Origin of the sequence: Nocardia sp. NPDC050406, assembly GCF_044459025.1 — a bacterium.
Taxonomy (GTDB): Bacteria; Actinomycetota; Actinomycetes; order Mycobacteriales; family Mycobacteriaceae; genus Nocardia.
Map to the genome: position 1 here is coordinate 1 of NZ_JBITIM010000006.1, position 56,055 is coordinate 56,055.

Annotated in this window: 57 protein-coding genes and 1 pseudogene; 22 read left to right on the top strand and 36 right to left on the bottom strand. The window is 67.3% G+C overall.

Features of this window, described 5'->3' with window-relative positions; genetic code table 11:
- Nucleotides 1-264: 264 nt before the first annotated feature.
- Nucleotides 265-840 (top strand): hypothetical protein, encoded by a 576-nt coding sequence (locus ACIBH2_RS32840; RefSeq protein WP_397124719.1) that lies wholly within the window; start codon nt 265-267, stop codon nt 838-840.
- A gap of 259 nt (nt 841-1,099) precedes the next feature.
- Nucleotides 1,100-2,197 carry a glycoside hydrolase family 76 protein gene (locus ACIBH2_RS32845; RefSeq protein ID WP_397124721.1) on the top strand — a complete coding sequence of 366 codons (1,098 nt, stop codon included), beginning with the start codon at nt 1,100-1,102 and terminating at the stop codon, nt 2,195-2,197.
- A 33-nt stretch (nt 2,198-2,230) separates the two neighbouring features.
- Here ACIBH2_RS32845 and ACIBH2_RS32850 read toward each other — a convergent pair whose 3' ends face one another.
- Both ACIBH2_RS32850 and ACIBH2_RS32855 read right to left on the bottom strand, forming a co-directional pair.
- Entirely contained in the window at nt 2,231-2,809 is a 579-nt protein-coding gene (locus ACIBH2_RS32850) for a TetR/AcrR family transcriptional regulator (RefSeq protein ID WP_397124723.1), read from the bottom strand.
- Complete coding sequence (locus tag ACIBH2_RS32855; RefSeq protein ID WP_397124725.1) at nt 2,806-3,741, bottom strand: NADP-dependent oxidoreductase; 936 nt, start codon at nt 3,739-3,741, stop codon at nt 2,806-2,808. The genes ACIBH2_RS32850 and ACIBH2_RS32855 overlap by 4 nt, the downstream gene beginning before the upstream one ends.
- A 261-nt stretch (nt 3,742-4,002) precedes the next feature.
- Between ACIBH2_RS32855 and ACIBH2_RS32860 the strand changes: the two genes are divergently transcribed.
- The 3 genes from ACIBH2_RS32860 to ACIBH2_RS32870 all read left to right on the top strand — a co-directional run bounded on the left by ACIBH2_RS32860 (nt 4,003) and on the right by ACIBH2_RS32870 (nt 6,228).
- A complete protein-coding gene (locus ACIBH2_RS32860; RefSeq protein WP_397124727.1) occupies nt 4,003-4,509 on the top strand; it encodes a DUF6301 family protein in 507 nt (168 codons plus the stop codon).
- 103 nt (nt 4,510-4,612) lie between these two features.
- Complete coding sequence (locus ACIBH2_RS32865) at nt 4,613-5,353, top strand: SDR family NAD(P)-dependent oxidoreductase (protein ID WP_397124729.1); 741 nt, start codon at nt 4,613-4,615, stop codon at nt 5,351-5,353.
- A gap of 14 nt (nt 5,354-5,367) precedes the next feature.
- On the top strand, nt 5,368-6,228 hold the full coding sequence (locus tag ACIBH2_RS32870) for an amidohydrolase family protein (RefSeq protein WP_397124731.1): 861 nt from the start codon (nt 5,368-5,370) through the stop codon (nt 6,226-6,228).
- A 6-nt stretch (nt 6,229-6,234) separates the two neighbouring features.
- Here ACIBH2_RS32870 and ACIBH2_RS32875 read toward each other — a convergent pair whose 3' ends face one another.
- The gene (locus ACIBH2_RS32875; RefSeq protein ID WP_397124733.1) at nt 6,235-6,786 is read right to left on the bottom strand and encodes a Uma2 family endonuclease; all 552 of its coding nucleotides are present in this window, start codon (nt 6,784-6,786) and stop codon (nt 6,235-6,237) included.
- A gap of 359 nt (nt 6,787-7,145) precedes the next feature.
- Between ACIBH2_RS32875 and ACIBH2_RS32880 the strand changes: the two genes are divergently transcribed.
- Entirely contained in the window at nt 7,146-9,152 is a 2,007-nt protein-coding gene (locus tag ACIBH2_RS32880; protein ID WP_397124735.1) for an SDR family oxidoreductase, read from the top strand.
- 81 nt (nt 9,153-9,233) lie between these two features.
- Here ACIBH2_RS32880 and ACIBH2_RS32885 read toward each other — a convergent pair whose 3' ends face one another.
- Nucleotides 9,234-9,887, bottom strand: a complete 654-nt coding sequence (locus ACIBH2_RS32885) for a cutinase family protein (RefSeq protein WP_397124737.1) — start codon at nt 9,885-9,887, stop codon at nt 9,234-9,236.
- A 268-nt stretch (nt 9,888-10,155) separates the two neighbouring features.
- Between ACIBH2_RS32885 and ACIBH2_RS32890 the strand changes: the two genes are divergently transcribed.
- On the top strand, nt 10,156-11,556 hold the full coding sequence (locus ACIBH2_RS32890) for a wax ester/triacylglycerol synthase family O-acyltransferase (protein ID WP_397124739.1): 1,401 nt from the start codon (nt 10,156-10,158) through the stop codon (nt 11,554-11,556).
- A 9-nt stretch (nt 11,557-11,565) separates the two neighbouring features.
- On the opposite strand, the gene ACIBH2_RS32895 is transcribed toward ACIBH2_RS32890, so the two are convergent.
- From ACIBH2_RS32895 to ACIBH2_RS32905, 3 genes are all read right to left on the bottom strand, one after another.
- Nucleotides 11,566-12,504, bottom strand: a complete 939-nt coding sequence (locus tag ACIBH2_RS32895; RefSeq protein ID WP_397124741.1) for an alpha/beta fold hydrolase — start codon at nt 12,502-12,504, stop codon at nt 11,566-11,568.
- Between the two features lie 114 nt (nt 12,505-12,618).
- Nucleotides 12,619-13,521 (bottom strand): expansin EXLX1 family cellulose-binding protein, encoded by a 903-nt coding sequence (locus tag ACIBH2_RS32900; protein ID WP_397124743.1) that lies wholly within the window; start codon nt 13,519-13,521, stop codon nt 12,619-12,621.
- Nucleotides 13,522-13,757: 236 nt separating this feature from the next.
- Nucleotides 13,758-14,759, bottom strand: a complete 1,002-nt coding sequence (locus ACIBH2_RS32905; RefSeq protein WP_397124745.1) for a zinc-binding alcohol dehydrogenase family protein — start codon at nt 14,757-14,759, stop codon at nt 13,758-13,760.
- Between the two features lie 157 nt (nt 14,760-14,916).
- Between ACIBH2_RS32905 and ACIBH2_RS32910 the strand changes: the two genes are divergently transcribed.
- Both ACIBH2_RS32910 and ACIBH2_RS32915 read left to right on the top strand, forming a co-directional pair.
- A complete protein-coding gene (locus ACIBH2_RS32910; RefSeq protein WP_397124747.1) occupies nt 14,917-15,876 on the top strand; it encodes an alpha/beta fold hydrolase in 960 nt (319 codons plus the stop codon).
- A 69-nt stretch (nt 15,877-15,945) separates the two neighbouring features.
- Nucleotides 15,946-16,935 carry a TIGR03557 family F420-dependent LLM class oxidoreductase gene (locus tag ACIBH2_RS32915; RefSeq protein WP_397124930.1) on the top strand — a complete coding sequence of 330 codons (990 nt, stop codon included), beginning with the start codon at nt 15,946-15,948 and terminating at the stop codon, nt 16,933-16,935.
- Nucleotides 16,936-17,087: 152 nt separating this feature from the next.
- On the opposite strand, the gene ACIBH2_RS32920 is transcribed toward ACIBH2_RS32915, so the two are convergent.
- From ACIBH2_RS32920 to ACIBH2_RS32975, 12 genes and pseudogenes are all read right to left on the bottom strand, one after another.
- On the bottom strand, nt 17,088-17,711 hold the full coding sequence (locus tag ACIBH2_RS32920) for a TetR/AcrR family transcriptional regulator (RefSeq protein ID WP_397124749.1): 624 nt from the start codon (nt 17,709-17,711) through the stop codon (nt 17,088-17,090).
- Nucleotides 17,708-18,139, bottom strand: coding sequence for a hypothetical protein (locus ACIBH2_RS32925; RefSeq protein WP_397124751.1), 432 nt, complete (start codon nt 18,137-18,139; stop codon nt 17,708-17,710). Before ACIBH2_RS32925 ends, ACIBH2_RS32920 begins: the two co-directional genes overlap by 4 nt.
- A gap of 27 nt (nt 18,140-18,166) precedes the next feature.
- Nucleotides 18,167-18,409, bottom strand: a pseudogene (locus ACIBH2_RS32930) (TetR family transcriptional regulator); the annotation flags it as partial.
- Entirely contained in the window at nt 18,349-19,008 is a 660-nt protein-coding gene (locus tag ACIBH2_RS32935) for a hypothetical protein (RefSeq protein WP_397124753.1), read from the bottom strand. The gene ACIBH2_RS32935 and the pseudogene ACIBH2_RS32930, both read right to left, overlap by 61 nt.
- Before the next feature lie 27 nt (nt 19,009-19,035).
- Nucleotides 19,036-19,983, bottom strand: a complete 948-nt coding sequence (locus tag ACIBH2_RS32940; RefSeq protein ID WP_397124755.1) for an MlaD family protein — start codon at nt 19,981-19,983, stop codon at nt 19,036-19,038.
- The gene (locus ACIBH2_RS32945; protein ID WP_397124757.1) at nt 19,980-20,996 is read right to left on the bottom strand and encodes an MlaD family protein; all 1,017 of its coding nucleotides are present in this window, start codon (nt 20,994-20,996) and stop codon (nt 19,980-19,982) included. Before ACIBH2_RS32945 ends, ACIBH2_RS32940 begins: the two co-directional genes overlap by 4 nt.
- Nucleotides 20,993-21,928, bottom strand: coding sequence for an MCE family protein (locus ACIBH2_RS32950; RefSeq protein WP_397124759.1), 936 nt, complete (start codon nt 21,926-21,928; stop codon nt 20,993-20,995). The genes ACIBH2_RS32945 and ACIBH2_RS32950 overlap by 4 nt, the downstream gene beginning before the upstream one ends.
- Nucleotides 21,929-22,948 carry an MCE family protein gene (locus ACIBH2_RS32955; protein ID WP_397124761.1) on the bottom strand — a complete coding sequence of 340 codons (1,020 nt, stop codon included), beginning with the start codon at nt 22,946-22,948 and terminating at the stop codon, nt 21,929-21,931.
- Entirely contained in the window at nt 22,939-23,946 is a 1,008-nt protein-coding gene (locus ACIBH2_RS32960; protein WP_397124763.1) for an MlaD family protein, read from the bottom strand. Before ACIBH2_RS32960 ends, ACIBH2_RS32955 begins: the two co-directional genes overlap by 10 nt.
- Nucleotides 23,943-24,971, bottom strand: coding sequence for an MlaD family protein (locus tag ACIBH2_RS32965; RefSeq protein ID WP_397124765.1), 1,029 nt, complete (start codon nt 24,969-24,971; stop codon nt 23,943-23,945). Before ACIBH2_RS32965 ends, ACIBH2_RS32960 begins: the two co-directional genes overlap by 4 nt.
- Before the next feature lie 2 nt (nt 24,972-24,973).
- Nucleotides 24,974-25,843 (bottom strand): MlaE family ABC transporter permease, encoded by an 870-nt coding sequence (locus ACIBH2_RS32970; protein ID WP_397124767.1) that lies wholly within the window; start codon nt 25,841-25,843, stop codon nt 24,974-24,976.
- Nucleotides 25,843-26,745, bottom strand: coding sequence for an MlaE family ABC transporter permease (locus ACIBH2_RS32975; protein WP_397124932.1), 903 nt, complete (start codon nt 26,743-26,745; stop codon nt 25,843-25,845). The genes ACIBH2_RS32970 and ACIBH2_RS32975 overlap by 1 nt, the downstream gene beginning before the upstream one ends.
- Before the next feature lie 135 nt (nt 26,746-26,880).
- Between ACIBH2_RS32975 and ACIBH2_RS32980 the strand changes: the two genes are divergently transcribed.
- Nucleotides 26,881-28,029, top strand: a complete 1,149-nt coding sequence (locus ACIBH2_RS32980; protein ID WP_397124769.1) for an acyl-CoA dehydrogenase family protein — start codon at nt 26,881-26,883, stop codon at nt 28,027-28,029.
- 25 nt (nt 28,030-28,054) lie between these two features.
- The gene (locus ACIBH2_RS32985) at nt 28,055-28,972 is read left to right on the top strand and encodes an alpha/beta hydrolase fold domain-containing protein (RefSeq protein ID WP_397124771.1); all 918 of its coding nucleotides are present in this window, start codon (nt 28,055-28,057) and stop codon (nt 28,970-28,972) included.
- Here ACIBH2_RS32985 and ACIBH2_RS32990 read toward each other — a convergent pair.
- Genes ACIBH2_RS32990 through ACIBH2_RS33005 form a run of 4 tightly spaced genes read right to left on the bottom strand, consistent with a single transcriptional unit; the run spans nt 28,965 to nt 31,714 of the window.
- Nucleotides 28,965-30,134, bottom strand: coding sequence for an NAD(P)/FAD-dependent oxidoreductase (locus ACIBH2_RS32990; RefSeq protein WP_397124773.1), 1,170 nt, complete (start codon nt 30,132-30,134; stop codon nt 28,965-28,967). The two genes, ACIBH2_RS32985 and ACIBH2_RS32990, sit on opposite strands and share 8 nt — an antisense overlap.
- Nucleotides 30,131-30,313, bottom strand: coding sequence for a rubredoxin (locus ACIBH2_RS32995; RefSeq protein ID WP_397124775.1), 183 nt, complete (start codon nt 30,311-30,313; stop codon nt 30,131-30,133). The genes ACIBH2_RS32990 and ACIBH2_RS32995 overlap by 4 nt, the downstream gene beginning before the upstream one ends.
- On the bottom strand, nt 30,306-30,494 hold the full coding sequence (locus tag ACIBH2_RS33000) for a rubredoxin (protein WP_397124777.1): 189 nt from the start codon (nt 30,492-30,494) through the stop codon (nt 30,306-30,308). Before ACIBH2_RS33000 ends, ACIBH2_RS32995 begins: the two co-directional genes overlap by 8 nt.
- Before the next feature lie 2 nt (nt 30,495-30,496).
- Nucleotides 30,497-31,714, bottom strand: coding sequence for an alkane 1-monooxygenase (locus ACIBH2_RS33005; protein WP_397124779.1), 1,218 nt, complete (start codon nt 31,712-31,714; stop codon nt 30,497-30,499).
- Between the two features lie 105 nt (nt 31,715-31,819).
- On the opposite strand from ACIBH2_RS33005, the gene ACIBH2_RS33010 reads away from it, so the two are divergent.
- A complete protein-coding gene (locus ACIBH2_RS33010) occupies nt 31,820-32,416 on the top strand; it encodes a TetR family transcriptional regulator (protein ID WP_397124781.1) in 597 nt (198 codons plus the stop codon).
- 236 nt (nt 32,417-32,652) lie between these two features.
- A complete protein-coding gene (locus ACIBH2_RS33015; protein WP_397124783.1) occupies nt 32,653-35,052 on the top strand; it encodes an MFS transporter in 2,400 nt (799 codons plus the stop codon).
- 10 nt (nt 35,053-35,062) lie between these two features.
- Here the strand turns inward: ACIBH2_RS33015 and ACIBH2_RS33020 are convergent, their stop codons facing one another.
- The 3 genes from ACIBH2_RS33020 to ACIBH2_RS33030 all read right to left on the bottom strand — a co-directional run bounded on the left by ACIBH2_RS33020 (nt 35,063) and on the right by ACIBH2_RS33030 (nt 37,515).
- Entirely contained in the window at nt 35,063-35,395 is a 333-nt protein-coding gene (locus ACIBH2_RS33020) for an LppP/LprE family lipoprotein (RefSeq protein WP_397124785.1), read from the bottom strand.
- Between the two features lie 432 nt (nt 35,396-35,827).
- Nucleotides 35,828-36,154 (bottom strand): amidase family protein, encoded by a 327-nt coding sequence (locus tag ACIBH2_RS33025; protein ID WP_397124787.1) that lies wholly within the window; start codon nt 36,152-36,154, stop codon nt 35,828-35,830.
- Between the two features lie 20 nt (nt 36,155-36,174).
- The gene (locus ACIBH2_RS33030) at nt 36,175-37,515 is read right to left on the bottom strand and encodes an ABC1 kinase family protein (RefSeq protein WP_397124934.1); all 1,341 of its coding nucleotides are present in this window, start codon (nt 37,513-37,515) and stop codon (nt 36,175-36,177) included.
- 304 nt (nt 37,516-37,819) lie between these two features.
- On the opposite strand from ACIBH2_RS33030, the gene ACIBH2_RS33035 reads away from it, so the two are divergent.
- Nucleotides 37,820-39,370, top strand: a complete 1,551-nt coding sequence (locus ACIBH2_RS33035; RefSeq protein ID WP_397124789.1) for an acyl-CoA carboxylase subunit beta — start codon at nt 37,820-37,822, stop codon at nt 39,368-39,370.
- Between the two features lie 96 nt (nt 39,371-39,466).
- Here the strand turns inward: ACIBH2_RS33035 and ACIBH2_RS33040 are convergent, their stop codons facing one another.
- Complete coding sequence (locus tag ACIBH2_RS33040) at nt 39,467-40,813, bottom strand: lipase family protein (RefSeq protein ID WP_397124791.1); 1,347 nt, start codon at nt 40,811-40,813, stop codon at nt 39,467-39,469.
- A 342-nt stretch (nt 40,814-41,155) separates the two neighbouring features.
- On the opposite strand from ACIBH2_RS33040, the gene ACIBH2_RS33045 reads away from it, so the two are divergent.
- From ACIBH2_RS33045 to ACIBH2_RS33055, 3 genes are read left to right on the top strand one after another with little or no spacing between them, the layout of a single operon-like run.
- Nucleotides 41,156-42,250, top strand: a complete 1,095-nt coding sequence (locus ACIBH2_RS33045; protein WP_397124793.1) for a hypothetical protein — start codon at nt 41,156-41,158, stop codon at nt 42,248-42,250.
- A 51-nt stretch (nt 42,251-42,301) separates the two neighbouring features.
- Entirely contained in the window at nt 42,302-42,520 is a 219-nt protein-coding gene (locus tag ACIBH2_RS33050; protein WP_397124794.1) for a hypothetical protein, read from the top strand.
- Nucleotides 42,517-42,777, top strand: coding sequence for a hypothetical protein (locus ACIBH2_RS33055; RefSeq protein ID WP_397124795.1), 261 nt, complete (start codon nt 42,517-42,519; stop codon nt 42,775-42,777). The genes ACIBH2_RS33050 and ACIBH2_RS33055 overlap by 4 nt, the downstream gene beginning before the upstream one ends.
- A gap of 110 nt (nt 42,778-42,887) precedes the next feature.
- Here ACIBH2_RS33055 and ACIBH2_RS33060 read toward each other — a convergent pair whose 3' ends face one another.
- The 7 genes from ACIBH2_RS33060 to ACIBH2_RS33090 all read right to left on the bottom strand — a co-directional run bounded on the left by ACIBH2_RS33060 (nt 42,888) and on the right by ACIBH2_RS33090 (nt 49,234).
- Entirely contained in the window at nt 42,888-43,697 is an 810-nt protein-coding gene (locus ACIBH2_RS33060; RefSeq protein ID WP_397124797.1) for an RNA polymerase sigma factor SigF, read from the bottom strand.
- Nucleotides 43,687-44,121, bottom strand: coding sequence for an ATP-binding protein (locus ACIBH2_RS33065; RefSeq protein WP_397124799.1), 435 nt, complete (start codon nt 44,119-44,121; stop codon nt 43,687-43,689). The genes ACIBH2_RS33060 and ACIBH2_RS33065 overlap by 11 nt, the downstream gene beginning before the upstream one ends.
- A 260-nt stretch (nt 44,122-44,381) precedes the next feature.
- Nucleotides 44,382-45,068 carry a PAS and ANTAR domain-containing protein gene (locus tag ACIBH2_RS33070; protein ID WP_397124801.1) on the bottom strand — a complete coding sequence of 229 codons (687 nt, stop codon included), beginning with the start codon at nt 45,066-45,068 and terminating at the stop codon, nt 44,382-44,384.
- Nucleotides 45,069-45,155: 87 nt separating this feature from the next.
- Nucleotides 45,156-45,566 carry an STAS domain-containing protein gene (locus tag ACIBH2_RS33075; RefSeq protein WP_397124803.1) on the bottom strand — a complete coding sequence of 137 codons (411 nt, stop codon included), beginning with the start codon at nt 45,564-45,566 and terminating at the stop codon, nt 45,156-45,158.
- A 269-nt stretch (nt 45,567-45,835) separates the two neighbouring features.
- Nucleotides 45,836-47,632 carry a thiamine pyrophosphate-requiring protein gene (locus ACIBH2_RS33080; RefSeq protein ID WP_397124805.1) on the bottom strand — a complete coding sequence of 599 codons (1,797 nt, stop codon included), beginning with the start codon at nt 47,630-47,632 and terminating at the stop codon, nt 45,836-45,838.
- Between the two features lie 88 nt (nt 47,633-47,720).
- Nucleotides 47,721-48,572 carry a thioesterase family protein gene (locus ACIBH2_RS33085; RefSeq protein ID WP_397124807.1) on the bottom strand — a complete coding sequence of 284 codons (852 nt, stop codon included), beginning with the start codon at nt 48,570-48,572 and terminating at the stop codon, nt 47,721-47,723.
- A 92-nt stretch (nt 48,573-48,664) separates the two neighbouring features.
- Nucleotides 48,665-49,234 carry a hemerythrin domain-containing protein gene (locus ACIBH2_RS33090; protein WP_397124809.1) on the bottom strand — a complete coding sequence of 190 codons (570 nt, stop codon included), beginning with the start codon at nt 49,232-49,234 and terminating at the stop codon, nt 48,665-48,667.
- 110 nt (nt 49,235-49,344) lie between these two features.
- Here ACIBH2_RS33090 and ACIBH2_RS33095 point away from each other — a divergent pair, with 110 nt between their 5' ends.
- Complete coding sequence (locus ACIBH2_RS33095; protein WP_397124811.1) at nt 49,345-50,544, top strand: glycosyltransferase; 1,200 nt, start codon at nt 49,345-49,347, stop codon at nt 50,542-50,544.
- A gap of 260 nt (nt 50,545-50,804) precedes the next feature.
- Here ACIBH2_RS33095 and ACIBH2_RS33100 read toward each other — a convergent pair whose 3' ends face one another.
- Nucleotides 50,805-51,071 (bottom strand): CsbD family protein, encoded by a 267-nt coding sequence (locus tag ACIBH2_RS33100; RefSeq protein WP_397124813.1) that lies wholly within the window; start codon nt 51,069-51,071, stop codon nt 50,805-50,807.
- A 71-nt stretch (nt 51,072-51,142) separates the two neighbouring features.
- Nucleotides 51,143-51,658 carry a DUF6328 family protein gene (locus ACIBH2_RS33105; protein WP_397124936.1) on the bottom strand — a complete coding sequence of 172 codons (516 nt, stop codon included), beginning with the start codon at nt 51,656-51,658 and terminating at the stop codon, nt 51,143-51,145.
- A 111-nt stretch (nt 51,659-51,769) separates the two neighbouring features.
- On the opposite strand from ACIBH2_RS33105, the gene ACIBH2_RS33110 reads away from it, so the two are divergent.
- The 4 genes from ACIBH2_RS33110 to ACIBH2_RS33125 all read left to right on the top strand — a co-directional run bounded on the left by ACIBH2_RS33110 (nt 51,770) and on the right by ACIBH2_RS33125 (nt 56,006).
- Complete coding sequence (locus ACIBH2_RS33110; protein ID WP_397124815.1) at nt 51,770-53,326, top strand: FAD-dependent oxidoreductase; 1,557 nt, start codon at nt 51,770-51,772, stop codon at nt 53,324-53,326.
- 34 nt (nt 53,327-53,360) lie between these two features.
- The gene (locus ACIBH2_RS33115; RefSeq protein WP_397124938.1) at nt 53,361-54,191 is read left to right on the top strand and encodes a BON domain-containing protein; all 831 of its coding nucleotides are present in this window, start codon (nt 53,361-53,363) and stop codon (nt 54,189-54,191) included.
- Complete coding sequence (locus tag ACIBH2_RS33120) at nt 54,188-54,919, top strand: metallophosphoesterase (protein WP_397124940.1); 732 nt, start codon at nt 54,188-54,190, stop codon at nt 54,917-54,919. Before ACIBH2_RS33115 ends, ACIBH2_RS33120 begins: the two co-directional genes overlap by 4 nt.
- A gap of 91 nt (nt 54,920-55,010) precedes the next feature.
- Complete coding sequence (locus ACIBH2_RS33125; protein ID WP_397124817.1) at nt 55,011-56,006, top strand: glycosyltransferase; 996 nt, start codon at nt 55,011-55,013, stop codon at nt 56,004-56,006.
- The last annotated feature ends 49 nt before the right edge of the window (nt 56,007-56,055 follow it).

Sequence of the window (56,055 nt, forward strand, 5' to 3'; positions counted from 1 at the left end):
CCGTGGTGACAACCCCGGGCGGAGGCCCCGCCGCGCCACAACCCCCGGTGTATCCGTCAGTGAAAAATCTCTAAAACAGCATTAGTGCAGTCCGCAGGCCGGAATCGCAGGCCAACGGCACCCAATGTCGCGTCAGCTAAAGTCAGGAAAGGCACACGACGCAACCACACTTAATATCTTTTATCGTTTGACAAGCACCCCCCAGCCCAGAACCCCTGCCAGCCAACTGGTTCCGACGGTTCCCACCTCGGTACTGTTGAGCGCGTGTCGAATTCACGAATCGAAGACATCGTCAACGGCAAGCTCGCCTGGACCGAAGTAGACCTACTCGAGATCGGCGACAGCTCAGCCCTGACACTCCGAACCGCGCTGGAAGAATTAGGAATCCGCGTCAACTACCTGCCAATCGGCCAGGCCCGGCACGTAACGGCAGCGCTCGGTGGAGACCGCCCAATCGCCCCCTTCGTAATCCTGAGCTGCCACGGCGACAGCGGCTCGATCTTCCTCCCCGAACTCGGCGGAGAAATCGCCGAGGTCCAGCCATTCGTGGGAACGATGGGGCCCGATCACGTCAGAAACCATCTGCGGCTCCCGGGAAGCGTCGTGATCTCGACCGGCTGCGATACCGGCGATCCCGCACTGGCGGAGGCGTTTCTAGAAGTCGGCGCAAGCAGCTACTTCGCCCCCACCGACTCACCAGACGGTCACGCGGCATTCATGGCCGCCCTGATCCTGTTCTACGAAATGACCGAAGGACGCGAGCTCCTGGACGCGGTCAAGCGGGTCCAGACCTACAACGACAGTTTCGCTATGTGGACTCTGTGGGATGAACGCCCCTGAAACAATGCATCGTTCTGAGCCCGATTCCGAGACGCACCGCTCGGCTGACGAGGCGAAGGCCGCCGCTGGAAGCGTCGCGGGATAGGCTACCAACGAGCGGTTCTCGTTGTGGGTGGTCGATATTCAGGCAGAGGAGCCCGGGCGGATGGATCGCCAGCGCGCAAGGTTCACCCGCCGCCATGTGCTGATCGCGGCTGGGTCTTCGGTCGCGCTCACGGCATTGACTCGGCCGGGGCCGACCGGGTGGATCGCGCGGGACGTGAGTCCATATGTCGCCGGGGTCGAGGCCAGTCGCCAGCGGGCGGAGCTGGCCGAGCGGGCGGTGGTGCGGCGGCATGTGCGGTCGCTGTGGGGGCGGTCCGGGGCGCGATTGGGGAGGATTGTGTGGCCGTCGGCGGTGGCGGATCTGGCGTTCGTGAAATGGTGTTATTGGTGGCAGGCGCACCTGTTGGACTGTGCGGTGGACGCCGCACACCGCGCCCGCGATCCGGAGCGGCTCGATCGGGTTGCCGCTCTCGCGTGGGGTATTCGCACCCGCAATCTCAGTGGCTGGACCAATCGGTATTACGACGATATGGGGTGGCTGGCGATCACGCTCGAACGCGCCGACCGACTGCTCGGCGTCCGGTTCGACCATGCCATCGACGATCTGCGTGACACCTTGCTCGACGGCTGGAACCCGGCTGTCGGGGCCGTGCCCTGGCGCTTCGGCGACGACTACTACAACACCCCGGCGATCGGCCCGACCGGTATCGCCTTCGCGCGTCTGGGCGAACTGTCCCGCGCCGTACAACTGGCCGACTTCCTGCACACCCGGCTGCTGGACCTCGACACCGGCCTCGTCCTCGACGGCGTCCACGAGCCCGGCGGGCAGGTGAACCGCACCGTTCTGACCTACTGCCAGGGTGTCGCCATCGGCCTGGAAACCGAATTGGCCTTGCGCACAGGCGAATCGAGCCACCACCGCCGGGTCACCGACCTCGTTACCGCCACCGCCGACGGACTCACCCGAGCAGGCGTAATCGCCGCATCCGGCGGCAGCGACTCGGGCCTGTTCATGGGCATCCTCGCCCGATATCTCGCCGAAGCCGCACTGGCCCTGGGCAACACGACCGCCGCCGAGATCGTCCACGACTCCGCCCGTGCGGCGTGGGAGAACCGCGCCGAGGTGGACGGGCTCCCACTGTTCGGCGTGGACTGGTCCCGACCGATCACGATATCGGGCATCCCACAGTTCTTCGCCCAGCTCATCGTGCCCGGATCGCCCTCGGAGAACCTCAGCCCCGACCTGTCGGTCCAGCTGAGCGGCTGGATGCTCCTCGAAGCGGACCACCGCCTCACCGCCGCCGGGCTCTGAGCTACACCGATCAGCGCAGGACAACCGTCGATCTCATTGTGAGAGTAGGTCGTCGGCCAAAGCCCGGAGCCGGAGCGCCGGTCCACCCTGTGGGTAGATGCCGCCGACCGCGAACGCGCCGACGATGGCGAGATGAAGTTGGTCGGCCAGCCGGTCGCTGTCGTCGACGCGGAGACGTGCCGTCAGGGCGCGGAGACGTCGGGCGAGTTCGTGCTCATGGTCGGCGCACCGCCGCCGGATGTGTTCGGCATCCGTACCGCTGAACTCCGCCGCGGTGTTGACGAAAGCGCAGCCGCGGTAGCCGTCCCGGCTCGCGACCTCCTGGATCCAGGTGAGCTGGGCGTCGAGTTCGGCTCGCGGGTCGGGGTGGCGGGCCGCGGTGTCGTCCCAGCGAGCCCAGAAGCGGTTGTCGCGGTGCTCCAGGACGGCCAGTACGAGATCGTCCTTGGTGGGGAACCATCGATACAGGCTCGCTTTGGCCATGCCCGCCTGCCGCACGACCTCGTCGACGCCGATGGCACGCACGCCGTGGGCGTAGAACAGGTCACTCGCGACGCCGACGAGCTTGTCGCGCACCGCGATTCCGCGCAACTGCTTGGGCTTGTCGCTCATGCCCGCTCGACCACGATCGCGGCCTTACCGAAGCCGCGCCGCTCCGTCACCCATTGTTGCGCCTCGGCCGCATCGCTGAGCGCGAACTCGGCACCGACAACGACGCGCACCGCCCCCGCATCGACCAAGTCCGCGATTGCCGTGAGCGCCACCGGATCCGGTTCCACCAGGCAGGAAATCGCGTCGATCCCCCGCTGCGCGGCCGCCTCTCGGTATCCCGGAATCGACCACGCGGTCGCCAGCGCGATCGCTCCACCGGGACGCACCCGGTCGAAGAGCGAGGCCCCGAATTCGAACCCCACCAAATCGATTGCCGCATCAGCCTTTCCGACCGCCGCGACCGCCGCTGAATCGCCGTAGTCCACGCACGTCTCCGCTCCCAGCCCCCGCAGCGTGGCGTGATACTCCGGACGCGCCAGAGCGGTCACAGCGGCACCACGCGCCACGGCCAATTGCACCGCGAGATGCCCCACCCCGCCGGACGCCCCGCTGATCACCACATGCCGCCCAGCCTCCACCCGCGCGGCGTCGAGCATCTGCCACGAGGTCAGCGCGGCCATAGGCAAACACCCCGCCGCCACGAAGGTCGCGGATTTCGGCATGGGCACAAGGTGATACGCGGGCACCGTCAGATACTCCGCGTACGTCCCCGCCGGGTAAGGAAACCAGGGCAAGCCATACACCCGATCCCCCACGACGTAGCGACTCACCCCGTACCCCACAGCATCGACCACCCCCGCGACATCCCACCCCGGAATATGCGGCAACCTCATCGACTGCTCGTACCCCAAATTGCGCCCGGTGTACATGTCGATCGGATTCACACTCGTCCCCCGCACCGCAACCCGAACCTCCCCCGCCGCAGGCTCCGGCCGCTCGACCTCAACCACCTCCAACGGCCCACCCCACCGCTCATGCCGAGCCGCCCGCATGGTCCCACCACTCCCCCGCCGCGCCCCGACAATCACGACGCCCCCACCCCCGAGCCCGCAGCCGCACGTCGACCCCCGCCAACTTCCCTCGTATCCAAAACCCTTACAACCACAAACAACTCGCATTCCTCAGAGCAAAATCAAGACTGACCTGTCTCGATTTCACGATAGGAGTGCGGCTGTGCGACCGTCAACCCTGCGGCCGAAACAGACTCGCCACGTTGATCTTCCGCAGACGCGGCCAAACGAAGGAGGGCCATCATGATGTCTAGCGATGTCGCGGGCGCGGTGCGGGTGGCTCGGGCCGCAGCACGCTACGAGTGGACCTGGACCCGCGCCAACCTGATCCGCTTCTGCGAGAACCTGGGTTGGGAAGCCTCGGACACCGAGGACGGAGTAACCGTGACCACGAATCTCGTTGTCCGAAAACCGACGGCGATGATCTACCTCGACGCAGCGGCCCTAGCTGATCTCGAAGAGTTCGATCAGGACCTTCTCGAGGTCGTGGTTATAGTCGCCCGAGCCGAGAGTTCCGAAACCAGCGCGGCGACACAGAGCTGCTTCACCCGAATCGCCGCCGCGCTGTCGACCACGCTGGGCCCGGGGACGCACAGCTACCCGAGTGGCGAGCCAGCCCCAGCCTGGGACCTGGAGAAAGTGTTCATACGCCTCGGAATGGTTCCGGGGTTGATCGGGCTGTATCTGGTCAATCCGGCATACCAGGCATCGATCGACGCGTTTCAAGACGAGCACGACATCGATGACTAGACAGACCGCGCGATTCGACCGCAGGCGAGAACGCTACCGATGTCTGTCGCATGCTGTATTCATAGTTGCGTAGCGACCAGAGAACACAGATGCGGGTGAAGCAGTGGCGCACGATGGTGGAGCGCGAGGGGTCCTCGTTACCGGTGGGGCGGGGGATATCGGGCGGGCTGTGGCGCGCAGGCTTGTGGGGGCTGGGTGCGAGGTTGTGGTCGCGGATCTCGATGAGGTGGCGGCCGCGGCGGTGGCGGGTGAGTTGGGAGCGAAAGCCACAGGGGTGCGCCTGGATTTGAGCGATGACGGGAGTATCGAGGGGGTGGCGGGGGCGCTCGCGGGAAGGGTGTCGGCGGTCGTGCACTGTGCGGGGCTCGCGATCGTGGAGCCGTTTCTCGGGAGTTCCGTGGCGGATTGGGACGCCATGCTGCGGGTGAATCTGCGGGGTCCCATGCTGCTGACCAAACACCTCCTGCCCTCGCTCCTCGAAACGGACTCCGCCAGAATCGTTTTCGTGTCCTCCGATGGAGCCCGCGCCGGAGCGGGTGGCGAGAGCGCCTATGCCGCCGCCAAAGCCGGGCTGTTCGGGTTCGCGAAATCGCTCGCTCGCGAAGTGGCTCGCGAGCAGGTGACCGTGAATGTCGTTTGCCCGGGGCCGATCTCGGGGCAGATGGTCGACCGGACCATGCGGGAGCACCCGGGCACACTCGCGGCACTGGAGAAGGCCATACCCATGAAACGGCTGGGGCAGCCCGACGAAGTCGCCGCACTCATCGCGTGGCTGGCAAGCCCCGAGGCCAGCTACATCACCGGCCAGCTGATCAGCGTCAGCGGCGGCATCACCATGTCCTGAAGGAGTAGCGTCCCATGCCCGCCCAACCCGTCGTCGATGCCCACGTGCACCTCTGGGACACCAACCGCCATCCCTGGTACCCCCAGCTCGCCGAATTCGCCTCGCACGCAGGCAAACCCGAGATCGCCGACACCTTCCTCCTGCCCGACTACGACCGCGCCGCCCCCGCCACGGTCACCGGCCTGGTGCACATCTCGGCCACCACCGCCCCGCACGCCTACCTCGACGAGACGCGCTGGATCGACGCCCTCGCCGCCGACACCGCGCGCCCCATCGCGATCGTCGGCTCGGTCGACCCGACCCTGGAACCGCGCGCGATCGTCGACCACCTCGACGCCCAGGCCGAATCCCAGCGCCTGCGCGGCATCCGCGTCTTCACCGGCCTGCACCCCAACACCCCCGCCGCCGACACCATCGCCTCCTGGCTCCAGGACCGCGACGCCGTCTTCGACCTCGTCGCCACCCCCGCCACCATGCTCGACTGGATCGACTTCCTCGCGGGCTACCCGAACCTGCGCGTGGTGCTCGAACATCTGGGCCTGCCCGGCGGCACCGATCAGCCCGCCCGCACCGCCTGGCAGAACGCACTCTCCTTGGCCGCCAAGGAAACCGGCTGGCAGTGCAAACTCTCCGGCCTCGGCATGATCTGCCCGGACTTCACCTGGCCCACCCTGGAGTACTGGCTCGAAACCAGTATCGCGCTGTGGGGCTGGCAGCGGCTGCTGTTCGCCTCCAATATGCCCATCGACACCATGGCGGGCTCCTACCGCGACCTGCTCGCCGCCGTGGACCGCGCCGTCGCCGCCGACGCCACCGACGAGGAGGCCGACCTGTTCTATCACGGCACCGCCGCCACCACCTACGGCCTGCGCTGACGCCCGTCACGCCCCGGCCAGCTCGGAGACCAACCGGCTCCCGGTGAGCCGGTAGTCCCCGCCCGCCAACTCGTACATGCTGATGTACCCGTCCAGATCCTCGGATTCGGTGTCGCCGCGAATGATCCAATAGTGCGGCACCCCGAGACCGGCGTAGATACGCAGCTTCTCGATGGCGTCCTGCACCTGCGCGTCGTGGCTCACCGCATCGACCACGGCGTGAATATGGCTCACATCGTGGCTGGTGCTGTGCTTGCCCGGGCAGTATCCGGGCCGGAACACTATCCCGTCGGCGAGGAAATTGTTCTTGCCCAGACTGCCTCGCGCGAACCCGCTGTCGGCCACGTACTGATTGCCGGTGACCTCGTAGCCCAGACGCCGCCACACCTCGAGCACCTGGAACACGATCCGGAAATACCAGAACGTGACGGGCATCAGTGTCAGCTCCAATCGACCGGATCGCAGCTCCCACGCCCAACCACGCGGCACGGCGGGCAGCGCCTCGAATTCGGCGCGCGTGCGAATCCCGGTGGCGGGCAGATCGAGCTGCGTACTCACGATCCACCTCCCGATTCCACGCGCCGACAGGACTGGAACACCATAACCTCAGTCAACCGACCAGAACGTTTAGCGACGCCCCGGCGAGTTGCCGAGAATTAGCCTTCTGATTCCGGCAGTTACACGAAAATGCTTGTTACACATACCAACTCGGAATGACCCGAGGTGACCATTCCCACAACGCCCGAACTTGCCCCTTCAATTAGGTGCGCCGTAAAGTTACTCACCAGTTAGGCACGGAGCTGTTCCTACCTTCGGCCGACTTCTGCTAGGGGGCCGAATCAACCACGTCCGCATCCACCGACGCATGTCGGACGAACACCGTTGGTCACCAACATGTTCGATATAAGGAGGGGTCGATGGTTTCCTACATCGTCACGGGCGGAACCGGTTTTCTCGGGCGACGGGTACTCGCCGAACTGCTGAATCGCGAGGCCGATGCCGTGGTGCACGCCCTGGTCCGCGAGGCGTCGGTCGCGAAACTGCGTGAACTCGCCGCGACCTGGAACGCCCAGGACCGCGTCTTCCCGCTCATCGGCGATCTGACCGCGCCGGGACTCGGACTCGCCGAGGAGACCCCGCGCGCCGACCACATCATCCACCTCGGCGCGGTCTACGACATGACCGCCGACGAGGCGACCACCCATGCCGCCAATGTGCACGGCACGGCCGCGGTCATCGCCTTGGCCAAGGAACTCGACGCCGTTCTGCACCATGTCTCCTCGGTGGCGGTGGCGGGCGACCACAAGGGCAAATTCTTCGAAGACGATTTCGACCTCGGCCAGAATCTCGATTCCCCGTACCACCGCACCAAGTTCGCGGCCGAGAAGATGGTCCGCGAATCCGGCGTGCGTTTCCGCGTGTACCGCCCCGCCATTATCGTCGGCGATTCGCGCACCGGTGAGATGGACAAGATCGACGGTCCGTACTATTTCTTCCCCGCCATTTCCGGATTGGCCGCGCTCCCCGCCGAACTGCCGGTGCCGCTGCCGGATCTGGGCGCCACCAATATCGTTCCGGTGGATTACGTCGCCCAGGCCATGGTCCAGCTCATTCGCAAGCCGGGCCTGATCGGCAAGACGTTCCATCTGGTGAATCCCGAACCGCAGCCGTTCACCGAGATCTACGCCGCGCTGGCCAAGGCCGCCGGTGCCCCCGCCGGTATCGGCGCGGTGCCGGGCAGCCATACCGCGCTGGCCACGCTCGGCCATATTCCCGGCGTCGGCACCGTGCGTGATTTCCTGTTGGAGCGCTTCGGCATTCCCGCCGAGGTCGCCCCGCACACCTCGTTCAACTCCGAATTCGTCTCCGACTCGACGCGGGCGCGACTGCGCGATCTCGAGGTCCCGGCCTTCGAGAGCTACGCCCAGGTGCTGTGGGACTACTGGCGTGCCAATCTCGACCCCGACCGTGCCCGCCGCACCGAGGGCGACGCCCTCGACGGCCGCATCGTGTTGATCACCGGAGCCTCCTCCGGTATCGGCCTGGCCACCGCGCACGCCGTGGCCCGCCGCGGCGCGACCGTGCTCATGGTGGCCCGCAGCACCGACGAGTTGGAGGCCGCCGCGGCCCGGGTCCGCGCGGAAAGCGGTGCGGCACAGGCGTACACGTGCGACATCACCGACGAGAAGTCGGTGGAGCTGCTGGTCAAGCAGATCCTGGCCGACCACGACCACGTCGACTACGTGGTGAACAACGCGGGCCGCTCCATCCGCCGCGCGGTGGTCAACTCCACCGATCGTATGCACGATTTCGAACGGACCATGGCGGTCAACTACTTCGGCGCGGTCCGGCTCATTCTGGCGCTGCTGCCCTCCATGCGGGAGCGCCGCTTCGGCCATTTCGTGAACATCTCCTCCATCGCGGTGCAGACCAAGGTGCCGCGCTTCGCCGCCTATGTGGCCTCGAAGTCGGCGCTGGACAATTTCAGCGAGATCGCCGCGGTCGAGAACGCCGATGCCGGAATCACCTTCACCTCGGTGCGCATGCCGCTGGTGCGCACACCCATGATCGCGCCGACGGATCTGTACAAGTCGATTCCGGTGCACACCCCCGAGCAGGCGGCCGATCTGGTGGTGCGCGCCCTGGAGAAGCGCCCGAGCCGCATCGATACCCCGATCGGCACCTTCGCGCAGTTCGTCGACACGGTCATGCCGTCGGTGAAGAAGGCCATTCTGCACCAGGGCTTCCGGCGCTTCGGTGAATCGAAGGCCGCCAAGGACGGCAAGGCCGCCGAACCGGCCGCCGCCGAGCACAAGGAGTCCCGCAGCCCGCTGCTGGCGCTGGGCCCGGTGGTGCAGCCGCTCATGGGGCTGTCCGGTCCGGCCGCTCGGATCACCAATGTGATTCCGGGCCTGCACTGGTAAACGTCTCTCGCGCACAAGGATTCGGCCCGGCGAACATTGCCCGCCGGGCCGAATCCGTGGGGAGCCCCTCCCCTGGTCCGCTCAGATCCGGTCGGCCGCGAAGTTCGCCGCCGCGACGAAGCTGTCACCGTAGGACACGTGCGAGGCCACATTCACCCCGCCGCCGCAGATGGGATCGCCTCCGGTGCACCAGTTTCCGGCCCGCCAGGCGTACTCGCCCGGCACACCCCAGCCGATGGCCCGCATGGGATCACCGAACAGCAGCACCGCCGCGACTCGACCGCCGAGATCACCCGGCAGCTGCACCCGACCCGGGTACCAGTTCACCGCGCCGGTCCCCAGTGCCGCGTGCACGACCGCCGCGCCCTGCGAATAGCCGACCAGAACGAATCGCTGCCCGGGGCAGGCACCGGCCTGATAACTCAAGTGCCCCACCAGATCCGCGCTACCCGCGCCGAGATTGAAGCTGTGGTCCGCCGGATAGGCGACCGAGTAGGCGCTGACCGAGACCGGCAGTCTGTCCTGGAGCATTCCGAACAGCGGATCGCCCACCACATTGCCGAGCCAGCCGGGTTCGCCGGTGCCCCGCGCCACCACCACATCCACGTCGGCACACCAGCTCGCGCGCGCCGTGGTCGTATGTAACGGGAACAGCGCACTGGCTACCACGAGCAGTGCGGCGAATACCCAAGCTGTACGCCACTTTCCAGACAGCAACACCTCTCGGCCGCTCATAGTCCTCACCCTTCTCACGCCGTTGTGAGAAGCCGGGTGACTCTTGTCAGTGACAAGTGACGCTCACCCGACTATAGGTCCCAAGGTAAGGAGAGTGAACACTCGCGGCAACGCCCGGACTGGATGGATACCCAAAAGCCACTCGATCGTATCCATTCGAAACTTGTTAGCTACAGGCAACTTCGGGGCAACGAACCGGCATCGGAGCGGAATCGGGTCTTGGCGCGAAGCGCACCCGAACTAGAACGCGTTTCCATAGTGTGTCGGTATGGAACGACTCACCGGACTGGACGCCAGCTTCCTCTACCTCGAAACCGACAGCCAACTCCTACACGTCTGCGCGCTGCTGATTCTCGACCCCGACGCGGACGACATCGCCTACGAATTCGACGAATTCAAGGCCGAACTCGGCCGCCGCATGCACCTGCTCCCGGCCATGCGCCGCCGCCTGCACACGGTCCCGTTCAATTTGGATCACCCTGTGTGGGTGGAGGATTCGCGGTTCGACCTCGGATACCACGTGCGGCGGGTGGGTCTGCCGCCCGCGGGCGGAGAGCGCGAACTGGCCGAACTCGCCGCCGATATCGCCGGACGCCCGCTCGACCGCACCCGCCCGCTGTGGGAGATGTGGGTGGTGGAGGGGTTGCCCGACAACAAGATCGCGGTCATCGCCAAGTACCACCACGCCATCGTGGACGGCATCACCGGCACCAATATGATGATGCACCTGTGCGATATCGAGCCGGGCAAACGCTACGAGGCGCCCGCGGACGCCCAGCCCGTGCACCCGGGCGAACCGAACGATCTGCTCTTGGCCGCCGAAGCCGCCCTGAAGATTCCCGGCAAGCTCGGCATGGTTGGCATGCTGCCGAAGACCTTGGGAATCCTGGGTGGTCTGGTGCAGCGGCGGCGCGCCAACGGCTCCGGCATGCCGCTGCCGTTCACGGCCCCGCGCACACCGTTCAACAAGGCGATCACCCCGCATCGCGCGGTGTCGTTCACCCAGGCCGATTTCGCCGATATCAAGGAGATCAAGTCGGCCTTCGGCGTGAAGGTCAACGACGTGGTGCTCGCCGTGGTGGGCGGGGTGCTGCGCGACTATCTCGAATCCCGTGCGGAGCTGCCGGATTCCACGCTCATCGCCTCGATTCCGGTCTCCACCCACGAGACCACCCGGCACGAGCGCGGCACCAACAAGGTCTCCACCATTTTCGCGCGGCTGCGCACCGATATCGCCGATCCGGTCGAGCGCATGCGGCTCATCGCCGACGACAATCGCGGTGCGAAGGAGGAGCACAACCTCATCGGCGCGGATTTCCTCCAGGATTGGGCGAAGTACGCCCCGCCCAACACCTTTCAGCTGGCCGCGCGCGCCTACTCCTCGCTGAAGTTGGCCGAACACCATCCGGTGGTGCACAACCTGGTGGTGTCGAATGTGCCCGGACCCAATTTCCCGATGTACTTCCTGGGACTGCGGGTGGACGGCATGTATCCGTTCGGGCCGGTCTTCCACGGCGCGGGGCTCACCATCACCGTGCTCACCAATGACGGCGATATGGACTTCGGATTCATCGCCTGCAAGGAACTCGTCCCGGATGTGCAGCGTCTCGCCGACGCCGTCTCCGAGGTGGTCACCGCCCTGCTCAAGGCGGCCCGCGACCAGAGCTGACCCGCTCGGCTACACCCGATCGACCACCGACCGACAGGCCTCGAGGAGTACGGGGACAAAGACGTCCGCCTCGAGTACACAGGCCGCATGGCCCGCGGGAGCCAGGAAGATCTCCGCTCCCGGAATCATTTTCGCCATTTCCAGTTGCCGGTAGACCGGCAGCGCGCGATCGTGCGTGGTGATCACCACCGCCGTCGGCACCTTCAGATTCGGCAGCCACGGCGAGGAGTCGAAGCGCCCCAGCACCGCGATGGCCTGGGCCAGCGCCCAGCCGCTGAGACTGCGCATCTCCCCCATCGCCCAGCGATCCATCCGCCCCACCGGCCAGGTGTTGGCGGGCAGCTCGGGGAGCCGACTGGACTTCAAAGCCGCTCGCCGCCACGAGAATTCGGCGGTGGTGGCCGCCAGCGCGGCGAGGGTGCGATGGAAGGCCCGCTCCCGCCACTTCTCCTGGAACCGGTAGGTGGTGGCGCACAGCACCAGTCCGCCCACCCGGTCCGGATGCCGGTGCGCGGTCAACTGCGCGGTGATACCGCCCATCGAATAGCCCGCCAGAATCGGGCGTGGCACCTCGAGCACATCGGCCAGCGCGATCACGTCGTCGGCACAGTCGTCGAGATCGAAATTCCCCGAACGGATTCCGTGTCCGTGCCAGCGCTGATCGAACAGGACCACCCGGTAGCGCTCGTTGAGTTCCTTCAACGACGGGAACCAGTTCAGCATGGCGGTGGTGGCCGCGCCGTGCAGCAGGAAGACCGTCGGGGCATCGGGTGTCGGACCGGGCAGATCGACCACATAGGTGCTGCCGCGGCCGGGGAGCTCCACCATGGAACCGGCGGGAACCTCGGTCAACCTGGATATACGCGCGGAGAGACGGCGAGATCGGCGGCGTGCGCCATTGGTCGCGTTCAGATCGCGTGCGGTCAGTTCCAGTTTGGGATCGGTCATCGAAAGCCTCCCGACGGGCCGCCCCCTGCGGGCGGAATTGGAACACGTTCCACTAGGATGATGCCATATTCGCAGGGGGCAGTCGCGACCCGGCGGCCGGAGCTCGCGGCGTTGTCAGTCGCAGGGCCGCTGGGCGGGGACCACCGTGGTGACGAGCGTCGTGACCGGGATCGGTGAGGGCGGCGCGGGCGGCGGGACCGTGATGTTCTCGTACATTCGAATCTCGGTGTAGCGCACCGCACCCGGTTCGATGGCCACCCCCGAGACCAGAATGTCGTGGCCGTAGATGTCGGAGACCATGGCGGTGAAGGGGCCCGGCCCCAGGCCGGAGGCGGACCAGTAGTTGTCGTAGCCGCGGCGCAGGGCGCGCCAGTCGCCGCCGGAGTCCGGGCGCAGCGCGACTTCGCGCAGCGGGTTGCCGGTGCCCGCGAAGAGCAGTCCGACCCAGTCGCCCGAGGAGCCCTGCTGGACCCGGTAGGACAGCTGTGGCGGCGGAGTCGGGTTGCGCACCTTGCTGATTCGCACCGGAGCCACACCCTCGGACGGGTCGGCGACCTGTTCGAAGGCGGCGACGCTGAGGTCGTACTGGTGTGGAGCGCAGCCGGGGCAGCGGTCCACGATCTGGGCCCGGACACTGCCGAGTGGGCCGTCGATATCGACATAGGAGCCGCAGGCGAGGGAATCGTCGTATTCGGCGGTGGGGACGCCGATGTAGAAGCCGTCGAGGGGCAGGTCGGGGAACGAGCAGGCGACGCCCTGGCTGAAGTGATAGAAGCGCGCCTCCCGATCCTCCGGCGGGAGATGCTCCTCGACTATCGGAAGCTGTTCCGGCGCAATCGGACTCGGTTGGATGATGGGCGGTACCACCTTCACGGTGGTGACGGCCGTCGTGGTGGAGCAGGCCGCGGGTTGCGGGCGCGCTATCCACATGGCCCCCGCCACCACCGTCAACCCCGCCAGCGCCGTCCACAGCCATGGTCTCGTGGTCCGGACCTCTTCGTGTCCCGTGCGGTGCATGGCCGCTCCCCAGCCTCCAAATCGGGTTTGCTGCAATGATGCTGACTCATTTCAGGAAAGCATCCGCGCAGCTGGCGCATGGCGTGAATGAGAAACTCGGAGTGCATGACTCGGCGTGTCGGCGGCGTGTCATGGACAGGGTGTGGCTGGCGCGGGCGGCCGGGCCTCCACCGTGATTCGCGCGGAACACGACCGCGGCCCGGGGCAGACCGGCTCCGAGGTGGTCGTCTGCGCCGCTAGGGCAGTAGTACCGCCGCGCCCGCGAAGCGCCCGCCCGCCAGGTCCGCCAGGGCTTGGTCGGCGGCGTCGAGGGCGTAGCGCTGGACGGTGACCTCGATCCGATGTTCCGCCACGAATGCCAGGAATTCGCGGGCGTCACTTCGGGTATTGGCGGTGACCGAGCGGATCTCCCTCTCCTGGAACAGATGCCGCTCGTAGTTCAGCGGCGGGATATCGCTGAGGTGGATACCGGCGATGGACAGAATCCCGCCCCGATCAAGGGCTTCCAGTGCGGGCAGCACGAGTTCGCCCACCGGAGCGAAGAGAATGGCGGCGTCGAGCAGGACCGGCGGCGGTTCCGCCACACCCTGCGCCGAGGCGGCACCCAACTCCAGGGCGAGGCCGCGCGCGGCCGAATCACGGGTCATCACATGGACTTCCGCGCCGCGCGCCAGCGCGACCTGCGTGGCGAGGTGCGCGCTGCCGCCGAACCCGTAGACGCCCAAGCGCCCGCCGGGCGGGAGGCTGGCGCGCTCCAAGGCCCGATAGCCGATGATTCCCGCGCACAGCAGCGGAGCGAGTTCGGCGTCACTGTAGAAGTTCGGCAGCGGATGGGCGAATGCCGCTGGCACGACCGCGAATTCGGCATAACCCCCGTCGGCGTCCCAGCCGGTGTACCGCGACTCCGGACACAGGTTCTCCGCGCCGCGCACACAGAACCGGCACCGCCCACAGGTGTGCCGCAGCCACGCGATCCCTACCCGATCCCCCACCCCGAACTCACCATTTCCCTTGTCCCCCACCGCGACAACCTCCCCCACCACCTCATGCCCCGGCACCACACCCTCCCGGTGCACCGGCAGATCCCCCTCCGCCACATGCAGATCCGTCCGACACACCCCACACGCCAGCACCCGCACCAACAACTCCCCCGCCGCGGGCTCGGGCACCGCCGTCCGCCCGAACCGCATCGGCCGCCCCTCCACCGGCCCCGGCCGCTCGACCCGCCATACGCGCATACATCGAGCTTAATTCCCCAGGTAGTCCTTCCGTGGGAAGGCGCGAGCCACCCGCCGCGGCGCGCCGCCGCAACATTCACCGAGGGCTGGAACATTCATCCGATGCCGGAACATTCATCCAATACATGGCCGCGCGCCAGCGACGACAGTACGGGTCATGAGCACACGACTCGAGCACCGGATCCGGCGAGCCGAACGGCGGGTCGCCGATGCCTACGGCCTGCGGATGACGGAGCGCGGCGTCGCCGTCGCGGAGCCAGCGGTGCAGGTGCGGGTCTTGACCGTGGGGTCGGGCGCGCCGGTGCTGTACATCAATGGACTCGCCACTCCCGCAATGGGTTTCGCACCGTTGATCGCTCGACTTCCGGGCTACCGTCATATTCTGGTCGACCTACCCGGTCACAGCCTCGCACCTCCCTATCGCTGGCAGGGACGACCCGTCCGCGACTTGGGCGTCGGTGTACTGACCGGGGTCTTGGACGGTCTCGGGCTCGGCGAAGTTCAGGTCGTCGGCAGTTCCCTCGGCGGGTTGTTCGCGCTCTGGACGGCAGTGGACGCCCCGGGGCGGGTGTCGCGAGCTGTGATCGTGGGGACCCCCGCAACGGCTCTGCCCGGAACGCGCGGCACGGCCTCCATGGCGGCACTCACCTCCCCGGCGTGGGGTTCAGTGCACCAATGCCTGATGCGGCTGCCCTCCCCCCGGTCGGTCGCGCGATCCGCCTTGGCGGAGGCGATCGGGCCGGATGCCGCACGCGGTCTATCCGACGACCTCCTGGACCTGCACCGTCTTCCGCTGCGTCTACCGGGCCAAGCCGACTCGTATCGGAGCTTGCTGTGCCGCTTGATGCGCGGTCCCACGCCCCGCGGCGAGAACGTCCTGACCCAGGCGGAGTTGGCGGGCATCACGACACCGATGCTGTTCGTGTGGGGTGAGCGCGACGTGTTCTGCGCACCGGACCGGGGTCGCGACAGTGTCGCGAGGATCCCGACGGCGAAACTGTCGGTAGTACCCGGCGGCCACAGCCCCTGGCTCGACGACGCCGCCGGATGCGCGGCCCTGATCGGCGATTTCCTCGCCCGCGAGGAGGTGGCGGCGGGTGATCCACGCCGCGGGTGATCCTTCGCTTCGGTTCACGATCATCGGGTAGCCCACCGATATCCAGGCAATCGATCGGAGGGAGGCATGGTGACTCGTTTCGGGTACACGCTGATGACCGAGCAGAGCGGGCCGCGCGAGCTGGTGCGCTACGCGGTGGCGGCCGAGGAGGTGGGGTTCGACTTCGCGGTGTGCAGTGACCACTATTCGCCCTGGTTGAGTGAGCAGGGGCATTCGCCGCACGCGTGGACGATGTTGGGTGCGGTGGCCAATGCGACGCATCGGCTGCCGTTCATGACCTACGTGACGTGTCCGACCATGCGGTATCACCCGGCGGTGGTGGCGCAGCAGGCCGCGACGCTGCAGATCCTGGCCGAGGGCCGGTTCACGCTGGGGCTGGGCAGTGGCGAGAACTTGAACGAGCACGTGGTGGGCCAGGGCTGGCCCGGTGTGGTGGACCGCCACGACCGGCTCTTCGAGGCCATCCGGGTGATTCGCGAACTGCACAGCGGCCGCACCGTCAACCATCGAGGCCGGTGGTATCAGCTCGACGCGGCGAAGCTCTGGGATCTGCCGGAGCAGCCGATCCCGCTCGCGGTGGCGGTCTCCGGCCCGAAGTCGGTGGAGCGCTTCGCGACCATCGCCGACGAAATGGTGCTCACCAGTCCGGACGCCGACGCCGTCTCGTCCTGGCAGGAGATCCGCCAACGCAAGCCGGGCGATACCGGCCCGTCCCGCGTCACGGGTCAGCTGCCGATCAGCTGGGATACCGACCGCGACACCGCGATTCGCCGCGCGCACGAACAGTTCCGGTGGTCGATGGGCGGCTGGGAGGTGAACTCGAATCTCCCCACCCCGACCGCGTTCGACGCGGCCACCCAATCGGTCCGCCCCGAGGACGTGGCCGAGCAGATCCCCTGCGGCCCGGATCTCGACGCCATCGTGGAGGCGGTACGACCGTGGCGGGAAGCCGGATTCACCGATATCGCCCTGGTCCAGATCGGCGACGAGCGGCAGGAGGAATTCCTCGCCAAGGCCGCGGGCCCGCTACTGGCGAAACTTCGCGAATCCGATAACTGAGCCGGGCCGCGGCAACAGGACGAGTACGCCCGCGACGACGAATGCCGACGAGATTGACGAGATCGGCCAGCCGGTCCAGCATGCGGTCAACGGCGGCGCGGGCGAAATCGGCTTCTATGAGATCACCGCGGGAGCGAATTGCGTGCGCGCCGTTACGGTTCGACGCCCAATGCGCGGGCGAGGAAATCGGTCAGTTGGGTGCGTACGCGCTCGCGGGTGAGGCCGACGGAACCGCTGTGGACGGCCGCCAGCAGGGCGGACATGAGGACCGAGAGCATCACCTCGCCCGCTATGCGGGTGTCCAGGCGCGGGTCGAGGTAGCCGTGTTCGATGCCGAGGCCGACCTCCTGGGCGGCGGCCGCGCCGTCGATCTGGGCATTGTGCATGACGCGTTCGATGACCTGGTCGTCGATCGACGCGGCTTCGAAGAGCAGGAAGTTCACCAGGCCGGGCTCGCCCGCCACCAGGTCGTAGCAGCGGTCGACGATGCGGCCGAAGCGGGCGCGGAATTCGTCGAGGCTGGCGGGGATGGCGTCTTCGCCGATGAGGCGTTCGCGAATGACGTCGAAGCAGTGGTCCAGGACGGCGTCGAGAATGTCGCGCTTGTTGGCGAAGTAGTTGTAGAACGTGCCGTGGCTGACGCCCGCGCGCAGCACGATATCGTCGACGCCGATGGCGCGGTAACCCCGTGTGGTGACGAGTTCGTATGCGGCGCGGACCAATTCGGCGCGGCGGCGGGCCGAGTGCGCGGCCAGCCCGAGGCGGGGCTCGTTCACGCGCTCACCGCCCGCACGCGCAGCGCCTTCTCCAACATGAGCAGCGCCATCTCGGTGGTGTGTTTGCGCGCCTTCGGATTTCCCACGCCGCGTAGCTCCTTCACCACGCCCGGCATCACCATCATGAGGATGGTGTGCGCCAGCACATCGACATCGAGGTCGCGGCGCAGCCAGCCGTCGTCCACGCCGCGCCGCAATTCACCCGCCACCCAGACCGCCACCATGGCCTCCAGGCCCAACAGCCGCTGGGTGAGTTCGTCGTCCACGGCGCTGGCCTCGACGAGCAGCAGCCGCAGTACCTCCGGTTCCCGTTCGACGAGTTCGTAGATCCGGTCCGCGCCCGCCCGCACGCCGTCGAGCAGGTCGGTGAGGCTGTGCACCGTCGGCACCAGGGTTTCCGGCCGCAATGCCGCCATGAGCTTCTCCACACCGAAATCGATGACGTGGTCCAGGATTTCACGCTTGCTCTGGAAATAGCGGTAGACCGTGCCCTGGCCGATTCCGGCGTGCGCGGCGACGGCGGCGACGGTGGTCGCCTCGTAGCCGCGCGCGGTGAAGACGTAGTACGCGGCTTCGACTATCTGCCGACGCCGTCGCCGCGGAAGTTCCGCCTGCGGTGGTCGGCCACGGCGCGGGACTATTTCGCGGTCCCGTCCTTGACGGTGGTGTCCTTGGGGCCGTAGTCGACGACCTGCCAGTCGCCGCCGTTCTTGGCGACGGTCACCACGAGCAGATTCGGCACGGTGCCGGGATCGGTCTGCTGAATGTTCTGGGTGCGCTGGGTGGCGAAGACCGTGACCACGTACTGGTCGTCGCCGCTGGACTCCACCGAGGTGCCGAGCACATTGCCGGTGGCCACCACCTGCGCCTCGGTCATGATCTTCTCCAGGGTGGGCTTCACCTCGGTGTAGCGCTGGGTGAGCGCGTCGTTGGTGCCGCGCTGCACGCCCTCGAAGAAGGCGGGCAGATTCTTGTAGTCGTAGGTGAGCGAGCGCAGCGTGTAGTCGCGGGCCACCGCCGCCGCCTGTTCGCGGTCGCTCTCGGCGGTGCGCAGCGCATTCAGATCGCCCGAGGCGTTCTGCCAGCTCACCCCGAAGGCGATGGCGAGCACGCCCAGCACGGCCGCCGCGGCACCGACCAGGTAGGTGAGGCGGTGAATTCCTTTGGCGGGCACGGGCTTCAGGGTATCGGACCCGGTTTGCGCCGGGGCCGATTCGGTGGAGGACTTCGACAGGTTCACCACGCTGCCGGTGGTCGCTTCGGTGTCGGTGGTCTCGGTCTTGTCGGTATCGCTCATGGTCGTGTCCTCTGTTCTCGAAAGTGGTCAGCGGGGGCCGACGGTCACATGGGCCGCGCCGTCGCCCGGGAAGACGGTGCCGAGCAGGTCGATGATCGAACCCGCGTCCACGCGAACGGGTTTCACCGCGCTGGTGGCCGGTTTCAGCGCCGTCGCGATATGGCCCAGATCGGGACCGAGCATCTGGATGTACTGGTCGATACGCTCAACCAGCGGCCCCACCGGATCCTCGAAGACGTTCTCGCCGACATAGGAGAAGTCCTGGAAGGACCGAATGATGTGCAGCAGTTCCGGCAGCGCGGTCTCCACATCGATCGCGGTGGCGCTCAATTCCGGTGCGCGACCGTCGAAATTGTCACCGAGGGTCTGCACGTTGGCGTACAGGCGGGCGATGGCGTCGCGCTTGTCGCGCAACATGCCCGCGGTCATCGTGAGCGCCCTGGTCAAATTGGCGACATCGGCGTCGCGGCCCTCGAATCCCGCGGCGAAGGTGGTGGCGAGCCGATCGACCTTCTGCGGGTCGATCTGCGCCGTCAGCGCATCGAGTTCGGCGAGGGCGTCACCCACGGTGGTGGCGATGCGCACCTGACGCGCGGGCACGATGCTGCCGTCGCGCAGGAACGGACCCGCGGTGCCGGTGGGCCGGAAGTCGAGGAACTGCTCTCCCGCCGCCGACAGGTTGGAGATGCGCACCTCGCTGTCGACCGGAATGCGGTAGCGCGCATCGAATTCCAGCCGCACGGCCAGCCCGGTGCCGGTCGCCTCGATACTGCGCACGCGCCCCACCGGCATCCCGCGCAGCGCCACCTCGGAGGTCTTCATGAGCCCACCGGAGGTGTTCACCAGCACGGTGATGGCATTGGTCTCGCGACGCGGATCCAGGTTCAGCACACCGACCGCCATATAGCTGCCGCACACCAGGGTGAGCACCAGCAGCAGCACCAGCGATACCGGTCCGGAGAGTGAGAGTTTCACGGCACCATCCCAATCGAGCGCAGCACCGTGACCAGTTGGTCGGCGCTGGCCTGCGCGTCGACCTTCCGGACGTGGACCTCCGGTGCGTTGAGAAACGGAATCAGCTTGTCCCGCAACAGGGTGTGGAAGGTTTCCAGATTCGCGGGCAGGGTGATGTCGGCGTAGGCGACGGTCAGGGCGGTGGGCGCGAGGATGGCGGTGATATCGCGCAGGTCGCCGGTGAACGGCAGCAGCAGCTCCCCGGCCTCCTCGGCGAGGGTGCCCGCGCCCGCGATCAGGCGCACCACATTGAACAGCACGCCCGCCAGGCCCGCCGCGCGTTCCGGGCCGAGGGTGAGGATCTCGTCCACGGCCGCCTTACCGGATTCCAGCCTGCCGGTGATCTGTTGCGCCGAGGCCAGGATTCGGTCCAGATCCGCGGTGTGCGAGGCCAAGTCGCGCAAGGTCGCTGTGCCCGCCGCGGTGATCCGATCCAATTCGGCCGGGTCGGACGGGAAGGCGGCGTTCACATCCGCGACCAGGGTCTGCATATCGGCCCAGCGTCCGCCGGTCACGATATTCGACAGCGCGCGCAGAATATCCTCCACATTGGTGGCGGGTACGGTCTGCGAGACCGGAATGACATCGCCGTCCTGGAGGAATACCGCGTCGGACTGTTTGGGCGCTTCCAACGCGATGTGGATATCGCCGAGGATGGTGGACTGGCGCAGTTCCGCGGTGGTCTGTCTGGGCAGGCGCGCACCGGCTTTCACCTGCACGGTGGCCACGGCGGTATTGCCGATCAGCTCGATGTGGTCGAGCATGCCGATCTCGACGCCGTCGGCGATGACCTTGGCCCGGTCGGGCAGGTTCAGTACCGAGCCGAATTCGATGCGCACCGAATAGGTGTCGCCGCTGGGATAGGTACCCGGAATGGGGATATCGGTGGCACGCACACCGCACCCGCTGAGGGTGAGCACCAGCGCGGCGGCCACCGCGGGCACCAGTTTTCGTCGTAATGTCGTCCGCGTCATTTCGCACCCGCCTGGGGCAGTCGCGCCGCCAACGGCGGCAGATGCGCGAGCAGATCGCCGATATCGCCTTGGCTGCGGATCAGCGTTTGCACCTGCGGCAGATACTGATCCAGCAGCGCGTAGATCTGCGTATCGTATTTGCCGACATTGCGGGCGATCACCGGCAGGAACTCCACCGCGAGATCCACCGCGCTGGAGAATTCCGCGGAGAAGTCGCCGATGAGCTGAATACCCTTGCGCAGATTGTCCAGCAGTGTCTGCATATCCGGCCAGTTCGAGACGAACATGGTGGTGAGGGTGTCCAGGTTCTCCACCAGCCGCCGGAACACCACATCGCGTTGCGCGGGATCGCCGACGACCGTGGAGAGCCGCTGCAACAACTGATTCCACTGCTGCCCGGTCCCGTTCAGCGCGCTGTCGGCGGCGGTCAGGGTCGAATCGATGAGGGTGTCGCCCGGCTGCCCGCCGCCGGTCAGATCGCTCGAGATCCGCGCCATGGCGTCGAGGGCCTCGCTGATGCCCACCGGAGTCTTGGTGCGCTCCAGGGGGATACACGCCGAGGTGTCGAAGCGCGGCCCGCCGGTGTACGGCTTGGTCAGCTCCACGTGCCGGTCGGTCACGATGGAGCTCGACAGCGTCACCGCCTCGATATCGGCGGGCAGGGTGTACTTCTCGCCGATCTCCATGGTGACCCGCATCCGATCCCCGCGCGATTCGATGGTCGACACCGTGCCGACCTCGACCCCGAGCATGGTCACGCTGTTGCCCTCGTAGAGGCCCACGGTATCGGTGAACTCGGCGCACACGCGCTGCCGCTGTTCGGCCCGCGCCGCACTCCCCCACGACACCCCCGCCACACCGAGCGCCACCACCACGACGGCGGCCCCGGCACCGAGTGCTGTTCTACCCCAGGTCTTTCCACGCCACCGCATTCAGCACGCCTTGCCTTCGTAGGGAATGCACACTTCGACGCCGTCCTGCGGCTGCCCGATGCTCACCTGGCCGCCCAGCATGGCGGTGAGCTTCGCGACCACGTCGCGGATTCCGGCGACCACCGTGTCGATGCGGGTCGGATCGGCCATGATCTTGGAGAAGATCTGCTCGATCTCGGTGATGGGCGGTTCTACGGTGTCGCCGTAGGCCATGAGCGGCCGGTGCAGGACGGCGAAAAGCCTTCTGATCAAACCGAATACCCGCACGATCTGTTCTTTGCGATTGCCGAGCTGATCGGCCACCGTACCGAGCTTCTGGACGAAGTCGGCCAGCATCGCCTTGTCGTCGGCGATGGCGGCGAGGTACTCGTCGGAGATCTGGAGGGTGGTGTCGAGCTGCCGGGAACGGTCGGCGAGTACGCCGGTGAGCTCCGCGGCATTGCCGATGACGCCGCGCAAGGCGTCCGGCTGTCCGACCAGCGCGGTGTTGAGTTCCGCGATGGTGGAGCGCAGGGTCTGCGCGTCGACCTGGCCCATGACCGGTGTGGCGGTGTTCAGGATATCGCTCAGCTCGAACGGCACCGTGGTGCGCTCGGGCGGAATGTGCTTGTCGCCCAAGGCTTTCTCGCCCGTCGGCGTCAACGCCAGGTAGTGGCCGCCGATGGGTGTGAGCATCTTCAGTTCGACGGCGGCCTGATCGCCGACGTGCACATCGCGTTCCACCCCGAACACCACCTCGACGTGATCGCCCACGAGCTCCACCGAGCGGATCTTGCCGACATTGATTCCGGCGACCCGGACCTCGTCACCGGGGCGCGCGCCACCCGACACCCGGAAGTCCGCGGTGTAGGTGCGCTCCCCGAGCGGCACCACGTACAGCGCGCCCGCCGCGAGCAGCAGAATCGCGCACACCACCACACCGGCCGCGCCCCACCGCAATTGACTCGATTGATCACCTTCGCGGCCGAGCAGTTCGCGGATCACCTCCGCGACCATCTCCACATAGCGTTTCACTTGCACACCACCAGGTTCTGGTTGTCGAGCACGACGGCCCCGATATCGGGTACCTGCGTCTCCCCGTTCGAACAGGTAATCCGGGGCCGATAGCCCTCGCCCGGCAGCGCCTGATTGAGCCCGGTGACCAGGCCGGGTGTCAGCGCCAGCAGCTCGGTGAGCCGATCGGTCTGCGGCACCAGCCGCCGCAGCAGGCCGTCGACCGGCCCGTAGGCCACGTCGTAGGCATCGCGGCCCTGCTCCAGAATCGGAATGAGCGGGCCGAGCACCCGGTCACCCTTCTCGATGGAGGTGATCACACCCGCCATCTGATCGGTGAACTGGCGCAGGATCTCCGAGAGCTGATTCACCAGCGCGCCGACGGCACTGGATTTGCCGCCGATCTCCTGCGACACCACGCCCAGGTTCTGAATGAGCAGCACGATCACGCCCTCACTGCTCTTGGCGTGTTTGGTGAGCGCGTCCAGATCGGCCAGTACCGGGCCGATACCGGAGCCGTCGCCCTGAATGACACGCAGCAGGTTGGTGCCGAACTGGTTGAGCTGCTCGGGTTCCAGGGTGTCGAACAGCGGCTTGAAGCCGTTGAACAGTTTGGAGACATCGAAGCTGGGGATGGTGCGCTCGGGCGGAATCACCGTGCCCGGTGCGAGTTTCGCGCCACCGGGCTCGTCGGTGAGCAGTTCGACATAGCGTTGGCCGATGAGGTTCTGATAGCGCACGGCCGCCCGGGTGTTGTCGTAGAGCGGGCGCGCCTCGTCGACGGTGAAGCGCACCCGCGCCCGGGCCTGGTCGAGCCGCACCGACTCCACCTTGCCGACGGCCACACCGGACATGCGCACCGAATCGCCTTCGAAAAGCCCTGAGACATCGGTGAACACGGCCTCGTAGGTGACCTTGTCACCCGGGATGGGGGTGCGCAGCGCGGTGACGATGAACCCCGTGCAGGCGGCGACCACGAGGACGAAGACCGTGAGTTTCGCGGCGGCTGAACCGACTCCGTTCATTTGGCCCCTCCCGCCAGTGAATCAGCCAGGTACGGCATGGTTTTCGCGATGAGCTCCACTTCCAGGCGCACCCGGCCGTCCACCACCGGGAACGCGCCGTCCACGGCCTCGAGCAGCGCGGGGATCCGGTTGTAGGCGGGCGCGACGGTGCCCAGCGAGACGCTGATCGGCACCGCCAGATCCAGCACACCGCTGAGAATGCGCTCCAGCTCGGGGTTGTTGGTGTTCAGCAGGTCCGCGATGCCGGTGAGCACCCGCACGTACGCGCCGTCGGTGGCCTTGTTGGTGCGATCCCGATTGGCCTCCTCGCCGAAGTACGCGCTCTGCTCCAGAATGCGCAGGATCGCGCGGCCCGTCGGCGGGGTGAGATCGGCGAACGCGCCGGTCATATCCGCGCCGATACCCAGATAGTGGGCCATGGGCGCGCGCTGGCCGTCGGCGAGCATGCGCGCGGTCTCGAAGAACGAACTCAGCGTCGGCCCCATGGCCTCGGCATTGTCGAGCATCAGATCGAAAAGCCTACGCACGCTGTCGGAGTCGAGTACCTCGGTGAGCCGCGCGGCGCGGCGGAAGACGCCCGCCACCGTGGCATTGGCCGCGTTCTCCCCGATGCGCAGCGTCGCGCCCTCGGGCAGTTTGCCGCCCTTGCCGGTGGTCACCAGCTCGATGGCGCTGGAGCCGAAGACATTCGACGAAGTGAATCGCGCGGTGGCGTCGTCGGTGAGCGCCTCGGCCTGCGCGCGGTCGAGTTCGACCTTGATGCGCTGCTGCCCGTAGCCGACGGTGCGCACCTCGCGCACGGTGCCGATGGCCAGCCCGCGGAACTTCACCTCCGCGCCGGGCGCCAGCCCCTCGCCGAGGGTGGCGGCGTCGATGGTGAGCGCGAACCGGTCGGCGAAATTGCCTTTGGCATAAGAACTTACGACGACGGTGAGCACGACCAGGAAGATCGCGACCACCACCCCGCGCAGGCGCAGTGCCCACGCTCCGGCACTGCGACCGGAGTGATCCTTGAAGACCGCCATGTCTACCCCGAGATCCTGATGCCGACGTCCAGGCCCCAGAACGCGATCGTCATGATCATGTCCAGAATGACCACCAGCACCAGGCTGGCGCGAATGGCGCGGCCGGAGGCCCGGCCCACCCCTTCCGGACCGCCGGTGGCGTAGAAGCCCTGATAGCCGTGGATGAGAATGATGACCACCACGAACACCGTTGCCTTGACCAGTGAGGCGAGGACATCACCGGGTTGCAGGAACGCGTCGAAGTAGTGGTAGTAGGTGCCCGACGACTGCCCGTGCAGCACGTTCACCACCGTCGCGCAGGACAGATACGACAGGATGAGCGTCAGCAGGTGCAGCGGGACGATGGTGATCGCACCCGCGATGACGCGGGTGGTCACCACGAAGGACATGGGCCGAATCCCGATGGCCTCCAAGGCGTCGATCTCCTCGGAGATGCGCATGGCCCCGATCTCGGCCGTCATACGGCAGCCCGCCTGCGCGGCGAAACCGATGGCCGCCACCATGGGCGCCATTTCCCGGGTATTGGCGTAGGCGGAGACGAACCCGGTGAGCGGGCCCATACCGACCATGTTCAGCGCGGTGAAACCCTCCACGCCGATGGAGCCGCCGACCGCGATCCCGAGGAAGGCCAGCACCGCCACGGTGCCGCCGCCGACGATGATCGCCCCACTGCCCCAGGTGATATCGGAGAGAATGAGCATGGTCTGTCGCCGGTACACCCGCAGCGTGTGCGGAATGGCGGCCAGCACTTGGTAGACGAAAGTCGCTTGGTGCCCGAGTGATTCGAACAGCGAATTCGGTCCGTCGGCGGTCTTCTTGACTGCGCGGCCGACGGTGCCGAGCGGTACATAGCGAGCCGGTGCCTGGGTCATCAGCCCACCTGCTGCGGTAGGAACATCGAAACCAGCTGCGTGATAACGAGATTCACGCCGAAGGCGGCGATCACGCCGATGACCACGGCCGCGTTCACGGCATTGGCGACGCCCTTGGGTCCGTGCGTGGCCTCCAGGCCGCGCTGACACGACACGATGAGCACGATGATGCCGAATATGACGGCCTTGACAATGGCCACGGCCAGATCGCTCATTTTCGCGAAAGCCGAGAAGGCGGAGAGATAACTTCCCGGCGTGACGCCCTGGAATCCCACCGCGATCACATAGCCGGTGAATACACCCATGAAGATGATGAGCATGCACAGCAGCGGCGTGAGAGTGACCATGGCCGCCAAACGCGGCGCGACCAAACGGCGCACGGGATCAATTCCCATGGTGCGCAACGCGTCCACTTCATCGCGAATGGTGCGCGCTCCGAGATCGGAGGCGATGGCCGACCCCGCCGCGCCACCCAACAGCAGCGCGGTGACCATGGGCGCGCCCTGTCGGATCACGCCCAGACCGCCCGCCGCGCCGGATACCGAGGTCGCGCCGACCTGCTGGGTCAGGCTGCCGACCTGCACCGCGACAATGACGCCGAAGGGAATCGACACCAGCACAGCGGGAATCGCCGTCACGCTGACGATGAACCAGCCCTGCTGTACGGTATCTCGCCACGGGTGCCGCAATTTCGCGATATCGATGAACAGCCATCGGAAGGCCGCCACCGCGAGTTGCAACGTCCGACCGAACGTCCGCAACCCCGAGAGAACGAACTCGAGCAGATCCCGAACAAATGGTTCGGGCGCGCGAATTACCTTGTCGACCAATGCATGTACCCCACTACCCCACCGTTGGCCGCAGCCCGACTGACTGCCGCTGACCGATGGTTGGGACCATATAACAGTTTCCCGACTGACGTGTCAGTCGTCACGAAGATTGGCTGAATACATCACTGACCCCTCCGAGTGATTGCCACCACAGCCGCCGCACCGCTACCGTCGTTGTACGGCCTTCTGGGAACAAGGGATTCGACTATGACCCGGCATCGCTCACCGTGGATGGACGACGACCTGACGGCGCTGGCCGAGTTGGCGCGGCGTTTCTTCGAGAAGGAGTGCGCGCCCCACGAGGAGCGCTGGGCGCGCCAGCACCACATCGACCGGGAGGCCTGGCGCAAGGCCGGGGCGGTGGGGCTGCTGTGCCTGAGCATTCCCGAGGAGTACGGCGGGGGCGGGGGCACCTTCGCGCACGAGGCGGTGGCGACCATCGAGCAAATGCGCGCTCTCGCACCGAGTATGGCCAATGGCGTGCACAGCACCATCGTGGCGCACTACATCCACGCCTACGGCACCGAGGAGCAGCGGCGGGCCTGGCTGCCGAAGCTGGCCACCGGCGACTGGGTCGGGGCCATCGCCATGACCGAACCGGGGACCGGCTCGGATCTGCAGAGTGTCCGGACGCGGGCGGTGCGCGACGGCGACCACTATGTGGTGACCGGGGCCAAGACCTTCATCACCAATGGATTCCTCGCCGACCTGGTCCTGGTGGTCGCGCGGACGAACCCGGAAGGCCGTGGGGCGGAGGCGATTTCGCTGATCGCCGTGGAGACCGAGCGCGACGGCTTCCGGCGCGGGCGGAATCTGGAGAAGATCGGGCAGCACGGCACCGACACCTGCGAGCTGTTCTTCGACGAGGTGCGGGTGCCGGTCGACAATCTGCTCGGCGCGGTGGAGGGGCGCGGCTTCGCCCAACTCATGCGGCAGCTGCCGCAGGAGCGCCTGATTCTCGCGGTCACCGCCGCGGCCCTGATCGAGAAGACCGTGGAGCTCACCGTCGACTACACCAAACAGCGCGAGGCGTTCGGCAAGCGCGTGTTCGACTTCCAGAACACGCAATTCGCGCTGGCCGAGTGCGACACCGTCAAGACCATCGCCTGGGCCTTCCTCGACGACTGCGTGGCCAAGCATCTGCGCGGCGAACTCGACTCGGCCACGGCGGCGAAGGCCAAGTGGTGGCTGACCGACCAGCAGGTGCGGGTGGCCGACGCCTGTCTGCAGTTCTTCGGCGGGTACGGCTATATGACGGAGTATCCGATCGCGCGGCTGTTCGTGGACGCGCGAGTGCAGCGGATCTACGGCGGCGCGAACGAGATCATGAAACTGCTGATTGCCCGAGGTTTGTGACATACCGGGCAGTAGGGTCGAGGGCGTGCCGAGTTTCCTGAGCCGTGTGGCCGTTCCGGCCTTCCTGCGCGCCACCCGCGCCAACCGGGTGTTCAGCACCGCCGAGGCCGCGATCGACCATATTCGCGAACGCAGTCTGCGCCCGCTGCCCTATCACCCGCCGCGACATCTGCGCTCGGATGTGTCGGTGACGGTCGAGCGCGTGCACGGTTGGCCGGTCTACTCCCTGACCCCGAGGTCGGGTCGCTCCACCGGCTGTGTGGTGTACACGCACGGCGGCGGATGGGTGAACGAGATCGCGCCGCAGCACTGGGCGCTCGCCGCGGATATCTGCGCCCACGTCGGCACGACCGTGGTGGTGCCCATCTATCCGCTCGTCCCCTTCGGCACCGCCGAGCAGGTGGTCGCGGGCGTGGCGGAGCTGGTGCTGGCCAACAGCTCTCGCTATGGCGAGGTGTGTCTGGGCGGCGATTCGGCGGGCGGGCAGATCGCGCTCTCCACGGCGGTTCTACTGCGCGACGAGCACGGTGTGCGGCTGCCGCGCACGGTGCTCATCTCCCCCTCCCTGGATCTGGCGATGACCAATCCGGAGATGGATGTGGTGCAGGCCGTCGACCCGTGGCTCGCCAAACCCGGTGCGCGGGTCTTCATCGAGCACTGGCGCGGACGGCTGCCGCTCTCCGATCCTCGGGTCAGCCCGCTCTGCGCCGACCTCACGGGGCTGGGACCGCTCACCGTGTTCTGCGGCACGCGCGACATTCTCGTCCCGGATACCCGGCTGCTGGTGCAGAAGGCGCGCGCCGCCGGGGTCGAGGTCGACCACCACGAGCGCGACGGGTTGGTACACGTGTATCCGCTGACGCCGACCCCGGAGGGCCGCGCCGCCCGGCGCACGATCATCGAAAGCCTGCGCGCCGCACTGGCGGTCGACGCGACTAGGTGAGCGCCGGGTCCAGGGCCGCCCTTCCGGCGAGGACGTCGCGGGCCGCGCGGATATCGGCGGGGCGGCCGATCGATACGGCCCCGGTCAGGTGGCCCTCGCGCAGGGCGTAGACGGTGACATTCGCGGTGCCGAGTTCACCGCGCACGATCAGTTCGTCGGTCGGATCGATACGGCCCGCGAACTGGAGGTTGATTCCGTACTGCGTGGACCAGCCCCAGCACACCTCGCGGGGCGGGAGCGGCAGGCCCAGCATGGCTTTCGCGGCGGCCGCGCCCTGGGACTGAGCGCTGTTCCAGTGCTCGTCGCGGTGGTGGCCGCCGGTCGCCGGGTCGAAGCGGGCGGCGGCGTCCCCGGCGGCGTAGATATCGGGCGCGGAGGTGCGGTAGCGCTCGTCGACCACGATGCCGTCGTCGACGACCAGTCCGGCGGTGGCGGCCAGATCGATATTCGGGACCGCGCCGATCGCCACCAGCGCGGTGGCCGCCGTCCAGGTCGGGCCGTCGACCGATTCGGCGGTGACCCCGTCGGCGACGTCGAGGCCGCCCAGCACGACACCGCCGTGGATGGTTACACCGTTGTCCGCGTGCAGCTTTCGGTAGTACTCGCCGATCACCGGCGGCACGATGCGGGCCAGCGGCGTCGCCGCGGCGTCCACGACGGTGACCGCGATGCCGAGACTCCGCGCGGTGGCGGCGACCTCGCAGCCGATCAGGCCCGCGCCGACCACCAGCAGGGAGCCGCCGTCGAAGAGGTCGGCGCGCAGCGGTGCGATCTCGGCGCGACCGCGCAGGGTGTGCACGGCCTGCGGCTGGTTCGGCAACCGCCGCGGACTCGCGCCCGTGGCCAACAGCAGGCTGTCGTAGCCGAGAACGCTGCCGTCGGCCAGCGTGACGCGGGCACGGTCGGGATCGACGTGTTGTGCCGTCGTCGCGGTGCGGACGTCGATCTCCCATCCGCGCCAGGACTCGGCGGACTCCAGCAGCGTGCGGGGTTCGGCCACGGACCCGGCGAGCAGCTCCTTCGACACCAGCGGGCGGCGGTAGGGCAGGCCGGACTCCGCGCCGAGCAGCACGATCTCGCCCGAATAACCGTCCCGGCGTAGCGTTTTCGCCGCCGTCGCCCCCGCCACGCCCGTACCCACGATCACGATGCGGGCGCTCATGCGCGGCTGACCTCGACCATCTCGAAATCGGCCTTGGCCGCCCCGCAGTCCGGACACGACCAGTCGTCGGGGATATCGTCCCAGCGGGTGCCGGGTTCGATACCGTCCTCGGGCCAGCCGAGCGCCTCGTCGTATTCGAAGCCGCACTGGATGCAGCGGAAGAGCTTGTAATCAGTCATGGGCGGATCCTGTACTGGTGGAGACGGATTCGAAGTCTTGCTTCTCGCGCACGCCGCAGTCCGGGCAGCACCAGTCGTCGGGGATGGCCGACCACGCGGTGCCCGCCGGGAAGCCCTCGCGGGGCGCGCCGCGGGTTTCGTCGTAGATGTAGTCGCAGACGGGGCAGCGGTAGGAGGACATGATCACGCTCCGTACCGCGCCAGCACGCGAGAACGCTTGCTGGGCTGGATGTTCACGCGGGTGATATCGCCCTGGTAGTGGTCCAGGACGCGGTGGTCCATGACTCTGCGCCACAGCGGCGGGAAGTACGCCAGGCCGATCATGCTGGCATAGCCGCTGGGCAGGTTCGGCGCGCCGTCCATACTGCGCAGAATCTGGTAGCGGCGAGTGGGATTGGCGTGATGGTCGCTGTGCCGCTGCAGGTGGTACAGGAAGATGTTCGTGACGATGTGATCGGAATTCCAGCTGTGTTCGGGGGTGCAGCGCTCGTAGCGGCCGGACGCGGTCTTCTGGCGCAGCAGGCCGTAGTGCTCCAGGTAGTTGACCGTCTCCAGTAGGGAGAACCCGTAGACGGCCTGAATCACCAGGAACGGCAACACCATCGGGCCGAACGCCACCGCCAGCGCACCCCACAGCACCACCGACATGAGCCAGGCGTTGAGCACGTCGTTGTGAATGGTCCACGGCGACTTGCCCATTCGATGCAGGCGCGCCTTCTCCAACTCCCAGGACGAGCGCAGGCTGCCCCAGACGCTGCGTGGCAGGAAGCTCCAGAACGATTCCGCGAAGCGGGCGCTGGCCGGATCCTCCGGGGTGGCGACGCGCACGTGGTGGCCGCGGTTGTGCTCGATGTAGAAGTGCCCGTAGAACGTCTGCGCGAGCGTGATCTTCGACAGCCAGCGCTCCAATTCGTCCTTCTTGTGGCCGAGTTCGTGCGCGGTGTTGATGCCGACACCGCCCAGCACGCCGATGCTCAGCGCCAGGCCGATCTTGGACAGCAGGCTCAGGCCGCCGTCGACACCCAGCCAGGACAGGTCGTCCGCGGTCCACAGATAACAGGCGAAGACGACGCTCAGCAGCTGGAATGGAATGTAGGCGTAGACGCAGTAGCGGTAGTAGCGGTCGTTCTCGAGCTGCTCCATCACCTCCTCGGGCGGATTCTGGCCGTCGGGGCCGAAGAAGCGGTCGAGCAGTGGCAGCAGGACGTAGACCAGGGCCGGGCCGATCCACCACCACACCGGGGACACGGCCTGCCAGCCGAGCTGGTTGAAGGCCCACACCAGGGCGGTCGCCAGGCCGACGGCGGTCGGGGCGACCAAGCCGAACAGCCACAGATAGCGCTTGCGATCGCGCCACTGCGGCGTCGTGGGCGCGGATTCGTCGATTCGAGACGTCGTCATTGTCGATCTCCTATTTACACTTCTTGGCGAAGTGTATTCATTACATACAGTCATGCCGACTCTGTCAACGATGGGACGTCTGCGCTGGTCATGTACGATCGGCTCGTGGCTGATGCGCCGAACTTCCAGACCGAGATGCGCCAACTCCTGCGCGACCGCGTGGTCGATACCGCGCGGCGACTGGTCATCACCGAGGGGTGGGGTGCGGTGAACATGTCGCGGGTGGCCAAGGAGGTGGGCGTCAGCCGACCGGTGCTCTACAAGGAGATCGGCAAGAAGGAAGATCTCGCCGAGGTCGTCATCCGGCAGGAGGTCGAGGTCTTCCTGGTCGGCATCTCCGCGTGCCTGGCCGCGCACCCCGACGATGTGGTGGCGGGCTGCGTCGCGGCGGTCGACTTCACGCTGCGCACCGGAGCCGACAACACCCTGCTGAAATCCGTTCTGGCACGGCGCACCGGGGCCGACACCACACTGCTGCCGACGCTCATGACCGAGACCGAGCCGGTGTTGGGTCCGGCGGTCGACGCGGTCACCACGGCCGTGCGCGCGCAGTACGGACTCGCGGAGCTGTCCGATACCGAGCTGATGGCGCGCACGGAAAGCCTTGTGCGCCTTGCGCTGAGCCACCTGTTCCAGCCGATCGGGCCCGTCGAACGGGCCGTCGCGCAGATCGAATTCGTGATCGCCCACATCTTTCGGTAGCGCCGCCGAGGATTCCCGCAGACCCGTTCGGAAGCGGCGGTTATAACTCCGTATTCGCCAAGGGTTACTATTCGTACACGTTGACCGACGGTTCCGCGGGGGTCGCACCGGAAACCGATGGGTCACAGGACGGTTCAGGCATGTGCGTCGAGCCTGGCCGGAGTTTGCTACAGGTTCGACTCTCGTATCGCGAAGTTCCACCACGGATTCCCGACGATCTGAACCAGGGCCCATTGATGACCAATTCGACAATCGACAGCGCGGCGGCGGAGATCGCCGCCGACGCGGCGTCAGCGCCGCTGTCGCACCGGCGGATCCTCACGATTCTGTCCGGTTTGCTCCTCGCGGTCTTCCTCGCCGCGCTCGACCAGAACATTGTCAGTGTCGCAATCGTGAAGATTGCCAATAGTTTGCACGGTTTCGAGGAGCAGGCGTGGGCAACCACGGCCTACCTCATCACCGCCACCATCGCGACACCGCTGTACGGCAAGCTGGCCGATATCTTCGGCCGCAAGCCGTGCTACCTCATCGCCATCGGCGTCTTCGTCCTCGGGTCGGCGGCGTGCGCGTTCGCCACCTCCATGTATCAGCTCGCCGGATTCCGCGCGGTGCAGGGTATCGGCGCGGGCGGGCTGATGTCGTTGGCGCTCACCATCATCGGGGATATCGTGCCCGCGCGAGAGCGGGTGCGATACCAGGGCTACTTCATGATGGTGTTCGGCATCGCCACCGTGATCGGGCCGGTGCTGGGCGGCTACTTCTCCGATTACGAGGAGCTCGTCGGGCTGGACGGGTGGCGGTGGGTGTTCCTGGTGAATGTCCCCATCGGCGCGCTGGCCTTGGCCGTGGTGGCCAAGTGGCTCGATGTGCCGTTCCCGCGCCAGAAACAGCGCATCGACTGGATGGGCGGGGTGGCGCTGGCGATCTGCGTTGTGCCGCTGCTGATCGTGGCCGAACAGGGGCGTATCTGGGGCTGGGAGTCGCGGCGGGCGCTGGTCTGTTACGGCATCGGGGTGGCGGGGGCGCTGCTGTTCCTGCTCGTCGAGGCGTTGATGGCGGATGCGGCGCTGATTCCCTTGCGGCTGTTCCGCAGTGGCACGTTCAGCGTGGCCATCTTGGCGGGATTCATTGTGGGCGTGGCGATGTTCGGCGGGATCACCATGGTGCCGCTGTATCTGCAAGTGGTGCGCGGGTATTCGCCGACCAAGGCCGGATTGCTCATGCTGCCGCTGGTGCTCGGGATCATGGTGGGCGCGCAGATGGCCGGGCTCATCACGAAATTCACCGGGCGATACAAGATTCTGCCGATCATCGGGACATTCGTGATCGCCGTGGGGTGTGGGCTGTTCGCGCGCGTGCAGTTCGACAGCCCCATGTGGCAGGTCATGGTCTACACCACGGTGATCGGTTTCGGGCTCGGCGGTTGTATGCAGACGCTCATCATCGCGGCCCAGAATGCCAGTCCCCGAGCCGATATGGGTGTTTCGACCGCTTCGGCGACGTTCTTCCGTCAGATGGGCGGCACGCTCGGGGTGGCGATCTTCCTGACCATTCTGTTCAATCTGCTGCCCGATCGGATTGTGGCGGCGTTCGGGGGGCAGCTGCCGCCCGGGCTGAATCCGGCTGATCTGGAACGGATTCAGAGCGATACGACGAGCCTGGCGGCGCTGCCCGCCGAATTGCGCGATCCCATTCTCATCGGGTTCACCGAATCGGTGCAGGGGGTGTTCTGGGTCGCCACCGCCGTGTCACTGCTGGGCTGCGCGGTACTGGTGTTCATGAAAGAGCTTCCGCTGCAAGAGGATCAGAATCCGCAACCGGTCGAGGCGGCGGCCACCCCGGACGGGCTCGACCCCGATGCCATCCCGATCGGGGGCCGCGTGCTCGACCGCGAGGACCATCCCGTTCCCGAGACGGTGCTCACCCTCATCGACCAGTACGGGCACCAGGTCTCGCGCACCACCGGGAATGTGCGGGGCGACTACACGATCGGTGCGCCGGAGCCCGGCAATTACGTGCTCATCGTCTCCGCGGCCGGTCACCAGCCGAGCGCGGTGAGCGTCACGGTCGGCCATCGGGCTCAGCAGTTGGACCTCACCCTGCCCGGTTCCGGGGAACTCACCGGCGTGGTGCGTTCGGCGCTGCGCGGTGACCCGCTCTCCGGGGCCACGGTCACCCTCACCGATCCGCACGGCGATGTGGTCGGCACCGCCGTCACCGCCAAGGACGGCAACTACGTCTGCCACGGCGTCGTCTCCGGCACCTACACCCTGGTGGCCGTCGCCGACCACATGCGCCCGCGCGCAACGACTCTCACGGTCCCCGACAGCGGCCTGCTGCGCCACGACATCGACCTCGCGCCCATGGCGGTGCTCTCCGGCTGGGCCTGGGCCGACGAAGGCTGCCCCGTCCCCGATGCCCAGATCACGGTTCTGGATACCGCGGGCGACGTGACCGCCACCGTCCGCACCGACGAGCACGGCCACTATCTGGTCGAAGATCTCCCGGAGGGTGACTACACGATCGTTGCCCGCGGCTATCCCCCGGTCAGCAATCGCGTGACGATCTCCGGCGCGGAGGTCACCCACGATGTCCGACTGGGCTTCTGGAACGACGAGAGCGTCGCGAGCCGTTGACCCCCTGCGGTCAGGGGTTGGCGATCTCGTCCGGAATCGTCTGGTCCGGTGTGACGGTGCGACCGTCGGAGCCGAGCGTGTAGGTGATGACCAACGGCCCACCCGAGGGGCAGCAGTTGGCATCGTTACCGGTCAGCCACCGATACCGCACCTGAACATCGCGATCGGAGGAGCCGACCACGCTGGTGTACGACGTCGCCTTCGACGTGGCGGTACCGAGATATCCATCGTTGTTGAAGAACAGCACGTGATACGGCGAGCTCGCGGTCCCCCGCGGGGTCGCGGCGAGCACCCACAGCAACTCCGGACACGAGCCCACCGCGGCGTCGGTGGCACTGTCCACGATGTACGCATCACCACCCACCGAGGGCCCGAGCGAAGTGATCGCACTGTTCACCACAGCCGAATTGAGGTCGACGCACCGCCCCTTCCCCGCGGTAGCGGGAACACCACCGCCCCCGACCTCCACGGTCACCGACGTTTCCGTGGGTTTCGCCCCCGTCGACGCACCGGTATCGGGCGCACTACCCGGCGCCGTTGTCCCGGAGGACGGCTGTCCGACCCCATCCGGCGTAGTGGTGTCCTGGCACCCCGCGACCGCACCGGCCAGCAAGATCGCCGCAAACACCCCACCCATGGTCTTCATCATCCGATTTCCTCCTGAGTTGGCTCTACTGAACAGTCGCTTCCCACCACCTCCCGGTTACGCCCCGAATTCTCTGGTCTTGCCACGCGAGACACGAAATACCCCTTCCGCCAACAGATCCGGCGGACCTCAGGGTGGAGGTTCGTATCCGCCGATGACCTCGGACAGCAACTCCGCGAAGGTGATCGCGGTGTCGTCCTCGTAGAGCGGGGCGACGATCTGGAGACCGACAGGCAGGCCGGTGGGGGTTCGGCCGATGGGTGCGCTGAGGGCGGGCAGGCCCGGCAGGGAGGGGATTGTCGGCCAGAAGGCCAGGTCGTCGTACGGCCGGTCGCCGTCCGGCGTCGGGATCCGTCGCTCGCTCTGGGGCGTATGGTCGTGGGGGAACGCGGGGGTGAACGTCTGTCCCGCACCTCCGGTGGCTCGACCGGCGGAGCGGCCGCCCCAGTCTGACAAATGGGCCGAGGGGCCGGGGGTCAGTCGAGGGGAAGTTCCACGCCGAGTTCGGCGGTTTTGGCGGCCACCTCATCGGCGAAGATGTTGCGGAACAGGTAGAGGTCCTTGCCGAGTTTCCAGCCGGGGGCCAGGGCTACGGCGTAGCGCTCGAAGTAGCCGAGTTGTTTGCCCATGAGGATGAGTTGTTGGGGGCCGGAAGCGCCTCGGCGCTTGCCGAATTCGAGGAGGCGGGCCGAGACGACGCCGAGGTCGAGTTTGTCGAGGCTGCCGGAGAGGACGGGGCCCAGGGCCACCGCGAGTTGGCGGCCGATGGTGGCGTCGTCGCCGCTGTCGTCGGCGACCAGGTCGAGTTTGCGCAGGGCGCGTGCCACGGGGCGGAAGTCGTTGTCGATGGCGGAGGCGTAGAACAGGGCGCGGACGAATTCGCGCCATTCGTTCTCCATGCGGCCGACGATGCCGAAATCGAGCATGGCGACGCGGCCGTCGTCGAGCAGCCACAGGTTGCCCGCGTGCACGTCGCCGTGGAAGAGGCCGTGTACCGCAACGCTTTCCATCCACGCCTTCACCAGGCGGCGGATGAGTAACTCCGGTTCGGGGTGGGCGGCGCGGATGTCGTCGAAGCGGTCCAGGGGCAGGCCGCTCATGCGCTCCATGCACAGCACGCGGGGACCGCAGTAGTCCCAATACACCTCGGGCACAGCGACATTGGCGTTGTCGCCGAAGGCGAAGAGGTTCTTCCGGGCGCGCGTCTGGTTGTCCGCCTCGATCAGGAAGTTCAATTCCGCGACGGTGACCTCGTACAGATCACGCACCACGCCTTCGGCATTGGCGACCCGGGCGTTCTCCGAACGCTTCTCCATCGCCCGCGCCAAGCGCTTGGCGGCGCGCAGATCCACGATCATGCGCCGCGCGATATCGGGGCGCTGCACCTTCACCACCGCCGGACGCCCATCGGCGAGCACACAACCGTGCACCTGCGCCATCGACGCCGCCGACAGCGGCTCGTCGTCGAAGGACCGGAACAGCTCGGAGATCGGCTTGCCGAGGTCCGCCTCGATAATTGCCTTGGCCTGCGCCGCCGGGAACGGCTTCACATCGTCGAGGCAGCGCAGGCACGCATCGGCGACCTCGCGCGGAAACGCGCCCGGCGAGGAGGCGATGAGCTGGCCCATCTTCACGAACAGCGGCCCGAGATGCTCGAAGCCGTCGACCAGGCCGTCGGCCACGGCCCGCTTGCGCTTGACCGGCCGCAGCCCCTCGCGCACCACCCGCTTGAGAATCGATCCGCCGAGTACCGTGCCGATGATCGCGGTCCGCTTCACCTCGGCGAACCCGAAAGTGTCCAGATTCGGGCGGATCACCTCGTACGCGGGCGCACCCACCTCCGCACCGTCGATCACGTGATCACCCGCCACTACCGCACTCACCGTCGTGGTCGCCCCTGTTCTCGTCGAATTCGGCGCTGTCGCCGCTGTGCAAGTCCCGAACGCAAAGTGTACGACCGTCCGAGGTGATCCGACCGGTTGGCAGGCCCCCGACTGGGCTCGTTCACTGGTTCGACCCGGGTGCCGCACTGTACCGTGGCAGGCTGGCGGCCGCGATCCGGCGCGCCGACAGTGACCGGTACGGGTCACGAACCTGATGGTGGAAAGGCAAGACCGAGGTATGACGGGCACACAGGAGAAGCTCGCGGAACTGCGCAAGCTCCTGGAGATCGCCGAAGAACCGGCCGGTGAGGCCGCGATCGAAAAGCGTCGAAAGAAGGGCATTCCCAGCGCTCGAGAACGGGTGCACATGCTCCTGGACCCGGGCACCTTCGTGGAACTGGGGGCGCTGGTTCGGCAGCCCGGTGTCCCGAACGCGACCTACGGCGACGGTGTCGTCACCGGCCGCGGCTATATCGACGGCCGCCCGGTGGTGGTGATCTCCCACGACCAGACCGTGTACGGCGGCTCGGTCTCGGAGATGTTCGGCCGCAAGGTGCGCGCGGCCATGGACTTCGCCTACAACAACGCCTGCCCGGTGGTCTGCATCAACGACTCCGGCGGCGCGCGCATTCAGGACGGCGTGGCCTCGCTGGCCTGGTACGCCATCATGTGCCGCCTCCAGGAGGACCTGTCCGGCTACGTGCCCATGGTCGCCGTCATGCTGGGCAAATGCGCCGCGGGTTCGGTGTACGGGCCCATCAATATGGACGTCCTGGTCGCGACCGAGGATTCCTACATGTTCGTGACCGGCCCGGAGGTCATCAAGGCCGTCACGGGTTCGTCGGTGACGGCCGAGGAGCTGGGCGGCGCGCGGGCGCTGGAGAAGAACGGCACCGTGCACCATGTCGCCAAGACCGAGGCGGACGCTTTCGCCTGGGTGCGCGACTACCTGAGCTACCTGCCGACCAGCTGCCTGGAAGAGCCGCCGGTCGTGAACCCGGGCCTCGAGCCCGAGCTCACCGATACCGACTACGAACTGGACCGGATCATCCCGGATTCGGACAAGGTCGGCTACGACATGCACGACATTCTGCTGCGTATCTTCGACGACGGCGCGTTCCACGAGATCAGCGCCAAGACCTCGGAGAATCTCATCACCGGCTTCGCCCGCGTGGATGGCCGACCGGTCGGTGTGCTCGCCAATCAGCCCCTCGCCCTGGGCGGCGCGCTGGATGCCGCCTGCTCGGACAAGGCCGCGCACTTCATCCGCCTCTGCGACGCCTTCAATGTCCCGCTCGTCTATGTCGTCGACACCCCCGGCGTGCTGCCGGGCGTGGACGAGGAGCGCAATCACGTCATCAAGCGCGGCGGGCGCATGTTCCGCGCGCTCATCGAGGCGACCGTGCCGATCGTCACCGTGGTGACGCGCAAGGCGTACGGCGGCGGCTACGCGGTGATGGGCTGCAAGCAGCTGGGTGCGGATATCAGCCTGGCGTGGCCGACCGCGCGGCTGGCCGTCATGGGCGCGGAGTCCATGGTCTCCATCGTGGGCCGCCGCCAGCTCGCCGCCGCTCCCGAGGACCAGCGCGAGACGGTCAAGCAGCAGATGATCGACTTCTACAACGCCACCGTGGCCACGCCGTGGACCGCCGCCGAACGCGGCTACATCGACGCGGTGATCGAACCGTCGCACACCCGCCTGGAGATCCGCAACGCGCTGCGCCTGCTGCGCGACAAGGGCGCGGTGCGCAAGCCCAACCCGCGCAAGCACAATCTCTTCCCGATGTGAGCTAGCGGGACGTCCGCCCGGCCAGCGGTGGCCAAGGGACGACAGACGCACTGCCCCGGCCGTAATCGGCCGGGGCAGCGGCGTTTTCACGGCCCGTCAGCACTCGCTGACGGCGGGCTCGCCACGCAGGCGGGCGTCGAGCCACAGAATCGCCTCCGGGTAGCCGGTCACCGCGGCGACGACGTGTTCACCGAATACGCTGCGGTACACCACATCCGTGCCCAGGGCGCACTGCTCGTCGGCCAGGTTCCGAGCCCCTTCGAGGGGCACCCAGAACTCCTGCTGGCCGTGGTAGATGTACAGCGGCACAGCGGATTTGCGGTCTTCGAGCCGGGTGATGCGGTAGATCTCCTCGGCCAGGTCGCTGTGCAGCGGGTCGGGGAAGTTCGCGGCCACGTCCATGGGCAGGTGGAAGATGCCCGGCAGCGCGAAGACGTCCACGCACTGATTCTTCATGGGCGACACCGCGATCCACTGCGCGAGGTGGTTCATATGGGCGAGGATCTCGGGGCGCTCCCGGCCGATGGCGAAGGTCGCGCCGAAGAAGACCCCGGAGGCCAGATTCGCGTTCATGCTCCGCGCCAGCAGCTCGTAATCCACCGGGACGCCGCCCAGCGCCGCGCCCACCACCACCCCGGTGAGCTCGGGGGCGTAGGTGGACATGAGTTTGCTCGCCGCATTGGTGGCGATGGCCCCGCCCGAGTACCCGATCATGCCGAATACGCTGTCCCCGAACTCATCCGAGAACGCACCGCGCACCGCCCGCATGGCGTCGAGCACCGCGTGCCCGGCCACGAACGGCTCGGCGTAGGCCATGCGCGGACCCTCGTGGTCGGGAATCAGCACCGCGTACCCGCGTGCCACGGCCAGCTGCGTGGTCGGCGGAATGAACTCCGACAGATTGGTCTCGGTGGTGATGCCGTGCACGAAGGTGTAGCTCGGATTGCAGTCGCGGCCCAGCCCGTTGATGGGCACATTGTTGACCACGATCGGACGGTCCCCGTTTCCGGCCCACTCCCCCGTAGGCACCACCAGCGACGCGATGGCGTAGGACGGCAAACCGGCGGCATCGGTGGTGCGGAACTTCAACTGCAACACCTGCCGCACCGGCGGGAAGAGGATCGGCCCGCCGGTGGCGGTGACATCGCGCACGCCGATGACCTCGCCGGGCGCGAAGGTGTCCAGATTCGGCGGCCAGTAGTCCACGAACGCGTCGCCGATGGGATCGGGCATGACGGCGGCGCGCAGCGCGGCGAGATCAGGTTCCAACCGATCGGCATCGACAAGCGGCGAATTGGTGACGGGCCCGAGTGCGGGCGGCGGCACGATGCGGTCGATCCACTCCTGCAATCCGGGCAGGTCGAGTCCGGGTATGGGCGGGGGCCCGGCGACGGGCGGCTGCGCACCGACCGAGGCGGAAGTGAACGTGTGACCAACTAGCATGGACGCGCCGATCAGCAAGAGAGCGGCGACAATTCGCGAACCTCGACCCACACAAACCCCCGTGCTCGGTCGCTGTGTACCGGCCCCCGCGGCCGGGCGCTAAGAGCCTAGTGGCGCGTCCGCGCGGGGCAGGGACACCAGGGGCCTTCGAGGCCACATCGAGACCATGCCGCCATCCGACCGCAATCAGCCCGCGCCGACAACCCCCTCCGACGGCGCGTTCCCGCGCACCCCCGCGCCACCCGGGGCGACCCCCGGGCAAATCGCCCGTACGGGCGTGTCGCGATTGCCCATCGGATGCACGGGTACCCGCCCCATATGGTCAGGACGAGTCTCCGAGAATTGATCGACCGGACCGGACCGTTCGCATCGGTGTACTTCGACAGCACCGCCGACAGCGAAGACGCCGCCCGGCGATTGGAACTGCGCTGCCGCGAGTTGCGCGAGAAGCTCAGCGCCGCAGGCGCTTCCGAGCGCATGCTGGGTGCGCTGGGCATCGCGCTGGCCGCGGGCCCGCCCGACCGAGAACGCTGCGGACGCGCCCTGCTCTCCGACCAGGCCACCGTGCTGGTGGACGACACCCTGCCCGAGCCCCCGCAGCAGGAGATCGTGCGGGTGTCTCCCCTGCCCTATCTGCTGCCGCTGCTGGAGCAGCGGTCGCGACGAGCCCCGCACGTGGTGGCCACGGTGGATCCGGTGGGAGCCGACCTGCGCGGCGTGAACGGGTACGGCGACACGCTCACCCGAACGGTCTGCGGTATCGGCCACCCGGTGCATCGGGCCCGCCACGACCGCGCCCACCGCGCCACGCCCCGCCGCACCCAGGATGTGCTGCGCCACAATGTCCGTACGATGGCCCGCGAGGTATCCGGACTGGCCGACCGTGTGGGCGCGGTGACCGTCATGCTCGCGGGTACGCCCGAGGTGCGCTCGGCCGTACATGCCGCGCTCGCCACCCATTACGCCGAAAGTGGCACGGACACAACCGGTCCGAGCCCGACGCAGCGGCGCATCATCGAACTCGACGGCACCGGCCACGGCCCGGACAACGGCGAGCTGAACACCCAGATCGACAAGATCGTGGCCGAGACGACCCAACTGTGGCGCGCGGATCTGCTCGCGCGCTACACCGCCACCCGGGCCCGCGCGGACGGCCTGGCCACCGCGGGCCTGCCCGATACCGCCGCCGCCCTGCGCGAGTCGGCTGTGGCGCAGCTGTTCGTCGACGGCGCGGCGCTCGACGACCGGCAGATCCTGGTCGGGGACGGCCACACCCAGGTGGCCACCAGCGCACACGAACTCACCGGTCCGGCCGAATTGCGCCGCGCCGACGAGGCGGTGCCGGTGGCGGCCATCGCCGGGGACAGCGACATCGTGCCGGTGGACGGGGAGCTGACCCTGCCCGATGGCGTGGGCGCACTCCTGCGGCCCCGATAGCCCACCGCACCGAGACACCGAGTACAGGGACAACCAAGGAGGTACGCCGATATGCAACTTGGCAATACCAAGCACGGCCCCGCTCATGACGATTCGCTGGCGCACGAGGTGCAGGAGACGTTGCGCGCCAATCGAACCGACCGCGTCGAGGAATGGCGCGATCCCGAGGCTCCGGCCGAGGAGGCCGCGGCCGAGCCGGAGCCCGAGCGGGCCGATGCGGACCCGGAGCGCCCACCGCGCCCGGAGACCCGGAAGGAGCCACCCGTATGACGACACCGAAGCCACCCGTACCCGAACCGGTGCCGCCGGTACCCAACCCGCTGCCCACTCCCCCGGAGCCGAATCCGATACCGACACCGCCGGAGCCGGACCCGATTCCGACGCCGCCGAATCCTGATCCGGTGCCGACGCCGCCCAATCCCGACCCCGTGCCGACGCCGCCGAACCCGGACCCGATTCCGCCGCGCCCCGAGCCGAGCCCCCTGCCGCACCCCGAGCCCGAGCCGGGAGTGCCGGGCATCATCTAGCCGTGACAAGTTCGGCTATGTGACAAGGGAAGTGGGTCACAAGGGAAGTGGGGCGCGATCGATATCGCGCCCCACTCCTTTCCCTTTCCGTGCCCCGCTCGATCCCCCGCTCAATCCTTCAGCGCCTGCTCCCGCAGTGACGTCAGCGTTTTCGACAATATCCGCGACACGTGCATCTGCGAGATGCCCAGTTTGTCGGCGATCTGGGTCTGTGTCTTGTTCTCGAAGAACCGCATGATCAGCACCTGTTGCTCGCGATCGGGCAATTCGGCGATCAGCGGCTGTACCGCCAGGAATTCGTCGACGCGGTCGTATCGGGGCTCGACATCACCGAGCACCTCCATCAGCGACAATGGTGTGTTCTCGCTATCGTCACCGGTCACGGCGTCCAAAGAGGAGAGCTGATAGGCATTTCCGGCAATGAGCGCCTGGGTGACCTCGACCAGCTCCACACCCAATTCCTCGGCGATCTCACGCGCCTTGGGCATCCGTCCCTTGCGCTGCGCGAGATCGTCGATGGCCGCGCCGATACTGAGCTGAATCTCCTTGGTACGGCGAGGCACTCGCACGGCCCAGGTGTTGTCCCGGAAATGGCGCCGCACTTCCCCCATGATCGTCGGCACCGCGAAGGACAGGAATGACGAGCCGCGGGTGACGTCGAAGCGGTCCACCGACTGGACCAGGCCCACCCGGGCCACCTGCAGCAGATCGTCGAAATTCTCGCCGCGCCCGGAGAATTTGCGGGCGATATGGTCGGCCAGCGGCATGCACCGCTCGATCACCTTCTCGCGCACCGCTTCCCGCGCGGAATCGGCCGCGTCGATCGCGGACAATTCCTTGAACAGGGGCTCGATATTGTCGTACGAGTCGCCCCGGCTCCGCGACCGGGCTCCGGCGCGGTGCGGTGCGTCATCCGACATCGGCGTCGCCCCGCAGCCGACTGAACTCGACGACCGTGGGATAGCCGTTGGTACTGATATCGAAGGGACTTCGGTGCGCCACGATGGTTTCGGTGAGTGTCTCGAGGACATGCCAGCTGAAGCCGGTCTCGTCGAGAGCGTCCTCGTCGGCGGCGACGGCAGACACCCGCACCCGCATACTCTCGTCGTCGTAGTCGAATTCGCAGCCGATGGTGGATCCGGGCGCGGCGGCGACGATCAGCGCGGTCGCCACCTCGTCCAGTGCCACGCGGATATCGGTCACCTCATCGAGGGCGAAATCGGCGATGAGAGCCACGGTTTCGGCGAGCGCGCGCAGCATGGTCAGCTGCCCGAGATCTGCCGGAATACGGATTCCGATCGCTGTCGCCGTATCCGTGTCCGTTTCCGAAGTCCACTCACTCATACGTCTCTCCGCCCGCTCATCGCCGAACTGGAGAGCGACAACCCTCCGGCTTCGGCCGTTACCCGATCCATTGGTCCGTTGCATCATTTTCGACCACTCATGCGTGCGGTGGGGGATGATCGGCGGGAGGCACAGCCGGGTGAGCGGTGAAACGCGATTCACTTGGGGGCGTCGGCGCCACGGGTCGACCATCCTTCCGGGTAGGCATCTCATTCGACACTTACCCGGTGTGACCGAACCGAAACCAGGCGGATCCGCCGTCAGCCGTTCTGTTCCACGCGCTGATGCACGGTCAGCAGCAAATGGTCGAATCGGGTGCGCAATTCGACCGCTGTACCGCCCATCGCCGCCAGCTCGGAAACCAATTGCTGGGCGAGATTGCGAAGTTTGGTATTGGTTTCCTGGGAACGCCAGGTCAGCACCCGAAAAGCCTGTTCGGAATTGATCCCGTAGACCAGCATGAGCGCGCCTTTGGCCTGTTCGATGACCGCCCGCGCCCGATAGAGCTCGGGAAGCGCGTCGTCCAGGGTCTCCTGCCGGTGTTCGGCGAGGGTGTCGGTCACATCGATGTAGTAGCCCGATGACCCGACCACCGCGTTGTTGTCATCAACCATATGGTCACCCACCACGATCACGTGATGCTCCACACCGTCGGTGTCCAGAATGCGATGCCGACTGCTGAAAGGTTCGCCGTTCTCCACCGCCCGGGCAATGGAGATGGCGACCTGCGCGCGGTCTTCCGGATGCTTGTGCCGCAGGAGCAGATCGGTGGTCGGCTCCACCGTGCCGGGCGCATAGCCGTGCATCTCGGCTACCTCGTCGGACCACTCCCAGCGCTGATCGGCGAACCAGAAGCGGTACTGGCCGACATGCTGCGGGCGGCCGGAGCCGACCACGCTCTCCAGCGCTCGAGCGTCGCTCGGGGACAGTTCCCCACTGTGTGTCACCTCATGAGTATCCGCTGCGGGCCGATGCCTTGCGAGCGGATCGGTGGGACCGGGGTTGTCCCGGCCCCGCCCGATACTGGTCGGCAATCAGCCCTCCATCGCGGCCTGAACCGTTGCGTAATAACGGAAGAGGGGACGGACACCCGTCACATCGAGCACCCGCTCCACTTCCCGGCGCGCGGCCACCACACGCAGATCCACTCCGCGCGCGTCGGCGGTCGCCTTGGCCCCGACGAGCGCGGTGGCGCTGCCGATGCTCAGGAACCGAGTCTGGCGAAAGTCGACGACCACGGCATGTGAACTGGAGGTCACCGCCTGATCCAGCGCTAGTACGAACTCTGGATATATGGCGGCATCGAGTTCGCCCTCGATCCGAACGATGGTGCACCTTCGGCGCTCATCGATCCGCGAGGGCATTCGGCCCGGCAGGTCGGGGTTGGACCCGGTGACTCGGGTCTCGGCTTCGACGCCGCGCGAGAGTACGGCAATGGCAGACATGTGACTAGACCTCCCATGTCAGGGGGATGTTCCAGTTCTGGTGCGGAGGTCCACGACCATGAGGGCCGGACGACAGGTTCGGACGAAAGTGAGCCACAGTGCCCCTCGCCCGGTACTCCGCGAACGGTTCCGTACACGAACCGGGTCGGCTGCAGTCTCAACCTCGTCACATTGTGTCACGCCACACGGGATCTGTCACAAATTCATCCGGATCAAGGTCTTCGGCTATGGTTAGCCGAAATCCCTTGCCAATTCGCATAATCGCATTGTCAATCGGCGCTGCTTCCACCCGGAAGGTGCTGGCGCACTTTCTGTTTCACGCTGTGCCGCAGCACGCCCGCAGCGTTCTCGTCACCCCGCAGCATGGCTTTGGCGGTTGCGGTGACCTGCTCGAACGTGGTGTGCGGCGGGATCGGCGGCACATCCGGATCGCACCGGAAATCGAGCACCCAGGGACGATCGTCGGCCAGCGCCCGCTCCCACGCACCGGCCACCTCGTCGGGATCGTCCACATTTGCCGCGCCCAGTCCGAGACCTCGGGCAAACGCCGCGTAATCGACATCCGGAAGGGTTTGGGACGCAGCGAATTTGGGCGAGCCCTCCATACCGCGCATCTCCCAGGTGACCTGATTCAGGTCGTTGTTGTGCAGCACCGCCACCACCAGCCTCGGGTCCTCCCAGTGCTGCCGGTAGCGGGCCACCGTGATGAGTTCGGCCAACCCGTTCATCTGCATCGCCCCATCGCCGACCAGGGCGATGGCGGGTCGGTCGGGATGGGCCCATTTCGCGCCGATGGCATAGGGCACCGCCGAGCCCATGGTGGCCAGGGTGCCCGAGAGCGAGCCGCGCATCCGGCTGCGGAAGCGCAGATGACGGGCGTACCAGTCGGCCGCGGTCCCCGAATCGGCGGTGATGATCGCATTGCCGGGCAGCTGCTCGGAGAGTTCGTGCACGATGCGCATCGGGTTGATGGGGTCGGCCGGGGTCATGGCGTACCGCTCGGCGGTGCGCCACCAACTGCGGGTGTGCTCCTCGATCTCCTCGCGCCAGGTGCGTTCGCGCTTGTAGCGCAGCAGCGGAATCAGTTCGCGCAGCGTGGTTTTGGCGTCACCGACAATATTGAGCTCATAGGGGTAGCGCATGCCGATCCAGGTGCCCGAGCGGTCGATCTGGATGGCGCGCACTTGGTCGAAGTCCGGGAGGAACTGGGTGTAGGGGAAGTTGGAGCCTATGGTCAGCAGAGTGTCGGCCTCGCGCATCATGTGATAGCTGGCGGTGGTGCCGAGCAGGCCGATCGCTCCGGTGACCCACGGTTCGGTATCGGGCAGCACGTCCTTGCCGAGCAGGGCCTTGGCCACGCCCGCGCCGAGCAGTCCGGCCAGTTCGGTGAGTTCGACGGCGCAGCCGCGCGCGCCCTGACCCACCAGCATCGCGACCTTCTCCCCGGAGTTGAGGATATCGGCGGCGCGGGTGAGGCTGTTGCGATCGGGCAGGGTGCGGCCGGTGCTCATCCCGAGGCTCGACGGCACGTGCCGGAAGGTGTGCTCGGGCGGCTCGTATTCGAGGTCGAACACATCGGCCGGGACGATGACGGCGGTGGGCGTGCGTTCGGCCAGCGCCACGCGAATGGCCCGGTCCAGCAGATTCGGCAGCTGTTGCGGCACCACGCACATCTGCACGTAGGCCGAGCAGACATCCTTGAAGGTGGTGAGCAGATCCACCTCCTGCTGATACGACCCACCGAGCGAAGTGCGTTCCGCCTGACCGACTATCGCCACCACCGGCACGTGGTCGAGCTTCGCGTCGTAGAGGCCGTTGAGCAGATGAATCGCCCCCGGACCGCTGGTCGCGGTACACACCCCCAGGCCATCGGAGAACTTCGCGTACCCGACGGCTTCGAAGGCCGCCATCTCCTCGTGGCGGGCCTGGACGAACTCCGGATCGTTGCGGGCCCGCACCCACGCCGCCAACAACCCGTTGATGCCGTCACCCGGATATCCGAAAACCTGGCGAACGCCCCACTCGCGCAGGCGCGCCAGGATCACATCGCCGACCAAATCCGTCACCGTGACCTCCCGAACTCGAAGTTCTCTCGTGCTCGACCTGCCCGGAGGTTGCGGGGGTAAACGGAAATCCGTGAACTAACGCAAGGATTTACGGGTGCGCGGTGTCGGTGGGGGTGCGGCCGCGCACGGCGATATCGAGTTGGGCGGTGCTGATCTGGCGGCCCGCGTTGGACACCGCGGTCACCATGGCGCTGCCGAAGCTGCCGCGGCGGTCGAAGAGGGTGGCGGTGCCGACGGCGATACCGTCCTCGCTGAGATGATTGTCGGCCTCGACGCCGATGTCGAGGCCCTCGGGCAGCCGGGCCAGGGCGAGAGTGAGGTCGGTGTTGATGAAGCCGATGCCCTTGTCGCCCCAGTTGGTGACCAGGCTGGTGGCCTCGCCGACGATGGCGGCGCGGACGAACGGGGTGAGTTCGGCCTCCGCCAGCGCGCGGATGGGTTGCTGCCAGGTGCGTTTGCGGCTGTCGTTCTCGTTGTCGGTCGGTGCGAGCGACCAGGTGTCGGGGTTGGCGTCGCTGCCGAACAGGGGTGGACGGTGCGACATGGTGGAGTCGTCGCGCTGCGGCGGTACGGGCTGCTCCGCGCGCGTCCACAGCGCGCCGGGCGGCTGTTCGGACGGGCGCAGCAGGACCGCGGTGGCGCGGGCCACCGGTTGTCCGTTCTGGAGCACGGAGATATCGGCGACGCGGATGCGCTTGCCGTCGCGGATACGGACGGTCGGGGTGGTGGTGTGCGCGAATCGGGCGGCGCTGAACATGTCCACGGTCAGGCGCACCGGGACGAAACCGTCGGTGGCGTGTTCGAGTTCGAGCTGATGGGCCATCAGGCCGCACAGCGCCGGGCCGACCACCTGCGCCGAGGACCACTGACTGGCCGACCAGCGGGTCGGTTCGAAGCCGGAGTCCACGGATTCGAAGTAGCCGGGGGTCTTGTCGGTCACGGGGTAGCTCCTTGGATCGGTGATCTCTCAGAGCTAGCACGTGGCTGAAACAGGTTTCCACGTGGGGTCTCACCCGGTGCGCCCGGACGGCGTCAGTTGTCGCCCTGCTTGCGCCGCCAGTCCCGCACCGCGTCGCGCACCCGGTCGAAGACCGCCAGGGGCGGACCCATCACGACATTGGCGATGGCGGATTGGCCCGCATTGGGATGCGGGCGGGTGGGGGCGGTGTTCTCGGCGACGCGAACGGCGGTGGCGAGGGCGGCGCGTTCGGACTGCGAGGTCTGCTGCAGCACCTGGCCGAACTCCTCCTTCTCCTCCATCTCCGCGTGCTCGATGACCTTGTGGGCGAAAAGCCGGAAACGCTCGTCGAATTCGCGGTGTTCGACCCCGAGGTCGTAGAGCGCGGCCAACTCCTGTTTGGCCTGCTCCTCCTCGTCGAGCCGGGCGTCGACGATCTCGCTGTCGACGAAGACGCGGCGCGAGGTCGGGTGGACGACCTCCTCCTCGGCGGCCTCGTGTACGGCCAGCAAGCGCACCAGATCCTCGAAGGGCTCCCGCTTGGCCCCGGGTGCGGCGTCCTGCACCTGCTGGAGTAGTTGTTTGATCCGATTGTGTTGCGCCATCAGCAGTTCGACGACGTCCTGTTCCTGTTCGGTGGCCATGGGCCTCACTCCTGTACTGGGGAACGGTTCCATTCCGCGCGTACCCGTGACCCGACCCGTCACACCTGAAAACGGTGTTTCACCTGGAGCGCCCAGGGCATTGCGGGGACATGAAAGTCGCCATGGTCTCCGAGTACGCCAGCCCGCTGGCCGCCGAGGGCGTCGACGCGGGTGGACAACATGTGCACGTCGCCGAATTGTCGGCCGCGCTGGCCCGACACGGCCACGAGGTCACGGTGTACACCCGCCGCGACTCGACCCGCGTTCCGGGTCGCGTGGACACCGCCGAGGGGTACCGGGTCGTCCACGTGCCCGCCGGGCCGCCGCGGCCGCTGCCGAAATCCCAATTGCTGCCCTACATGGGCGATTTCGGGACCTACCTGCACGACGCGTGGGCGGCCGAGACGCCGGATCTGGCGCACGCGCACCATTGGATGTCCGGGCTGGCAGCCGAATTGGCGGCACGATATCTGGGATTCCCTGTGGTGCAGACCTTTCACTCGCTGGGCATCGTGAGCCAGCGCCACCGTGGCCAGGCCGACGACAGTCCACGCGCCCGGGTGCGCTTCGAACGGCTCATCGCGGTGCGCGCCTCGCGGGTCGTAGCGCACTCCTCCGAGGAGGTGTTCGAGCTGACTCGGATGGGTGTGCCGAGGTTTCGAATCTCGTTGGTGCCCTGCGGAGTCGATGTGGACCGCTTCCGACCCGAGGGCGTGACCGAATCCCCGCAGCTGCCGCATCGACTGGTCGCGGTGGGCGATCTGCTGCGGCACAAGGGTTTCGAGATCGGCATCGGCGCGCTGCGGCAGCTGCCCGATACCGAGTTGGTGATCGCGGGCGGCGGTGAGGGTCCCGAGCGGGCGGCCGAGGCGCGGCGCCTGCGTCGGGTGGCGGCCGCGGCCGGGGTGGCCGACCGCGTCCGATTCGTGGGCCGGTTGCCGCGCACCAGGATTCCCGCGCTGCTGCGCTCGGCGAACGTCGTGATCCACACCCCTCGGTACGAGCCCTCCGGCCTGATCCCCTTGGAGGCCATGGCCTGTGGCCGCCCGGTGGTCGCCACCGCCGTGGGCGGCCTGCTCGACATCGTCGTCGACGGGGTCACCGGTCGCCTCGTCGCCTCCCGCGACCCGCGCGCCCTCGCCGACGCCATCCGCCCCCTGCTCCGCGACCCCACCCTCTGCGAGGTCTGGGGCACCGCCGCCCGCCAACGCGCCCACACCCGCTACCACTGGGACCACATCACCGACGACATCCTCCGCACCTACCGCCAAGCCGCCCCCTTACACACCTACGCCACCGCCACCCGCTGACTCCCGCCCCAAGATGCCGCGCGGTTCCTCTCCTCGAGCGCCCGACCCGCCACACGGCGCGGCGCGGACTCCCCTCCTCACACCCGATGCCGCGCCACCCCGTGGCGCGGCATCATCCCCTCTCCGCACAGACGAATTGCCCGGCGATTTCACGCCGGGCAATTCATTCGTCAGTGTGAATTTCGATGCTCTGAAATTACTGTCAGTGTGAAATTACAGTCTGCGTTCCGGGACGACTGGTCTGTCGCGCCGGGGCAGAGTCAGCGATCGCGCTGCTGATGGGCGCGCTGGCGCTGTTCCTCGAACTCGGCCTGAGTCCGTTCCTTCTCGGCCTCCGCCTCCTTTTTCGCCGCTTCGCGCTGCGAATCGGCCCGGTCCTGCTGGGCGCGGCCCTCGTCACGCAAATTCTCATTGCCGAAGACGGTGCCCGCGGCTTCCTTCACTTTGCCCTTGGCGCCCTCGACAGCGCCTTCGGCGCCTTCACGGAATCCACCCTTGTCGTGCTCGGACAAGACATTCACCTCCATGGGTGTCGATCCATCACTGACACTTCGGCGGTACCCGACATACCGGGACCGAAACACCCCCTGGTCGAAACTTATTGCCGCCCTTCACTTTCTGTATCATCACCAACTCCGCGCCGCCGCCGCAGCCACGGATGCACCCCCCACACCCCGATGAACAGCACCGCGAACAGCGTTCCGGCCACCACCGCGGCCGTCCGGCCCGCGACCACATCGAAGATCAACACCGAGACCCCGGTGAGCGCCACCCCCAGCAGCACCAAACCGACCAGATCGAAGGTGTGCGCCGATTCCACCACGTGACGTAAATGGTGACGGCGAAACAGGATCCGATGCGCCGACACCGGCGCCACCAGGAATACCGTTGCCGCGATGGAGGCCGCCACGGTAGTCAGATAGACGACGCGCAACCCGTCCGACATCGCGTCGAATCGGGTTTGAAAAGGCAGGATCAGAAGGAATCCGGTGAGCAATTGCACGCCGGTCTGCACGACGCGGGTCTCCTGGATCAGGCTGTTCCAATTCCGGTCCAGCCTTTGGGTTTCGGTTTCGTGCCGGGCCTCCCAGTTCCATTCGCCGTCCGGGACCATCCCCGCGACTTCGCGCGTTTCGTGCTCGCCCACCTGCTCGCTCCTTCCGTATCGGTGGCGATACCCGCGCGCGACCTACCCAATCACCGCCCCTTCACACCGTTTCACTTCGTGACGACCGGCAACCCCGGTCGTATGACGTCGCTGTGGTTACAAGATTTCCATCCGCAGGCCCGCCCGCCCCTTCGGCCGGGCCTGACCTTCGAGAACGTGGTGGTAGGCGGCGGCCTCGCCGGTCTGGTGACCGCCCTGCTGCTGGCCGAACAGGGCGCCGAGGTCGCGGTGGTCGAGGCCGGACGACTCGGTGGCGGCACCACCGGCCATACGACCGGCAAGGTCAGCCTGCTGCAGGGCACCCGCGCCAGCGAGATCCTCACCGCCCAGGGCGAGCGGGTGCTCTCGGAGTACATGGCCGCCAATCGCGAGGGCCAGCAGTGGCTGCTGCGCTACTGCGCCGAACACGACGTGCCGGTACAGCGGGCCACCGCCTACACCTACGCCCAGAGCGAGCGGACGGTTCCGGTGCTGCGCGCCGAGCTCGACGCCACCCGCAAGGCCGGTCTGCCGACCGCGCTCATCGACCGGCTCGAGGCGCCCTTCCCCAATCACGGCGCGGTACAGCTCGAGGATCAGGCCCAACTCGACGCCATCGACGTGGTGGCGGCGCTGGCACGCGACCTCGACGCGCGCGGCGTGCCGATCTTCGAGGGCACCCGGGTGCGCGGCCTGCACAGCGCGGGCAAGCGCCAGGTGCTGCACACCGAATTCGGCGACCTCACCGCGCACACCGTCGTATTGGCCACCGGCACACCGATTTTCGACCGCGGCGGCTTCTTCGCCCGACTCGAGGCGCAGCGCTCCTACGCCGCGGCGTTCACGGTGCCCGGCGATATTCCGCGCGGTATGTACATCAGCGCCGACAAGCCGACCCGCTCGGTGCGCTACGTCCCCACCGAGCAGGGCGACCTGCTGCTGGTGGGCGGCAGCGGCCACGGCGTCGGCCGCACCCGCTCCGCCGCCGCGCACGCCGACGAGATCGTGCACTGGACGCAGCGGGTGTTCCCCGGCGCGCAGCCGCTCTCACGCTGGTCGGCCCAGGACTACCACCCGATCGGCGAACTCCCCTACGCCGGACCGCTGCTGCCCTGGCAGGACCGTGTCCTGGTCGCCACGGGCTTCTCGAAGTGGGGGCTGACCAATGCCGTCGCCGCGGCGCACGCCCTGGCGGGCCGGATCACCGGCAAGCCGCCGGAGTGGGCCGAGGTCCTCGACAGCTGGCATCCACGTGACCTGTCCGGGACGTTCTCCGCCCTGAAGATCAATACCGCGGTGGCGCTGTATCTTTCGGGCGGCTGGCTGGGCTTCGGCATCCGCGACGCGCTGCGCCGCGACGGCGCGCCCGCCGAGGGACAGGGCCGCGTGGAGCGGCACGGCCTGCAGCCGACCGCGGTGTGCACGGTCGACGGCGAAACCTGCCAGGTCTCCGCGGTCTGCCCGCACCTCGGCGGCATCCTACGCTGGAACGATGCCGAGCGGTCCTGGGACTGCCCGCTGCACGGCTCCCGGTTCACCCACGACGGCCGTCTGCTGGAGGGCCCGGCCACCAGTTCGCTGGCGGTTGTCGACGACGGCGAGAAGCACGATCGAAGCCCCGCCGACCATGATTGACACCGCCGACCCCGGGTACGCCACCAGTATGGTCCTGACCGTCGACCGTATGCTGGACACGCTCACCCGCGTGGTGAACACGCTGCTGGACAACGACATTCCGTTCGCCGTGGCGGGCGGATGCGCGGTGTACGCGCGCGGCGGCCCGGCCACCGATCACGACGTGGACATCTTCGTCAAGCCCGCCGATGCCGAGCGCGCCAGCGCCGCCCTCACGGCCGTGGGCCTGCGGCCGGTGGATCCGCCCGAGGACTGGCTCACCAAGGTCTACGACGGCGACACCCTCGTCGACATCATCTTCCGCCCCAATTACCGCACCGTCACCGACGAGATGCTCGACCGCGCCGCCTGGATGCGGGTGGGCGCGACGGCCGCGCCGGTGGTGAGCGGCACGGATCTGATGGTCGACAAACTCATGGTGCTGGATCCGCACCGCCTGGACTTCACCAAGCTGCTGGCCATCGCCCGCGATCTGCGCGAACAGGTGAACTGGCGGGAGGTGCGCGCGCAGACCGAGATGTCGCCCTATGCGCGGGCCTTCCTGAATCTGCTCGACGATCTGGGCATCAGTCACGACCGAGAGGCCGAATCCATGAACGGCAATCCCAGCGGCGAGAACGTCCTGCCGCAGTATCTCGTCGCCAATCTGCGCCGCGCCTTCGCCGAGGATCCGCGGACCGCCGAACTCGGTGTGCAGGTGACCATTCGGGGCAATGTGGTGGTGCTCAGCGGTGAGGTGGCCAGCGATCAGCGCCGTCAGCAGTTGGAGGCGGTGGTGCACGAGCACGCACCGAAGCTGCGGGTGCACAACGATGTTCGGGTATCGGCCGCCGCCGGTCCCGCCGAGACCGAGGAGTTGAACTGAACACCCACGTTCGCATCGCCGCCGTCGGAGACGTGCATCTGGGCACGGATTCGGTCGGTGCGCTGCGGCCCGCCCTCGAGGAGCTGCCCGCCCGCGCCGATGTGCTCTTGCTGGCCGGTGATCTCACCCGGCACGGCACCGTGGACGAAGCACGGGTGGTGGCGACCGAGTTCAGCGATATCGGGGTGCCGGTGCTCGCGGTGCTCGGCAACCACGATCATCACAGCGATGCCGAGGACGAGATCACCAAACTGCTCACCGACCACGGCATCACCGTGCTCGAAGGGGAGTCGGCCGTGGTCTACGTGCACGGGCACACCGTGGGGGTGGCGGGCACCAAGGGCTTCGGCGGCGGCTTCACCGGCAAGTGCGCGAGCGTCTTCGGTGAGCGACAGATGCGCGAATTCGCCTCGCACACCGTCGATCTCGCACGATCGCTGCACACCGCCATGGCCGAACTCGACACCGATGTGACGGTGGCGCTGACGCACTACTCCCCCGTCACCGACACCCTGCACGGTGAACCGCGCGAGATCTACCCCTTCCTCGGTTCGTACCTGCTCGGCGAGGCCATCGACGACTGCGAGGCCGATCTGGCCCTGCACGGGCACGCGCACGCGGGCACCGAACGCGGCACCACGCCGGGCGGGATCCGAGTGCGCAACGTGGCGCAGCCGGTCATCCGCGCTGCCTTCGCCGTCTACGACATTCATCCGCGATCACGGTAATCACGCAGGCGCGCTGCGGATCTCGCTGTTGTGCAGGAACATCTTCCGGTGCAACCGGTTTCAGCGCCACCCCGCCGGGCATAGCCCGGATATGAGGGACGCCTCAACGGAAACCGAAACGCTGAACGTGCTGGTCTGGCACGTACATCCGTCCTGGACCACCGCTTTCGTCCAGGGCAGGCACACCTATCTGCTGCCGACCGACACCCGGCTCGGCGAGTGGGGGCGGGGTCGCGAAGGCCGACCCTGGCCGGATCGGGCGGTCGAGATCGACCCCGCCGATCTGGCCGAAACCGATGTGGATGTCGTTGTCCTGCAACGGCCCCATGAGCTGGAGCTGACCGCGCGGTGGCTGGACCGCCAGCCCGGCCGGGACGTGCCCGCCGTCTACATCGAGCACGACACCCCGCCCGAACACGCGGCGCTGTCACGACATCCGCTCGCCGACCGCACCGATATACCGCTAGTGCACGTCACCGATTTCAATCGACTGATGTGGGACAACGGGCGCGCGCCGACCCGGGTGATACCGCACGGCGTACGCGATCCCGGCTACCGCTACACCGGCGAATCACCCCGTGCCGCAACGATCATCAACCACCCGTACGCCCGCTGGCGAATCGCTGGCACCGATTTGCTGGGTGGTCTCTGCGACGCCGCGCCCATCGACGTCTTCGGCATCGGAACCGAGGGAATGCACACCGTGCTGCACCGCGAGGCCGAAAGGCTCACCGGCAAAGGCGAACTCGATCAGGACCGCTTGCACGGCGAACTCGGCGCGCGCCGCGTCTACGCGCACACCCCGCGCTGGACCTCCCTGGGGGTCTCGGTCATCGAGGCCATGTACCTCGGCCTGCCGATCGTCGCGCTGGGCACCACCGAGGCCTCGGCCTGCATTCCCGCCGAGGCGGGGGTGGTCTCCACCGATCCGGACATCCTCGCCGAGGCCGTGCGGCAATTCGTGCACGAACCGCTGTTCGCGGAGCTGACCGGCAAATCGGCCCGGCACTGGGCGCAGGCCAACTTCGGCCTGGAGGACTTCCTGCGGCGCTGGGATCGGCTGCTGAGCGAGCAAACGGCCCGGTGAGCGACCTGCGTCACGGCGGGTGATTGGGCGATACCACGCCGGGTATCCG

Coding starts and splice junctions, on each gene's coding strand:
- ACIBH2_RS32850 (WP_397124723.1), bottom strand. CDS start 2,809: ATGAGCGACAAGCCCAAGCAGTTGCGCGGAATCGCGGTGCGCGACAAG.
- ACIBH2_RS32855 (WP_397124725.1), bottom strand. CDS start 3,741: ATGCGGGCGGCTCGGCATGAGCGGTGGGGTGGGCCGTTGGAGGTGGTT.
- ACIBH2_RS32860 (WP_397124727.1), top strand. CDS start 4,003: ATGATGTCTAGCGATGTCGCGGGCGCGGTGCGGGTGGCTCGGGCCGCA.
- ACIBH2_RS32870 (WP_397124731.1), top strand. CDS start 5,368: ATGCCCGCCCAACCCGTCGTCGATGCCCACGTGCACCTCTGGGACACC.
- ACIBH2_RS32880 (WP_397124735.1), top strand. CDS start 7,146: ATGGTTTCCTACATCGTCACGGGCGGAACCGGTTTTCTCGGGCGACGG.
- ACIBH2_RS32885 (WP_397124737.1), bottom strand. CDS start 9,887: ATGAGCGGCCGAGAGGTGTTGCTGTCTGGAAAGTGGCGTACAGCTTGG.
- ACIBH2_RS32890 (WP_397124739.1), top strand. CDS start 10,156: ATGGAACGACTCACCGGACTGGACGCCAGCTTCCTCTACCTCGAAACC.
- ACIBH2_RS32895 (WP_397124741.1), bottom strand. CDS start 12,504: ATGACCGATCCCAAACTGGAACTGACCGCACGCGATCTGAACGCGACC.
- ACIBH2_RS32900 (WP_397124743.1), bottom strand. CDS start 13,521: ATGCACCGCACGGGACACGAAGAGGTCCGGACCACGAGACCATGGCTG.
- ACIBH2_RS32905 (WP_397124745.1), bottom strand. CDS start 14,759: ATGCGCGTATGGCGGGTCGAGCGGCCGGGGCCGGTGGAGGGGCGGCCG.
- ACIBH2_RS32910 (WP_397124747.1), top strand. CDS start 14,917: ATGAGCACACGACTCGAGCACCGGATCCGGCGAGCCGAACGGCGGGTC.
- ACIBH2_RS32935 (WP_397124753.1), bottom strand. CDS start 19,008: ATGAGCGATACCGACAAGACCGAGACCACCGACACCGAAGCGACCACC.
- ACIBH2_RS32945 (WP_397124757.1), bottom strand. CDS start 20,996: ATGACGCGGACGACATTACGACGAAAACTGGTGCCCGCGGTGGCCGCC.
- ACIBH2_RS32950 (WP_397124759.1), bottom strand. CDS start 21,928: ATGCGGTGGCGTGGAAAGACCTGGGGTAGAACAGCACTCGGTGCCGGG.
- ACIBH2_RS32960 (WP_397124763.1), bottom strand. CDS start 23,946: ATGAACGGAGTCGGTTCAGCCGCCGCGAAACTCACGGTCTTCGTCCTC.
- ACIBH2_RS32965 (WP_397124765.1), bottom strand. CDS start 24,971: ATGGCGGTCTTCAAGGATCACTCCGGTCGCAGTGCCGGAGCGTGGGCA.
- ACIBH2_RS32970 (WP_397124767.1), bottom strand. CDS start 25,843: ATGACCCAGGCACCGGCTCGCTATGTACCGCTCGGCACCGTCGGCCGC.
- ACIBH2_RS32980 (WP_397124769.1), top strand. CDS start 26,881: ATGACCCGGCATCGCTCACCGTGGATGGACGACGACCTGACGGCGCTG.
- ACIBH2_RS32990 (WP_397124773.1), bottom strand. CDS start 30,134: ATGAGCGCCCGCATCGTGATCGTGGGTACGGGCGTGGCGGGGGCGACG.
- ACIBH2_RS32995 (WP_397124775.1), bottom strand. CDS start 30,313: ATGACTGATTACAAGCTCTTCCGCTGCATCCAGTGCGGCTTCGAATAC.
- ACIBH2_RS33000 (WP_397124777.1), bottom strand. CDS start 30,494: ATGTCCTCCTACCGCTGCCCCGTCTGCGACTACATCTACGACGAAACC.
- ACIBH2_RS33005 (WP_397124779.1), bottom strand. CDS start 31,714: ATGACGACGTCTCGAATCGACGAATCCGCGCCCACGACGCCGCAGTGG.
- ACIBH2_RS33015 (WP_397124783.1), top strand. CDS start 32,653: ATGACCAATTCGACAATCGACAGCGCGGCGGCGGAGATCGCCGCCGAC.
- ACIBH2_RS33035 (WP_397124789.1), top strand. CDS start 37,820: ATGACGGGCACACAGGAGAAGCTCGCGGAACTGCGCAAGCTCCTGGAG.
- ACIBH2_RS33040 (WP_397124791.1), bottom strand. CDS start 40,813: ATGCTAGTTGGTCACACGTTCACTTCCGCCTCGGTCGGTGCGCAGCCG.
- ACIBH2_RS33050 (WP_397124794.1), top strand. CDS start 42,302: ATGCAACTTGGCAATACCAAGCACGGCCCCGCTCATGACGATTCGCTG.
- ACIBH2_RS33055 (WP_397124795.1), top strand. CDS start 42,517: ATGACGACACCGAAGCCACCCGTACCCGAACCGGTGCCGCCGGTACCC.
- ACIBH2_RS33060 (WP_397124797.1), bottom strand. CDS start 43,697: ATGTCGGATGACGCACCGCACCGCGCCGGAGCCCGGTCGCGGAGCCGG.
- ACIBH2_RS33065 (WP_397124799.1), bottom strand. CDS start 44,121: ATGAGTGAGTGGACTTCGGAAACGGACACGGATACGGCGACAGCGATC.
- ACIBH2_RS33075 (WP_397124803.1), bottom strand. CDS start 45,566: ATGTCTGCCATTGCCGTACTCTCGCGCGGCGTCGAAGCCGAGACCCGA.
- ACIBH2_RS33090 (WP_397124809.1), bottom strand. CDS start 49,234: ATGGCCACCGAACAGGAACAGGACGTCGTCGAACTGCTGATGGCGCAA.
- ACIBH2_RS33095 (WP_397124811.1), top strand. CDS start 49,345: ATGAAAGTCGCCATGGTCTCCGAGTACGCCAGCCCGCTGGCCGCCGAG.
- ACIBH2_RS33100 (WP_397124813.1), bottom strand. CDS start 51,071: ATGGAGGTGAATGTCTTGTCCGAGCACGACAAGGGTGGATTCCGTGAA.
- ACIBH2_RS33105 (WP_397124936.1), bottom strand. CDS start 51,658: ATGGTCCCGGACGGCGAATGGAACTGGGAGGCCCGGCACGAAACCGAA.
- ACIBH2_RS33125 (WP_397124817.1), top strand. CDS start 55,011: ATGAGGGACGCCTCAACGGAAACCGAAACGCTGAACGTGCTGGTCTGG.